Origin of the sequence: Micromonospora radicis (assembly GCF_003583405.1) — a bacterium.
Taxonomy (GTDB): Bacteria; Actinomycetota; Actinomycetes; order Mycobacteriales; family Micromonosporaceae; genus Micromonospora; species Micromonospora radicis.
In genome coordinates, this window is record NZ_QXEC01000013.1 from 1 (window position 1) to 57671 (window position 57671).

The 57671-nt window shown below is 71.0% G+C and carries 47 protein-coding genes (1 of these 47 running past the window's edge); 37 read left to right on the plus strand and 10 right to left on the minus strand.

Annotated features, from left to right (window positions below; translation table 11 throughout):
- A partial coding sequence (locus D2L64_RS14995; RefSeq protein ID WP_147376244.1) for a tetratricopeptide repeat protein occupies window positions 1–5720 on the minus strand: 5720 nt, incomplete at its 3' end.
- Window positions 5721–5930: 210 nt separating this feature from the next.
- Here D2L64_RS14995 and D2L64_RS15000 point away from each other — a divergent pair.
- The 3 genes from D2L64_RS15000 (at window position 5931) to D2L64_RS15015 (ending at window position 9227) form a co-directional block, all read left to right on the plus strand.
- Window positions 5931–6401, plus strand: a complete 471-nt coding sequence (locus tag D2L64_RS15000; protein WP_119576873.1) for a hypothetical protein — start codon at window positions 5931–5933, stop codon at window positions 6399–6401.
- The gene (locus D2L64_RS28285; RefSeq protein ID WP_267898675.1) at window positions 6398–7258 is read left to right on the plus strand and encodes a pentapeptide repeat-containing protein; all 861 of its coding nucleotides are present in this window, start codon (window positions 6398–6400) and stop codon (window positions 7256–7258) included. Before D2L64_RS15000 ends, D2L64_RS28285 begins: the two co-directional genes overlap by 4 nt.
- A gap of 439 nt (window positions 7259–7697) precedes the next feature.
- The gene (locus D2L64_RS15015) at window positions 7698–9227 is read left to right on the plus strand and encodes a serine/threonine-protein kinase (RefSeq protein WP_119576878.1); all 1530 of its coding nucleotides are present in this window, start codon (window positions 7698–7700) and stop codon (window positions 9225–9227) included.
- Between the two features lie 140 nt (window positions 9228–9367).
- On the opposite strand, the gene D2L64_RS15020 is transcribed toward D2L64_RS15015, so the two are convergent.
- From D2L64_RS15020 to D2L64_RS15030, 3 genes are read right to left on the minus strand one after another with little or no spacing between them, the layout of a single operon-like run.
- Window positions 9368–10384 carry an aldo/keto reductase gene (locus D2L64_RS15020; protein WP_119576881.1) on the minus strand — a complete coding sequence of 339 codons (1017 nt, stop codon included), beginning with the start codon at window positions 10382–10384 and terminating at the stop codon, window positions 9368–9370.
- A complete protein-coding gene (locus D2L64_RS15025) occupies window positions 10381–11145 on the minus strand; it encodes an SDR family NAD(P)-dependent oxidoreductase (protein ID WP_119576884.1) in 765 nt (254 codons plus the stop codon). The genes D2L64_RS15020 and D2L64_RS15025 overlap by 4 nt, the downstream gene beginning before the upstream one ends.
- Entirely contained in the window at window positions 11142–12017 is an 876-nt protein-coding gene (locus tag D2L64_RS15030) for a fumarylacetoacetate hydrolase family protein (RefSeq protein ID WP_325049909.1), read from the minus strand. The genes D2L64_RS15025 and D2L64_RS15030 overlap by 4 nt, the downstream gene beginning before the upstream one ends.
- Before the next feature lie 149 nt (window positions 12018–12166).
- Here D2L64_RS15030 and D2L64_RS15035 point away from each other — a divergent pair, with 149 nt between their 5' ends.
- The 26 genes from D2L64_RS15035 to D2L64_RS15160 all read left to right on the plus strand — a co-directional run bounded on the left by D2L64_RS15035 (window position 12167) and on the right by D2L64_RS15160 (window position 39791).
- Window positions 12167–12814 (plus strand): M23 family metallopeptidase, encoded by a 648-nt coding sequence (locus tag D2L64_RS15035; RefSeq protein WP_119576890.1) that lies wholly within the window; start codon window positions 12167–12169, stop codon window positions 12812–12814.
- A gap of 165 nt (window positions 12815–12979) precedes the next feature.
- Entirely contained in the window at window positions 12980–14515 is a 1536-nt protein-coding gene (locus tag D2L64_RS15040) for an ABC transporter substrate-binding protein (RefSeq protein ID WP_119576893.1), read from the plus strand.
- 18 nt (window positions 14516–14533) lie between these two features.
- A complete protein-coding gene (locus tag D2L64_RS15045) occupies window positions 14534–15478 on the plus strand; it encodes an ABC transporter permease (RefSeq protein ID WP_119576897.1) in 945 nt (314 codons plus the stop codon).
- Window positions 15475–16368 (plus strand): ABC transporter permease, encoded by an 894-nt coding sequence (locus tag D2L64_RS15050; RefSeq protein WP_119576900.1) that lies wholly within the window; start codon window positions 15475–15477, stop codon window positions 16366–16368. The genes D2L64_RS15045 and D2L64_RS15050 overlap by 4 nt, the downstream gene beginning before the upstream one ends.
- Window positions 16365–17354 carry an ABC transporter ATP-binding protein gene (locus D2L64_RS15055; protein WP_119576904.1) on the plus strand — a complete coding sequence of 330 codons (990 nt, stop codon included), beginning with the start codon at window positions 16365–16367 and terminating at the stop codon, window positions 17352–17354. Before D2L64_RS15050 ends, D2L64_RS15055 begins: the two co-directional genes overlap by 4 nt.
- Window positions 17351–18397 carry an ABC transporter ATP-binding protein gene (locus D2L64_RS15060; protein ID WP_119576907.1) on the plus strand — a complete coding sequence of 349 codons (1047 nt, stop codon included), beginning with the start codon at window positions 17351–17353 and terminating at the stop codon, window positions 18395–18397. Before D2L64_RS15055 ends, D2L64_RS15060 begins: the two co-directional genes overlap by 4 nt.
- A 91-nt stretch (window positions 18398–18488) precedes the next feature.
- Window positions 18489–18923, plus strand: a complete 435-nt coding sequence (locus tag D2L64_RS15065; protein WP_119576911.1) for an RrF2 family transcriptional regulator — start codon at window positions 18489–18491, stop codon at window positions 18921–18923.
- Window positions 18924–19179: 256 nt separating this feature from the next.
- Entirely contained in the window at window positions 19180–20217 is a 1038-nt protein-coding gene (locus tag D2L64_RS15070; RefSeq protein WP_233558959.1) for a sulfate ABC transporter substrate-binding protein, read from the plus strand.
- Window positions 20214–21062 carry a sulfate ABC transporter permease subunit CysT gene (gene cysT, locus D2L64_RS15075; protein ID WP_119576917.1) on the plus strand — a complete coding sequence of 283 codons (849 nt, stop codon included), beginning with the start codon at window positions 20214–20216 and terminating at the stop codon, window positions 21060–21062. The genes D2L64_RS15070 and cysT overlap by 4 nt, the downstream gene beginning before the upstream one ends.
- Window positions 21055–21891 (plus strand): sulfate ABC transporter permease, encoded by an 837-nt coding sequence (locus tag D2L64_RS15080; protein ID WP_119576920.1) that lies wholly within the window; start codon window positions 21055–21057, stop codon window positions 21889–21891. Before cysT ends, D2L64_RS15080 begins: the two co-directional genes overlap by 8 nt.
- Complete coding sequence (locus D2L64_RS15085) at window positions 21888–22895, plus strand: sulfate/molybdate ABC transporter ATP-binding protein (RefSeq protein WP_119576923.1); 1008 nt, start codon at window positions 21888–21890, stop codon at window positions 22893–22895. Before D2L64_RS15080 ends, D2L64_RS15085 begins: the two co-directional genes overlap by 4 nt.
- A 358-nt stretch (window positions 22896–23253) precedes the next feature.
- A complete protein-coding gene (locus D2L64_RS15090) occupies window positions 23254–24510 on the plus strand; it encodes an acyl-CoA dehydrogenase family protein (protein ID WP_233558960.1) in 1257 nt (418 codons plus the stop codon).
- Between the two features lie 598 nt (window positions 24511–25108).
- Window positions 25109–25966, plus strand: coding sequence for a DUF1684 domain-containing protein (locus D2L64_RS15095; RefSeq protein WP_119576929.1), 858 nt, complete (start codon window positions 25109–25111; stop codon window positions 25964–25966).
- 29 nt (window positions 25967–25995) lie between these two features.
- Window positions 25996–26535, plus strand: coding sequence for a flavin reductase family protein (locus D2L64_RS15100; RefSeq protein ID WP_119576932.1), 540 nt, complete (start codon window positions 25996–25998; stop codon window positions 26533–26535).
- 56 nt (window positions 26536–26591) lie between these two features.
- Complete coding sequence (locus D2L64_RS15105) at window positions 26592–28232, plus strand: ABC transporter substrate-binding protein (RefSeq protein ID WP_119576935.1); 1641 nt, start codon at window positions 26592–26594, stop codon at window positions 28230–28232.
- Window positions 28233–28234: 2 nt separating this feature from the next.
- The gene (locus D2L64_RS15110) at window positions 28235–29170 is read left to right on the plus strand and encodes an ABC transporter permease (protein WP_119576938.1); all 936 of its coding nucleotides are present in this window, start codon (window positions 28235–28237) and stop codon (window positions 29168–29170) included.
- A gap of 2 nt (window positions 29171–29172) precedes the next feature.
- Window positions 29173–30054 carry an ABC transporter permease gene (locus D2L64_RS15115; RefSeq protein ID WP_119576941.1) on the plus strand — a complete coding sequence of 294 codons (882 nt, stop codon included), beginning with the start codon at window positions 29173–29175 and terminating at the stop codon, window positions 30052–30054.
- Window positions 30054–31676 carry a dipeptide ABC transporter ATP-binding protein gene (locus D2L64_RS15120; protein WP_119576944.1) on the plus strand — a complete coding sequence of 541 codons (1623 nt, stop codon included), beginning with the start codon at window positions 30054–30056 and terminating at the stop codon, window positions 31674–31676. The genes D2L64_RS15115 and D2L64_RS15120 overlap by 1 nt, the downstream gene beginning before the upstream one ends.
- Before the next feature lie 9 nt (window positions 31677–31685).
- Complete coding sequence (locus D2L64_RS15125; RefSeq protein WP_119576947.1) at window positions 31686–32891, plus strand: LLM class flavin-dependent oxidoreductase; 1206 nt, start codon at window positions 31686–31688, stop codon at window positions 32889–32891.
- Window positions 32892–32907: 16 nt separating this feature from the next.
- Window positions 32908–34260: an NtaA/DmoA family FMN-dependent monooxygenase gene (locus D2L64_RS15130; RefSeq protein WP_119576950.1), complete on the plus strand. Its 1353-nt coding sequence runs from the start codon at window positions 32908–32910 to the stop codon at window positions 34258–34260.
- Window positions 34257–35324, plus strand: coding sequence for an LLM class flavin-dependent oxidoreductase (locus tag D2L64_RS15135; RefSeq protein ID WP_119576953.1), 1068 nt, complete (start codon window positions 34257–34259; stop codon window positions 35322–35324). Before D2L64_RS15130 ends, D2L64_RS15135 begins: the two co-directional genes overlap by 4 nt.
- An 18-nt stretch (window positions 35325–35342) precedes the next feature.
- Complete coding sequence (locus D2L64_RS15140) at window positions 35343–36464, plus strand: LLM class flavin-dependent oxidoreductase (RefSeq protein WP_119576956.1); 1122 nt, start codon at window positions 35343–35345, stop codon at window positions 36462–36464.
- A 111-nt stretch (window positions 36465–36575) separates the two neighbouring features.
- Window positions 36576–37022 (plus strand): thioredoxin family protein, encoded by a 447-nt coding sequence (locus D2L64_RS15145; RefSeq protein ID WP_233558961.1) that lies wholly within the window; start codon window positions 36576–36578, stop codon window positions 37020–37022.
- A gap of 143 nt (window positions 37023–37165) precedes the next feature.
- Window positions 37166–37603, plus strand: coding sequence for a DUF4395 domain-containing protein (locus D2L64_RS15150; protein WP_119576959.1), 438 nt, complete (start codon window positions 37166–37168; stop codon window positions 37601–37603).
- 143 nt (window positions 37604–37746) lie between these two features.
- Window positions 37747–38568 (plus strand): alpha/beta fold hydrolase, encoded by an 822-nt coding sequence (locus D2L64_RS15155; protein WP_119576962.1) that lies wholly within the window; start codon window positions 37747–37749, stop codon window positions 38566–38568.
- An 11-nt stretch (window positions 38569–38579) separates the two neighbouring features.
- A complete protein-coding gene (locus D2L64_RS15160; protein ID WP_158603507.1) occupies window positions 38580–39791 on the plus strand; it encodes a low temperature requirement protein A in 1212 nt (403 codons plus the stop codon).
- Between the two features lie 6 nt (window positions 39792–39797).
- Here D2L64_RS15160 and D2L64_RS15165 read toward each other — a convergent pair whose 3' ends face one another.
- From D2L64_RS15165 to D2L64_RS15175, 3 genes are all read right to left on the minus strand, one after another.
- Window positions 39798–40748, minus strand: a complete 951-nt coding sequence (locus D2L64_RS15165; protein WP_233558962.1) for a carbohydrate kinase family protein — start codon at window positions 40746–40748, stop codon at window positions 39798–39800.
- A complete protein-coding gene (locus tag D2L64_RS15170) occupies window positions 40741–41682 on the minus strand; it encodes a glycoside hydrolase family protein (protein ID WP_119576971.1) in 942 nt (313 codons plus the stop codon). Before D2L64_RS15170 ends, D2L64_RS15165 begins: the two co-directional genes overlap by 8 nt.
- Window positions 41683–41803: 121 nt before the next feature.
- The gene (locus tag D2L64_RS15175; protein WP_233558963.1) at window positions 41804–42799 is read right to left on the minus strand and encodes a LacI family DNA-binding transcriptional regulator; all 996 of its coding nucleotides are present in this window, start codon (window positions 42797–42799) and stop codon (window positions 41804–41806) included.
- A gap of 398 nt (window positions 42800–43197) precedes the next feature.
- Between D2L64_RS15175 and D2L64_RS15180 the strand changes: the two genes are divergently transcribed.
- From D2L64_RS15180 to D2L64_RS15195, 4 genes are read left to right on the plus strand one after another with little or no spacing between them, the layout of a single operon-like run.
- Window positions 43198–44559, plus strand: a complete 1362-nt coding sequence (locus tag D2L64_RS15180) for an ABC transporter substrate-binding protein (RefSeq protein ID WP_199714537.1) — start codon at window positions 43198–43200, stop codon at window positions 44557–44559.
- Window positions 44556–45527 carry a carbohydrate ABC transporter permease gene (locus D2L64_RS15185; protein WP_199714538.1) on the plus strand — a complete coding sequence of 324 codons (972 nt, stop codon included), beginning with the start codon at window positions 44556–44558 and terminating at the stop codon, window positions 45525–45527. Before D2L64_RS15180 ends, D2L64_RS15185 begins: the two co-directional genes overlap by 4 nt.
- Window positions 45524–46351, plus strand: a complete 828-nt coding sequence (locus D2L64_RS15190; RefSeq protein WP_119576977.1) for a carbohydrate ABC transporter permease — start codon at window positions 45524–45526, stop codon at window positions 46349–46351. The genes D2L64_RS15185 and D2L64_RS15190 overlap by 4 nt, the downstream gene beginning before the upstream one ends.
- A gap of 4 nt (window positions 46352–46355) precedes the next feature.
- Entirely contained in the window at window positions 46356–47504 is a 1149-nt protein-coding gene (locus tag D2L64_RS15195) for a serine hydrolase domain-containing protein (protein ID WP_119576980.1), read from the plus strand.
- 277 nt (window positions 47505–47781) lie between these two features.
- Here the strand turns inward: D2L64_RS15195 and D2L64_RS15200 are convergent, their stop codons facing one another.
- Both D2L64_RS15200 and D2L64_RS15205 read right to left on the minus strand, forming a co-directional pair.
- Entirely contained in the window at window positions 47782–48126 is a 345-nt protein-coding gene (locus D2L64_RS15200) for a nitroreductase/quinone reductase family protein (RefSeq protein ID WP_119576983.1), read from the minus strand.
- Between the two features lie 275 nt (window positions 48127–48401).
- Window positions 48402–48863 carry a VOC family protein gene (locus D2L64_RS15205; protein ID WP_119576986.1) on the minus strand — a complete coding sequence of 154 codons (462 nt, stop codon included), beginning with the start codon at window positions 48861–48863 and terminating at the stop codon, window positions 48402–48404.
- A 297-nt stretch (window positions 48864–49160) separates the two neighbouring features.
- Between D2L64_RS15205 and D2L64_RS15210 the strand changes: the two genes are divergently transcribed.
- A complete protein-coding gene (locus D2L64_RS15210) occupies window positions 49161–52892 on the plus strand; it encodes a glycoside hydrolase family 2 TIM barrel-domain containing protein (protein ID WP_119576989.1) in 3732 nt (1243 codons plus the stop codon).
- Between the two features lie 123 nt (window positions 52893–53015).
- Here the strand turns inward: D2L64_RS15210 and D2L64_RS15215 are convergent, their stop codons facing one another.
- Window positions 53016–54326, minus strand: coding sequence for a hypothetical protein (locus D2L64_RS15215; protein ID WP_119576992.1), 1311 nt, complete (start codon window positions 54324–54326; stop codon window positions 53016–53018).
- Between the two features lie 541 nt (window positions 54327–54867).
- On the opposite strand from D2L64_RS15215, the gene chvE reads away from it, so the two are divergent.
- The 3 genes from chvE to mmsB all read left to right on the plus strand — a co-directional run.
- Window positions 54868–55998 (plus strand): multiple monosaccharide ABC transporter substrate-binding protein, encoded by a 1131-nt coding sequence (gene chvE / locus D2L64_RS15220; RefSeq protein WP_119576995.1) that lies wholly within the window; start codon window positions 54868–54870, stop codon window positions 55996–55998.
- 92 nt (window positions 55999–56090) lie between these two features.
- Window positions 56091–57635 carry a multiple monosaccharide ABC transporter ATP-binding protein gene (gene mmsA, locus D2L64_RS15225; protein WP_407663107.1) on the plus strand — a complete coding sequence of 515 codons (1545 nt, stop codon included), beginning with the start codon at window positions 56091–56093 and terminating at the stop codon, window positions 57633–57635.
- Window positions 57632–57671: the 5' portion of a multiple monosaccharide ABC transporter permease gene (mmsB, locus tag D2L64_RS15230; RefSeq protein ID WP_119576998.1), read on the plus strand. Its footprint extends 1208 nt past the window's final position; the window shows 40 of its 1248 coding nt (coding positions 1–40); the start codon lies at window positions 57632–57634; the stop codon falls past the right edge of the window. Before mmsA ends, mmsB begins: the two co-directional genes overlap by 4 nt.

Consider the following 57671-nt stretch of genomic DNA (forward strand, 5'->3'; position numbering starts at 1 on the left):
CCCGCCGACGGCCACGCCGCGAGCACGGCGTCGACCGGCTCGGGCGACAGGAACGAGCGCAGCAGGTCGTACAGCGGCTCCTGCCGGTGGTCACCCGGACGCCGTCGGTCGGCCACCTGCTGGATCTCGGCGATCGCGCCGTCGGCGTCGCCGATCAGCAACCGGGCGATGGATCGCAGCTCGCCGTGCCGGAACGGCGAGATGTTCGCCTGCATCCGGCACGTCAGCCCCTGGCGCGCGAGGCGGTCGGCCTCGTCGACGTCTCGTGGATGGACCGTGATCGCGAGCAGCACGATCGCTTCGATCTCGTTGTTGGGCCCGATCCGGATGGCCTCGCGTAGTTCGCGTTCCGCGTCCGCCGGCCGGCCGCTGAGGATCAGCGCCTCGCCGTAGTTGGCCCGGCTCCCACTCAGCGTCGGGTTCAGCCGCACCGCCTCGGCCAGCGCCTCGGCCGCCTCGGCATACCGTCCCAGGTTGTTGAGGACGATGCCGTGCACGTCGTGCGTGATCGGATCGGTCGGGTCGGCGGCGAGCGCGTCAGCGACGGTGGCGAGCGCGTCCTCCGGGCGGTCCAGTTCCAGTTGGGCGTAGATCAAGGAACGCCGCAGCTGTGGTGCCTTGGGGCGTAGCGCGATGGCCCCGTGCAGCATCTCCATCGCCTCGTCAACGCGGCCGACTGCCCGCAACGCGGAGGCGAAGTTGGCCGTGTGGTACGGGTTGGTCGGGGCCAACCGGGTCGCTTCGGCGTACGCCTCGACCGCCTCCTGCGCGCGGCCGAGCCCGATGAGGACTCCGCCGCGGATCCCGTGCGCGAGGTGGTCGGACCGGTCCAGTTCGAGCACGATGTCCACCTCGGTCAGGGCTTCTTCGTGCCGGCCGGTCTCCGACAGCGCGTGGGCCAGCGCCCGACGCTGCCTCGCGTCCGGCAGGATCTCGACCGCCCGACGGTAGGCCTCGACGGCTTCGGCGTGCCGGCCGGCGCGTTGCAGGGCGATACCGAGGTTGAAGTGGTTCACCGATGACGTCGGGTCGCGCTCGACCGCCCGCTCGTAGGCGCCCAGCGGTGTCGTCTCCACACCCCGGACGTACGCCTTCATCAGCTCACCGGCCACCTCGTCGCTCCAGCCGAGGCTGAGTTGGAGCTGTTCGAGAGCCGCGAGGCCGTTCTGCTTCTCCGCCGGGGGACCGTACTGGCCGGCCCACCGCACGAACTGCAGCGCCAGGTCGTGTTTGCCGTGCTGTTCGGCGCCGATCGCCGCGTACAGCCAGCTCTCCGCGTACTCCTCGAAGCGGAGCGTGGCGAAGGTTCCGCCGTAGAGCACCTCGGCGGAGTCCCCGTCCTCGAGCCGGCCCTTCAACCAGTCGATCAGCTGGGAGTGGCCGAAGACCAGCTCGGCATCGTTCTGGGCGAGGCGTGCGGCGACGAACTGCGCGGCCTCGTAGCGGCCCCACCCCGGGTCGAAGGACGTGCTGGTCCTGAGGATCTGCCTGGCCAGCGGAGATCCGATGAGCTGGGCGTTGCGGAGCGTCAGCTTGTCCCACTGGTCCCACTGTCCGGCGTCGGCCGCGGCGACCCACTCGGACAGTACGGCGGCCACGTGCGAGATGTTGGTCAGGATGGCGGAGCCCGACGCTGGGTCGACGTCGTGGCGCGGTGGCTTGAGCGCTCCGCTACGCAGCTGCTCCACGATCTCGGTGTACGTCGCGTCGACGACGTGCCGGTACTCGGGGAACTCGTGCTCGAGGAAGCCGAGCGCGCCGGCCTCGTCGTTCGTCTCGATGAACGCCTCGAACTCGTCCATCTGCTCGGCGAGCATGAGCCGTGCCAGCTTGAGGCCAACCTGCTTCTCAAGATGGTCGAGGATCCAGTCGAGCAGCTGGCGGGCCTCCGCCTCGGACCCGTACTCGATGCCCACCTCCTTCAGTAGGTTGGGGCCAAGAGAGATGCGTTCCCCCGTCGGCTCCTCCAACGTCTGGCTGTGCTGAAGTTCCCGCGCGGTGGCTACCAGTTCCTCCACCACGCGGAGATCCACCGCGGCTCGCTGGAGGAACTCGAAGATGATGCGGTACCCGGCGCGCTGGGCGCGTGCTATCGACACGAACTCGGCGAGATCGGGCGCGAGCCCGTTGCGCGCGAGGCCGAGAACCAGCCGGCCGTGCCACATCGGCGGCATCGCGGCGACGGTATCGGCGAGCACGCCGGTGCTGAGCGGGGCCGCGGACGTCTTCCTGATGGCCAGCACCGCTTCGCAGCGCACACTCCAGTGCAGCTCCGGGTCGCTGCCGGCCGCCTCCAGGCAGCGCAGACCGGTTCGGCCCGCCTCGGCCAGTCGCTTCGAGGCGTCCGGCCAGAAGTCCACCCCGTCGCCGCGCTCCCGAAGCACGCTCATCAGCGCCATCTCGGTCGACGGCAGCGCATGCCGGGCCATCTCCGTGATCAGTTCGAGTCGCTGCGGCTGACTCAGATCGTCGGACGTGGCCAGCTGGATCAGCGTCTCCTCGTCGGCGAGCGAGGGGTCGTTGCGTAGCAGGTTGTCGGCCAGCCGGAGTCGCATCCACGCCGGTACGCCGTCGTCGCTGTGCAGGTTCAGGGCGGCGGTGAGGCCGCGCTGGTCGTGCACCTCCACGAGAGCGCAGAGATGACGCAGCTTCAGGTCGAGCGCGACACCGCCGTGGTCGAGCTGTGCCGCGAGAAGGTCACGCCCCGCCTCGCCCTGGCGGGCCAGCGCGCGGGCGAGCGACTCCCGGACGGTCCAGTTGACGTATCTGTTCGCCAGGGCGTGGGCGGCGTAGGTGACCGCATCGGTGACGCCATCCTCGATGAGCGCCAGAGCAAGCTCGGCGCGGTCTTCGTACCGCGGTTGCGGCGCGGCCAGCAGCCGCATGCTGGGTCCGACGACGTCGGGAACCGCGGCCCGGATCAACTCGGCGTACAGCCGGCAGCGAAGTCCCCATTCCATGATGCGGTCCCCGGCGGTGTCACGGACGGCCGCCACGCCGGTCGTACCGCACTCCAGCAGTGCCCGCCCGATTTCCAGCCTGGCGTCGGTGTGCATCCGCCGGTTACGCAGCAGCCTGATCGCCGCGGCGACCGCGGGGCGGGAATGCGGGCGCAACACGGCGAGGAACGCGGTCAGGTCCTCCCTGCTCGCTGTCTGCCGTTCGAGCAGCTCGCGGACGAGGTCGGCGTCCTGGCGGGTACCGAGGGCGACGAGGCCGCTGATGAGGCGTAGCCGCAGCTGCCGCGGGCAGTTGTCCGCGACGACGAGCGCGCGGGCCCGCCGCAGCGCGGCCTCGTCTCCGGCTTCGATGAGGGTGGACATGGCGATGTAGGCGATCTCCGCCTCGACGTCGGTACCGGTCTTCTGGCCCGACGACTCCTCCAACGCGGCCACCCGTTCGCCGGCCCAATCACGCAGTGGGCGCACCGAGGACCGCAGCAGGACGCTCAACGCGGCGAGCGCCCGGCGGCGTTCGAAGACCAGCGGGGACTGGGTGGCGGCCAGGATGGCGTCTCGTACCGCGGCTGCCGACGCCTCGTCCCGATAGTCCGGCACCTCGGCGATGATCTGCGCCGCCAGGGTGCGCTGGGTGACCCAGGGATCGCCCTCCTCGGACAGGATGTGGGCCACCAGGGCGGCGGGATCCGTGACGCGGCTGGCCGCCGCCACGAAGACCCGCGTCCAACTGGGGTCCATCCACCGATGCTCGTCGATGCACTTCCGCTGGCCGTCGAGGGTCAGCCCGGCGAAGTAGGTGGCCAGGAGAGTCTCCCGCAGGAGCGGGTGGATGAAACGAACGGTGGGCCGCATCGACGAGTCGCTGGCCTCCACCAGGATCCCGTCGTGGAGCAGTTCCCAGACGACCGGTTCGGCCAGGTCGGCGATGGGGTTGGGGGCGGACTCGAGCTGGGTGGTCAGACGAATCTTGGCCGTCGTCGCCACCGCGTCGTAGTCGGGATGGCGACGGATGGCGGCCCGAAGTTCCGCCTTCGGGATGTCCTCGACGCCGCCGCGCCAGGAGTCCTGTAGGCCACCGAGAACCTCGGCGAGTACCCGCATCCGCAGGAAGGCGTCCGGCATGGCCTCCCGGTCGGCCGGGCTGCGGGGGCCGCGCCAGCGGCCGGACAACAGGTGCAGGGCGACGTCGTAGTACAACTGGGGCAGCGTGGAGCGGCGGTAGTCCTGATGCTGAGCGGTATCGGCCAGCCGGCACAGGAACGACAGCAGTAGCGGAACCTCGGCCAACTGTTCCAGTTCTGGCCGGTCGGCGAAGGCGGCCAGTAGCGAGTCGGCGGCATCCGATCGGTCGTGCAACCAGGCGTGCACGAAGTTGACCGTCTCCCGGGAGGAGAAGCCGACCAACTGGAGATCCTCGCGATTGCCCACGGCAAGCTCGTCGATGATCGCCAGCGCGGCCGGGCGCGACGCCACCAGTAGGGTGTTGTTCACCGAGAGCAGCGTGACCAGGATCTGCTTGAACCGACCGGCCAGGCCGGTCGGCATCTCGTCCAGCCCGTCGACACACAGGAGTACCCGCCCGTCGTTGAGGGCGCGTTCGACCACGGCCACGTACCCACGGCCGTCGTCCTCCTCGGCCTGCGCGGGCGAGAGAGTCGCGGCGACCAATGTGCGGGCCAACCCGCGCACACCCATGCCGTGATCATTCTCGGACGCGAGCGTGGTGCAGGTCAGGCGCACGGGAATGGTGCAGTCGTCGAGGGACCGACCGTCGTCCAGCAGCGCCACGGCGCGCTGGGCGGCCCGCATCGCATGGTGCTTGAGCAGCCACGACTTGCCGAATCCGGGATCACCGCTGACGACGGTCAAGCTGGACATGCTCCGGGCGACCTGCCACCGCTGCCGGACCGGGACACTCTCGCCGGACAACCGGGCGGGGGCGAGGCTACGGCGCAACCAGATGGTCTGGTGCAGCGCCTCGGCGTCGACGCCCTCCGGCATCGTGTCACGCTGAGACCCCGCCTCCCGGATCACCGCGTCGAGAATGTCGCGGGTGGCGGCTACCGGATCCGGCCCTTCGAAGTCGCCGGCCACCGCCGAACGCCACGCCGGATTCTTGCGATGATGGAGATCGTTCAACGCCCAGACCGAATGCTCGAGCTGTTGCAGCATGGCTGCGGCGACGATCCAGGCGCCGTGCGGCTTTCCCGCGCCCCGGGTGGCCTTCACCACGCCGACGATCCGCCCGGCCTCGCGATCCAGGACCGGCGAGCCGCTCATCCCGGGATCGACCGCGCCAAGCTTGACCTTCAGGACGTCGACGCCCTGCACCTCGACGACCCCCTCGAACTCGAGGGTCGCCACATCGGGACCGAAGGAGCCCGGCGCGTCCACGGGCCGCTTGCTGTACCCGATCGCCATCAGTTCCCTGGCGGTGCCCGGCCGACCGAGCAGCACGCACGGCGTGTCCTCGAACTCACCGGCGCGGGCGGCGAGCACCGCCAGGTCGGGCATGGGGTACATGAACGCCTCGATGCCCGGGGCGATGTCCCGCGGATGCTTGTTCCAGACCAGCAGCGCTCGCAGCACGCCCTGCCGGTCCGGCGCGTAGACCACTCTGTCCACGGCGTCGTGCACCACGTGAGCGGCCGTCACCGCGACGCCGGGCGCCACGAAGAAGGCTGTTCCAAGAAGGACGCCGGCCGCATCGGTCAATGGAACAGTCGCAATCCTGACAAGACTTTCCAGCTTTGTCGTCACCTACGTCGCCACCCATCCGGAGCACGCACGGCAGGAATACACAGCACTCTATTGTCGGTACACCGAACCGTCGCGCCCCTCGTCGCACTCGCACCGATCGGCCGATCCACACAGGTCAAGGGGTTCGCATCTCTGTCCAAACTGACCGGGCGCAGGATATGGGCACTGGTGTACGCAAGCTTCTATTCGACTCACACCCGAAAGGTGGCCATGCAGATTCCCCACGCCCGCCGGCTACTGGGCGCACCGGTCAGTTCGTCCGACGGACAGTTCCTCGGCCGAATCGGCGCCGTCTACCTGCCGGAGGGACGAACCCAGCCGCTGCTGGTCGCCCTGCCGGTCGAGAAAGCCACCCCCTGGGTGGTACCCCTGCTCGGCGCCCGGCTCACGGCCGACGGTCTGGTGCTCGGCTACCCGACCGCACTGATCACTACCGGGCCGACCGTCGACCCGGACACGCCACTGTCGCTTGGCGAAGTCCGCGCAGTGCTCGCGCACTACCAGCCGGCCGCCGCCGAGGCCGTGCACGGAATGCCGCTGACCGAACGCGCCTCCGAGGGCGCTGACGTCAGCGCGACGGCCGGCTTCCTGCACCGGATCCCGGTGTTCCCCGGAATCGGCGACGACGACCTACCACCCATCGTGATCACCATCCCCGGCGCAACCGGGTTGCCGGGATGACCGTCCCCGAGCCGGCGTCGTCCCCGTTGTCGGCCGCCAACCAGCGAATCCGGGACACCGCCAAGTGGCTCATCGGCAGCGCCGCGGCGGTAGGCGCCGCCCTCATCGCCGGCAGCCAACTATCCAACATCGGGCGACTCAGCGTCGGATGGCCCACCTCGATGGAGACCGCACGGCTCTGGGTTGCCGCAGCTGGTGTCCTGTTGGGCTTGGCCGGGGTGGGGTTCGCGATCGCCGCTGCGGTGCGCGTGCTGCTGCCGGTCCAGGTGCTCATCTCCGACCTCGCCGAGAACTGGCACGAGCCCGCCGCTGAGCTGCGGCCGGTGGTCGCGTTCTTCCAGCGACGCACGAAGTACCTCCAGGGCAGCAAGAACCCGGAGGAACTGATCAGGCGCCGTGACGAGCTGGTGGAGAGGCTGCCGCAGCCCGACCAGGCTGCCGAGGCGCGTGCCGCGGTCCGCGCCGGCATCGCCTCGTACGACCGGCGCATCGCCGCGATCGAGGAGATGGCCAACCACGAGGCGCTGAAGGCCACCTTCGAACGCGCCCTCCGCCGGGTGTTCCTGGCCACGATCGTCTCCGGCGCGGGAATCGTCGGGTTCGCCTGGGCCGCCAACCCGCCGAGTCCGCCCGCCGGTGCCGACCTGCGCAACGCCCGGTTGATCGGCGCGCAACTGCGCGACGTCGACCTCCGTGGGGCGAAACTCGACGGCGCCGACCTCACCGGTGCCGACCTGCGGGGCGCCGACCTGACCGGCGCCTCGATGATCCAGGTGACGTGGTCCAACACGATCTGTCCGGACGGCACGCTGAGCGATGCTGACGGCGGCACCTGCCAGGGGCACCTCCAGCCATAGTCCGTAGCCCATCGTTGTCCACTCGGGCGAGCGGCCCACCGCCAACAGGTGCGCGATGGAGCCGGAAGGCCAGCGCCACGAGCCAGGCCGGTTACTCGCCGGCGCGCAGTACCTCGCTCAGCCGGTCGCGTCGGCGCAGCGCCGCCGCGACCGGTACGACCGCGGCGGCTGTCGCCACCAGCGCCACCCGGCATGGGAAGCACCTGCCGGATCGCGCCACCCCTCACCGCGACGCGCGAGGAGTTGGCCCTCGGGCTGGAGATCCTGGACCAGGCGATCGGCGAGGCGACGCCGGCCTGACCGGTCGCGTCACCCGTTCGCGTCGCGCCGACAGCGACGCCCGCAGGACGGTGATCGGGGGATAGGCTGCGGGGCGGCGTGCCACCGACCTAAGGGGACGGATGACGGGCGACGCGGTCTCGACCTGCGGAGGCTTGGCGTGAACGATGGGCTGCGTCCCGGTGACCCGACCCGACTCGGCGGGTACGAGCTGCTCGCCCGGCTCGGTGAGGGTGGCATGGGTACGGTCTTCCTGGCCCGGTCGTCGCAGGGACGGCGGGTGGCGGTCAAGGTCGTCCACCCGGAGCTGTCCTCCGACGACGAGTTCCGGGGCCGGTTCCGCAGTGAGGTGAACCGGGCGCGGCAGGTGCCGCCGTTCTGCACCGCCGAGGTGCTCGACGCCGACCCCGATCACGATCCGCCGTACCTGGTCGTGGAGTACGTCGAGGGGCCCAACCTGGCGCAGGTGATCCGGGCGCAGGGGCCGCAGGGGGCGGCGAGAACACACAGCATCGCGGTGGGGGTGGCCACCGCGCTCGCCGCGATCCACGGTGCCGGCGTGATCCACCGGGATCTGAAGCCGGCGAACGTCCTGATCGCTCCGGGCGGGATCAAGGTCATCGACTTCGGTATCGCTCGCGCGTTCGAGGCGACGAGCCAGTACACCCGGACCAACCAGGTGGTGGGAACCGTCGCGTACATGGCCCCGGAGCGGCTCGACACGTCGGCCGGCGTGCCGGTGGGTCCGGCGGCGGACATCTTCGCCTGGGGCCTGGTGGTCGCCCATGCCGCGACCGGCCGCAACCCCTTCGGTGGCGACTCGGCCACCGCCACCGCGATCCGGATCCTCACCCAACCGCCGGACCTGACCGGGCTCGACGGGCCGCTGCGGGATCTGATCTCCCGGGCGTTGGAGAAGGATCCCGCCGCCCGGCCCACCGCCCGGGAACTGCTCGACGGACTGCTGACCGCGACGGACCCGCCGGCCGCCGGTGGCGACCCGGGTGGCTGGTCGACGCCGGCAGGGCCGGTCGACGGCGCGGGCGCGAAGCGGCGTGGGCTGCTCGCCGCGCTGGGCGCCACCGCCGCGGTGCTCGCGGTGCTGGTGCCCGCCTTCCTGTTCGGCCCGCAACTGCTGACCGCCCGTACCGATCCGGACCCCACCGGCGCGCCGGTAACCGGCGGCGCCACACCCACGCCCACCTGGAGCACGCCCGCCGCGTCACCGGCTGCTGGCGCCGACCACACCCGGGCCGCCCTGTCCGGGCACCGACGGATCCTGCTGCACCTGGTGGAGGCCGACCGCAACCTGTCGATGGCGTACGGCGACGAGGTGAGCGCCGGCACCGGAACCGGCCCGGAAGCCCTCTTCGCCCTCGATCCGGTCGGCGTCGACTACATGATCAGATCGTTGAACCCGGACACCGCGGGCCGCCCCTGCCTCGGCGTGAAGATCGACTCCACGGGGTACGCGTCGCTGATCGGCGCCGACTGTGAGCCGACTGTGGCGACCATGTTCAGGATCTTGCGGGAGGCCGAGGACGACGAGGGGCGCACCTCCTACGCCATCCTCAACGACACGTACGGCGTGGTGGAGTGGGACCCGGACGAGAAGGAGATCTACGTGCAGGAGATCGGCGACGCCGAGGTCGGCACCACGTTCGTCCTGGTCGATCGCGGTGCGCTCTGAGACGCACCCCGGCGACCCGGGCAGCGAGGTCGTGCGCCGGTCGGTGCGTGAGGCGGGTCCGGCGGTCGGCCCGGCCCGCGAGCGCCGTCGACCGCGCCGAGGCGGAGCAGCCTCGCAGCGGCCGGCCCGGCGGGCGAACGTCAGCGGCTGCCGTCCCCGACGATGGCGGCCGGTAGGGGAGCGTCGGCGCGGAGCAACCCCTCGGCCACCAGCTCCGCCCAGAACTGCGGCGGCGGGGGCGTGGCGGTCAGTAGCGCGGCGTTGCGGCGTACCTGCTCCGGGTGGTCGGCGCCGACCACCACGGCGGCGACCGCCGGATGCGCGGCGGCGAAGGCCAGCGCCGCCGCCGGCAGCGACGTGTCGTGTCGGGCGCAGACCTCGACGATCGCGTGGACCCGGGCGAGTACCGACTGCGGCACGTGCGCGTACTCGTAGCGCAGTCCGGCGTGCGGCCGGGGCACGGCCAGCAGGCCGCTGTTGAACACACCGGCGTTGAGCACCGACACCCCACGCCGCTGGCAGTCCGGCAGCAACTCGTCCAGCGCCGGCTGTTCCAGCAGGGTGTACCGGCCGGCGATCATGATCGCGTCGATGTCGGTGTCGGTGACGAAGCGGTGCAGCACGGGCCAGTGCTTCGAGCCGACCCCGATCGCGCCGACGACGCCCTGGGCCCGCAGCTCGTGCAGGGCCGGGTAGGCCTGGGCCAGGGCCTGCGCCTGGTGGTCCTCCGGATCGTGGATCAACACCAGGTCGACGCGGTCCACGCCGAGCCGGTCCAGGCTCGACTCCAGGCAGCGGTGCGTCCCGTCGGCGCTGAAGTCCCACACCCGCCGGTGGTCGGCCGGGACGTGGAAACCCTCCGGGTCGCGTCGGTGCGACCCGGACCGTACCGGTACCAGCCGCCGTCCCACCTTGGTGCTGATCGCGTACGCCTCGCGGGGCAGCGTACGCAGCGCGGCGCCGAGCCGGCGCTCGGAGAGCCCGAGCCCGTAGTGCGGTGCGGTGTCGAAGTACCGGACACCGCACTCCCAGGCCGCCCGTACCGTGTCGGTGGCCTCGGCGTCGTCGATCGCGGCCCAGAGGTTGCCCAACTGGGCGCAGCCCAGACCGAGGCGGCTGACGGTCGCCGCCGACCGACCCAGGCGCACGCCGGTCATGTCGCGCCGGCGGGCAGCCGCAGCCCGTGCATGCCGCCGTCGACGGCGAGCACGCTGCCGGTGGTCGAGCCGGCCAGCGGACCGGCCAGGTAGGCGACGGCGGCAGCCACCTCCTGCGGGGTGGTGAGCCGGCCGGTGGGCTGCCGGGCCCGCAGCGCGGCCAACTCGGCTGCCGGGTCCGCGGCGGCGGCCAGCAGCCGGCGTACCCACGGGGTGTCGGCCGTACCCGGGTTGACGCAGTTGACCCGGATGCCCGCCGACACGTAGTCGGCGGCCATCGCCAGGGTGAGCGCCTGGACGGCGCCCTTGCTGGCGCTGTAGAGCGCCCGTTGCGGCAACCCGAGCCAGGCGGCGATCGAACCGATGTTGACGACGGCGGCGTGCGACGACGCCCGCAGGTACGGCAGCGCGGCCCGGGTGACCCGGACGATGCCGACCACGTTGACGTCGAGCACCCGGTGCCACTCGTCGTCGTCGTTGCTCTCGATGGTGCCGAGCGCACCGACGGCGGCGTTGTTGACCAGGACGTCGAGGCCGCCGAACGCGTCGTGGGCGGCGGCGATCGCGGCCCGCACCGACGCGTCGTCGGCCACGTCGGCCGCCAGGCCGAGCAACGGCTCCGGTACCTCAGGGTTGACGTCCAGGCAGGCGACCCGCGCGCCCCGCTCGGCGAGCAGGGTGGCGGTGGCCAGGCCGATGCCGGAGGCGCCGCCGGTGACCACCGCCGTCAGACCGGTGAACTCCCGCCCGCCGCCGCTCATGCCGGCGCCAGCGTCTGCCGCTGCCGACCCAGGCCGTCGATCTCCAACTCGACCACGTCCCCGGCGGCCAGGTACGGCTTGGGCTCCGGCAGCCCGAGCGCGACGCCGGCCGGAGTGCCGGTGTTGATGACGTCACCGGGGTAGAGCACCATGAACTGACTCAGGTAGCGCACCACCTCCACCACCGGGAAGATCATGTCCTTGGTGCTGCCGTCCTGGCGCAGCACGCCGTTGACCCACAGCCGTAGCCGCAGATCCTGCGGGTCCGGTATCTCGTCGGCGGTCACCAGCCACGGGCCGAACGGGTTGAACGTCTCGCACGACTTGCCCTTGTCCCACTGGCCGCCGCGTTCCAGCTGGAACTCCCGCTCGGAGACGTCGTGGGAGATGGCGTATCCGGCGATGCAGTCCCGTGCGGCCTGCGTCGACGGCAGGTAGCGTGCCTGGCGGCCGATGACGACGGCCAGTTCCACCTCCCAGTCCGTCTTGGTGCTGCCGCGGGGCACCAGCACGGCGTCGTCGGGGCCGACCACAGTGTCCGCTGCCTTCAGGAAGACCACCGGCTCGGCGGGCAGCGCCGCCCCGGTCTCGGCGGCGTGGTCGCGGTAGTTGAGGCCGACGCAGACGATCTTGCCCGGGCGCAGCGGGGGACCGGTCCGCAGCCCGGTGTCGTCGAGCACCGGCAGGTCGTCCGGGTGCACCGCGGCCAACCGGGCGAGTCCGTCGGCCGCCAGGAACGCGGCGTCCAGGTCGTCGACCACGGTACGCAGGTCACGCAGCCGTCCGGTGTCGTCGAGCAGCGCCGGGAACTCCCGTCCCGGCGGGCCCACCCGCAGCAGCTTCACCCGTCGCCCCCAGACATCACGTCGCAATGAGTCGGCAATACATCCGATGTCTACCAGGTGATCGTGATGGCTCACAAGGCCGGCGGCCGGTCCTGGCCGGACCACGACCGGGCAGACATCGGACCGGCTCGTCCGGCAGCCGGCGGGCGGCGCGGGTCGCCTTGTCGTCGTCTGCCATGCTCTGGGCCGTGACGACCGGCCACCCCCGATCCCACCGTCGTAGCCGCCACCGTCTACCGCGCCTGCTGCTCGCCGTCGGCCTGGTGGCCGCGCTCGCCGCCGCTGCCGTGCTGGTGGTGCCGTACCTGCTGCCGCCGGGCCCGCGTCCGCTGTTCCAGCTCCCCGTGGCCTGCGGCGAGACCTGGCAGGCGGGCACCTATCCCGGCCACGACGACTACGACGTGGACTTCTTCCCGATCGAGGGAGAGTCGTGGGGGCGGCCGGTGCTCGCCTCCTACGAGGGCACGGTCACCGTGGCGGGGATCAACGGGACGCTCGGCGGCCGTACCCCCGATGACCCGGACGGCCCCCGGGGTCGGGGCGGCGGCTACTGGGTCAAGATCGACCACGGCGGTCGCTGGGAGACGCAGTACCTGCACCTGCTCGAACCGCCGCTGGTGCGGGTGGGGCAGCGGGTCGCCCAGGGCGAGCAGATCGGGCGCCTGGGCAGCACCGGCAACTCCGGCGCGCCGCACCTGCACTACGAGCAGCGCCGGGGCTGGGAGAAGGTCGAGGCCTGGTTCGACGGCCAGCCGTCGGGCATCACCCACGACGACTTCGAGTACACCGTGCGGCTGACCAGCAACAACTGCGTCAGCGGATAGGCCGGCGGCGACGCGGCCGACCCGATGCCGTACCCCGGCGATGCAGTGTGCGGCATTGCGGCGGGCGGCTCGCCCTCCGCCGGGCCGCCCTCCGCCGGACTGCCGGCTGCCGGGTTTGCGGTTAACGTGGGCTCAGGCAACGGCCGGAAGGATCCAGGGAGGACCATGTCCAGCACCAGATTCGGGTTGGCCGGCGCGACGCTCGCGCTGCTGCTCACGGCGGTCGCCGGCTGCAGCGCGGGTGAGGGCGTCGAGGTGGACGGAGCCGACGGCGGGGCCGCCGGTGGGGTCCTCAACGCCGCCATCGGCGGCGAGCCCGACCAACTCGACCCGCACAAGACCTCGGCCTACTACAGCTTCCAGGTGTTGGAGAACGTGTTCGACACCCTCGTCGAACCGGACGCGAACCTGGAGATGAAGCCGTCCCTGGCCACCGACTGGACCACCAGCGACGACCAGCTGACCTGGACCTTCACCCTCCGCGAGGGGGTGAAGTTCGCCGATGGGTCGCCGCTGACCGCCGAGGACGTCGTCTACTCCTACCAGCGGATCATCGACGAGCAGCTGAACACCGCGTACAAGTTCGGCACCGTCGAGTCGATCACCGCGCCCGAACCGACCACCGTGGTCGTCAAGCTGAGCGCGCCCACCCCGAACCTGCTGGCCAATCTCGGCGGCTTCAAGGGCGTGGCGATCGTGCAGAAGGCCAACGTCGAGTCCGGCGAGATCACCACCAGGCCGGTCGGCAGCGGCCCGTTCGCCGTCGCCGGCTACACCTCCGGCGACAACATCCAGCTGGTTCGCAACGACAACTACTGGGGCGAGAAACCGAAGCTCGACGGGGTGCGGTTCACCTTCGTCAGCGACCCCACGGTGGCCCTGCAGAACCTGCGCGGCGGTGAGGTGCAGTGGACCGACAACCTGCCGCCGCAGCAGGTGCCCGCCCTGCGTGACGCCGACGACCCGACTGTGCAGTCGGTGCCGTCGACCGACTACTGGTACCTGGCCCTCAACCAGGCCCGCAAGCCCTACGACGACGTCAACGTGCGGCGGGCGATCGCCTTCGCGCTGGACCGGGAAGCGATCACCCGGGCCGCCAAGTTCGGGCTGGCCACGGTCAACCAGGCCGCCATCCCGCAGAACAGCGCCTTCTACTACGAGTACGCGCCGTACTCCCACGACCCCAACCAGGCCCGGCAACTGCTCGACCGGGCCGGGGTCGGCGACCTGACGATGGACCTGATGGTCACCAGCGAGTACCCCGAGACGGTCACCGCCGCGCAGGTCATCGCCGCACAGCTGGAGGGCATCGGCGTCACCGTCCGGATCCGCACCCTGGACTTCGCGCAGTGGCTCGACGAACAGGGCAACGGCAACTTCGACTCGTTCATGCTCGGCTGGCTGGGCAACATCGACCCGGACGAGTTCTACTACGCCCAGCACCACAGCGGCGGCACGTTCAACTTCCACAAGTACCGCAACCCCGCCGTGGACCAGCTGCTCGACCGGGCCCGTACGGAGACCGACCAGGCCGCGCGCAAGCAGCAGTACGAGCAGGTCGCGAAGCAGATCGTCGACGACGCCAGCTACATCTACCTCTACAACCCCGACGTCGCGCAGGGCTGGTCGACGAAGGTGTCCGGCTACGAGGTACGCACCGACCGGGCGATCCGCTTCCGCGACGTGTCCCTCGCCAGGTGAGCCGGCGGGGGACATCCGATGGCCCGGTTCGTCATCCGGCGGCTGCTGCAGTCCGCCGTCGTGCTGCTCGGCGTGACCCTGGTCGTGTTCCTGCTGCTGCAACTGGTCCCCGGTGACCCGGTCCGGGTCGCGCTGGGCACCCGGTTCGACCCGCAGACCTATGAGGCGCTGCGGGCTCGGGCCGGGCTGGACCAGCCACTGGTGGTGCAGTACTTCGACTACCTGCGGCGGGCGTTGACCGGCGACCTCGGGGTCAGCTTCCGCAGCGGCCGCCCGGTCACCTCGATCGTGTTGGAGCGGCTGCCCGCGACGCTGTCGCTGGCGGTCACCGCCGTGCTGTTCGCGCTGCTGATCGCCGTACCACTCGGCATTCTCTCGGCCGTGCGCAGCGGCTCGTTCATCGACCACGCGGCACGGGTGTTCAGCCAGTTCGGGGTCTCGGTGCCCGACTTCTGGATGGGCATCATGGGCATTCTGCTCTTCGCCGGGGTCCTCGGCTGGCTGCCGCCCTCGGGCTACGTGGCGCTCACCGAGGATCCGGCCAGGTGGGCCTCGCACGTCGCGCTACCGGCAGCCACGGTGGGACTGGTCACCGCCGCCATCCTCACCCGCTTCATCCGTTCCTCGATGCTGGAGGTGCTCGCCGAGGACTACGTGCGCACCGCCGAGGCGAAGGGCCTGCGCACCCGTACGGTGGTGCGGCGGCACGTGCTGCGCAACGCCCTGATCCCGGTGGTGACCGTGGTCGCCGTGCAACTGGCCAGCCTGCTCGGTGGCGTCATCGTCATCGAGGTGCTGTTCGCCTGGCCCGGCATCGGTCGGCTCACCTACGACGCGGTCCAGGCCCGGGACTACCCCGTGCTACAGGGGGCCGTACTGCTGGTGGCCGCCCTGTTCCTGCTGATGAACCTCCTGGTGGACATCCTCTACGCCCGCCTCGACCCGAGGATCACGGTCGAATGAGCGAGACGACCGGGCGCAGCAGCGAGGGGCAACTACGCCGGACGCTGTCGGCCCTGCGGCACGACCCGCTCGCCTTCACCGGCAGCGCGGTGCTCGTACTGCTGGTCGTGGTGGGTGTCGCCGGAACGTGGCTGGCGCCCGCCGGCGTCAACGAGGTGGACGTCGACCGGATGCTGCAGGCGCCCAGTTGGGCACACCCGTTCGGCACCGACGAACTCGGCCGCGACGTACTGAGCCGGGTCATGATCGCGGCCCGGGTCTCGCTCCAGGTCGGTCTGGTCAGCGTCGGCATCGCCCTGACCGTGGGCACCACTCTCGGGCTGCTCGCCGGCTACTACCGGGGCTGGCTCGACAACGTCCTGATGCGCTGCATGGACGTCCTGTTCGCCTTCCCGGTGCTGCTGCTCGCGGTGGCCATCGTGGCGGTGCTCGGTCCGGGGCTGCTGACCGCGACGATCGCCGTCGGGGTGGTCTACACCCCGATCTTCGCCCGGGTCACCCGCGCCGGCGTGCTCTCCGTGCGGGAACAGGTCTTCGTCCGGGCGGCGATCTCCATCGGCGCCTCCGACCTGCGGATCATGCGCCGGCACGTGCTGCCGAACATCGCGGCGCCGCTGATCGTGCAGACCTCCCTGTCGCTGGCCTTCGCGATCCTGTCCGAGGCGGCCCTGTCCTTCCTCGGTCTCGGCGTGCAGCCGCCGGAACCCGCCTGGGGACGGATGCTGTACGACGGCCGGGGTTTCGTCACCGAGGCGTGGTGGCTGGGTGTCTTCCCCGGCGCTGCCATCTTCCTCACCGTCCTGGCGTTCAACCTGGTCGGCGACGCACTGCGCGACGTGCTCGACCCCCGTCAGCTCACCGTCAGCGAGGCCAGGAGAAGCAGCACATGAGCGACTCGCCGGTGTTGGACGTCGAGGGTCTCGCCGTGACGATCGGTACCCGTCGGGGACCGGCCCGGGCGGTGGCCGGCGTCGACTGGTCCGTCCAGGCCGGACAGACCCTCGCCCTGGTCGGCGAGTCGGGCAGCGGCAAGAGCATGAGCGTGCTCGCCGCGACCGGCCTGGCACCCCGTACGGCGCGGGTGACCGGGCGGGTCCGGCTGCTCGGCACCGACCTGACCGAGGTGTCGCCGGAGCGTCGACGCCGGCTACGCGGACGGCACGTCGGCTTCGTCTTCCAGGATCCGATGACTTCGCTCAACCCGGTGCTGACCGTGGGCCGGCAGGTCAGCGAGGCGGGGGAGGAGCACCTCGGCCTGACCCGCCGCGCCGCCCGCGCCCGCGCCGTCGAACTGCTCGACCTGGTCGGCATCCCCTCGGCCGCGCAGCGGGTCGACGCCTACCCGCACCAGTTCTCCGGTGGCATGCGCCAGCGGGTGGTGATCGCCATGGCGTTGGCCTGCGAGCCGGATCTGCTGATCGCCGACGAGCCGACCACCGCCCTGGACGTCACCACCCAGGCCCAGATCGTCGAGTTGGTGGCCGACCTGCAACACCGGCTGGGTACCGCGGTCGTCTGGATCACCCACGACCTCGGGGTGGTGGCCGGCATCGCGGACACGGTGGCGGTGATGTACGCCGGCCGGATCGTCGAACAGGGGCCGGTGGACGCGGTCTTCGCCCACCCCGCCCACCCGTACACGGTGGCGCTGCTCGCCGCCCGACCCGACCCGGCGGCGCGCGGAGCGGACCTGGTCACCATCCCGGGCGCGCCGCCCAGCCCGTGGGAGCTGCCGACCGGCTGCGCGTTCTTCCCCCGCTGCCCGGTGCGCGGCGACGCCCGGTGCGAACACGAACTGCCGCCGCTGGTGCCGGTCTCCGGGCGGCACCAGGTCCGCACCTTCTACCCGCAGGCCACCGACGGGGAGGACCGATGACCGAGTACGCCGCGGTGCCGCGGCAGCGCGAACCGGCCGAGGTGGTGGCCGAACTCGACCGGTTGAACGTGTGGTTTCCGACCCGGGCCGGTGTGGTCCGCGCCGTGGACGGGGTGTCGCTACGTATCCGCCGGGGCGAGACGCTGGGCCTGGTCGGTGAGTCCGGTAGCGGGAAGTCCACCGCCGGTCTCGCGCTGCTGCGGCTGGTCGACCCGAGCGCCGGTACGGTACGGGTGGCCGGGCAGGACGTGACCCGCTGGTCCCGGCGACGGCTGCGGGCGCTGCGCCGGCGGGTGGCGATGGTGTTCCAGGATCCGCAGGCGTCCCTCGATCCGCGCCGCACCATCGGCGCGAGCATCGCCGAGCCGCTGATCGTGCACCGGCTCGTCGACGGTGCCGCCGCCCGGAGACAACGGGTTGCGGAACTGCTGGACCTGGTCGGCCTGCGTCGCGAGCTGGCCGACCGGCATCCGCACGAACTCTCCGGGGGCCAGCGGCAGCGGGTGGGGATCGCCCGCGCGCTGGCCGGTGAGCCGGATCTGATCGTCCTGGACGAACCGATCGCCTCGCTGGATCTCAGCGTGCAGGCGCAGATCATGAACCTGCTTCGCCGGTTGCAGCGGGATCTGGGGCTGACCTACCTGTTCATCGCCCACGACCTCGCCGCCGTGGAGCACATGAGTGACCGGTTGGCGGTGATGTACCTCGGGCGGATCGTGGAGACCGGGACGCCGGCCCAGATCTGGCGGCGGCCCGCTCATCCGTACACCGCCGCCCTGCTGTCGGCGATTCCGGTGGCCGATCCGCAGGTCGAGCGGCGCCGCCGCCGGATCATCCTGCGTGGCGACGTGCCCAGCCCGGTTGATCCGCCGGCCGGGTGCCGGTTCCGTACCCGCTGCCCGCAGGCCCGGGCCGAGTGTGCCGAGACCGACCCGGTGCTCGTCGAGGTCGACCCGGGGCACCGGGCGGCGTGCCTGTTCGCCGGGGATGCGGTGCGGGCGATGTCGGTCACCGAGCCTCGCCGAGCAGGCGGGTCGGACTAGCCCGTCGGTCGGTCTGTCTTGACGTGTCGGCCAACGCTGTCCACTATCCCTATATGTTTGATGGAGTATGTAGGGCATCGGGGGCCTAGTCGTGTACGTCTCCGCGCGATCGGACTACGCCGTACGGGCCATGCTGGCGGTGGCGCAGCGTCACCCGGAGGTGGTGAAGGCGGCCGCGCTGGCGGCGAGTCAGGACATTCCGTACTCCTTCCTGCAGGGGATCCTGCTGGACTTGCGCCGCGCCGGCCTGCTGCACAGCCTGCGCGGCGCCGACGGGGGTTATGCGCTGACCCGTGACCCCGGGCAGATCACCGTGGGTGACGTGCTGCGGGCCACGGGTGGAGCGCTGACGACGGTGCGGGGGGCGCCGGCCGGGGTGGCGACGTACCACGGGGTGGCCGCCGGGCTGGGCGAGGTGTGGCTGTCGGTGCACCGGGCCATCGAGGGTGTCGTCGATCGGGCCAGCCTGGCCGACCTGCTCGAACCGGGGGCCGGGGCCGCCGGCCGCGCGCCACGGGTGGCGTGAGCCCGACTCTGCCGCGTCGCTAAGGCTTGAAAACCTGTCGAGTTGGTGGGATATTCGGTGCGCGGTCGGCGCGGACGATCGAAGCTGCCGCGCCGGCACCTGCTGGGCGCGGCGACCGTTCGCCGCCTTCGGCGTCGCTGGTGGGGCATCGTGGCCCGACCGTGACCGCAAACCCTGTAGCACCTTCCCGCGGTAACCCAAATCGGGCGTATTCCCTATTTAATTGGTCGGATTTATATAGTGCGGCGCGCACTGGATGGAGGACACGACTGCGATGAGGCACCGGATCAGAACGGCCCTCGCTCTCGCCATGGTCACCGGACTGGCCCTGTCGGGCTGCGGCGGCGGCAGCGCGGCCGGCGACTCCACCACGTTGAACATCGTCGGGTTCGCGGTCCCCGAGGCGGCGAACAAGGCCATCGCCGCGGAGTGGAACAAGACCGAGGCCGGCGACGGAGTCCGCTTCAAGACCTCGTACGGCGCCTCCGGCGACCAGTCCCGGGCCGTGGTGTCCGGCCTGAAGGCCGACTACGTGCACTTCTCGGTGACCAGCGACGTCACCCGGCTGGTCGAGTCCGGGCAGGTGGACGAGGCCTGGGACGACGGCCCGAACAAGGGCATCGTCTCCTCCTCGGTCGTGGTGCTCGCGGTGCGCAAGGGCAACCCCAAGAACATCCAGGGCTGGGACGACCTGATCAAACCCGGCATCGGCATCGTGACGCCCAACCCCGCCTCGTCCGGCGCCGCCCGGTGGAACGCCCTCGCCGCCTGGGGGCACATCTCCGCCAACGGCGGCACCGACGCCCAGGCCGAGGAGTTCCTGACCAAGCTCTTCGCCAACGTCGTGTCGCTGCCCAACAGCGGCCGGGACGCCACCACGACCTTCCTCGGTGGCACCGGCGACGTGCTGCTCGCCTACGAGAACGAGACCATCCTGGCCCGGCAGAACGGCGAGGAACTCGACTGGGTGCTGCCCGACACCACCATCCTGATCCAGAACCCCGGCGCGATCCTGAAGGACGCCGATCCGAAGGCCAAGGAGTGGCTGGAGTTCGTACTCGGTCCGCAGGGTCAGCGGCAGTTCGCGCTCACCGGCTTCCGGCCGATCATCGACGGCGTCGACACCAGCGGCATCGAGGGTGCGAACGACCCGAACAACCCGTTCCCCGCCCCGAAGCAGCTGCTCACCGTCGACCAGGACTTCGAGAGCTGGTCGGCGCTGTCCAAGAAGTTCTTCGACGAGAACGACGGCATCATCACCAAGGTCATCGCGGCCTCCGGGAAGGCGAAGTGACCTCGTCCACGCTCGCCCCGCAGCGACCGGCGGCCCACCGCCGGTCGCTGCGGGGCGGCCTGCCGCTGACCCGGGTCTCCGGGCTGGGCCTCGGCGTGGCGATGGTGTGGTTCAGCCTGCTCGTGCTGATCCCACTGGCCGCCGTCGCGGTGGCCGCGGCCGACGGCGGGTGGGCCGGCTTCTGGCGTACGGTCACCAACGACCAGACCGCCGCCACCATCCGGCTCACCGTGGGCACCGCGCTGCTCGTCACCCTGGTCAACATCGTCATGGGCACCCTGATCGCCTGGGTGCTGGTGCGGGACCGCTTCTTCGGCAAACGCGCGTTGGAGATCCTCATCGACGTGCCGTTCGCGCTGCCGACGATCGTCGCCGGCCTGGTGCTGCTGGCGCTGTACGGGCCGGGCAGCCCGCTCGGGGTGAACATCGCCAACACCCGGATCGCCGTGTTCCTGGCCTTCCTCTTCGTCACGCTGCCGTTCATCGTGCGCACCGTGCAGCCGGTGCTGGCCGAACTCGACCCCGAGATCGAGGAGGCGGCGGCGTCGCTGGGCGCCAGCCGGTTCACCACCTTCCGCCGGATCATCCTGCCGAGCCTCACCCCGGCCATCGCGGCCGGCGCCGCACTGTCGTTCGCCCGCGCGGTCGGCGAGTACGGCTCACTGGTCCTGCTCACCGGCAACCTGCCGATGCGTACCGAGGTGGCCTCGGTACGCATCCTCAGCAGCATCGAGAACGACAACCTCGACAGCGCGGCGGCGGTCGCGGTGGTGCTGCTGGCCATCTCGTTGGCCGTCATCGTCGTACTCGACGTCATCCAGCGGAGGGTGATGCGCCGTGGCTGAACACTCGATCGTCACCCGTACCCAGGTCGGCCGCCGTCCCGGCCGTTACGTCCTGCGGGCCGTGGTCACGGCCTACCTGTTCCTCCTGGTCGCCTGGCCGCTGTACCTGGTCGCCCGCAACGCGTTCGCCGACGGCTTCACCAGCCTCAACGACATCCTCACCGATCCCGATGTCACCCACGCGCTGCGGCTCACCGTCGTCATCGCGGTGACCGCCGTCGTGATCAACACGGTGTTCGGCGTCGGCATCTCGATTCTGCTGGTCCGCTACGACTTCCCCGGCAAGCGGACCCTCAACGCCCTGCTCGACGTGCCGCTGTCGGTCTCACCCATCGTCGTCGGCCTCGCGCTGGTCCTGGTCTACGGCGGCCGCGAAGGCTGGTTCGGCCCGACTCTCGAATCGGCCGGTCTGCAGATCATCTTCGCCACGCCGGGCATGGTGATGGCCACCGTCTTCGTGGCGCTGCCGCTGGTCATCCGGGAGGTCGTACCGATCCTGCAGGAGGTCGGCGACGAACAGGAACAGGCCGCCCGCAGCCTCGGCGCCAACGCCGTACAGACGTTCCGCCGGATCACCCTGCCGGCGATCAAGTGGGGGGTGATCTACGGAGTCGTGCTCAGCCTCGCCCGATCCCTCGGCGAGTTCGGCGCGGTCAAGGTCGTCTCCGGCAACGTGCTGGGCGAGACCCGTACGGCCACCCTCGTGGTCGAGGAGAAGTACCTGAACTTCGACAAGGGCGGCTCGTACGCCACCGCCTTCCTCCTCGCCCTCGTCGCCGTCGCCTGCATCATCGTCGTATCCGTCCTCAGGCCGAAGGAAGACCGTTGAGCATCGAGATTGTCAACGTCGGCAAGCGTTTCGGCGACTTCGTCGCGCTGGACGACGTGTCGGTGAGCATCCCCTCCGGCCGGCTCACGGCCCTGCTCGGTCCCTCCGGCGGCGGCAAGTCCACGCTGCTGCGGATCATCGCGGGCCTGGAACGCGCCGACACCGGGAAGGTGGACATCGAGGGTGTGGACGCCACCCGACTGCCACCGCAGAAGCGCAACGTCGGTTTCGTGTTCCAGCACTACGCGGCGTTCAAACACCTGACGGTACGCCGCAACGTGGCGTTCGGCCTGGAGATCCGCAAGCGGCCCAAGGACGAGATCCGTGGTCGGGTCGACGAACTGCTCGCCCTGGTCCACCTGGAACAGTTCGCCGACCGGCTGCCGTCACAGCTCTCCGGCGGCCAGCGGCAGCGGATGGCGCTGGCCCGGGCACTGGCCGTCGAACCGACCGTGCTGCTGCTCGACGAACCGTTCGGCGCCCTCGACGCCAAGGTCCGCAAGGAACTGCGTGACTGGCTGCGCCGGCTGCACGACGAGGTGCACGTCACCACCGTCTTCGTCACCCACGACCAGGAGGAGGCCCTGGAGGTGGCCGACGAGATCGTCGTCATCAACGAGGGGCGGGTGGAGCAGATCGGCTCACCCGACGACCTGTACGACCGGCCGGCGAACGAGTTCGTGATGCGCTTCCTCGGCCCGGTCACCCAGCTCGGCGACCAGTTGGTGCGTCCGCACGACCTGCAACTGTCCACCGACCCGACCGGCATCGGTGTGCTCGGTCGGGTCGCCCGGGTGACCCGGATCGGTTTCGAGATCCGGGTCGACCTGAGCACGACCGACGGCCAGTCGGTGACGGTGACGCTGACCCGCAACGAGTTCCTCGCCCTGGGCATCCAGGTCGACTCGGAGGTGCGGGTCCGGCTCGCGCCGGGCAGCCCCGCCACGACGGTGAGCGCACCCGCCGCGCGGCCCGCGACGCCGACCCTGGCCGCGGCCGGCTGACCCCCCGAGACATCGGCGGCCCCGGCGATCGAACCCGGCCACCGGCGAGGGCCATCATCCCCACCCCGGCGGCTACCGGCGGCGGCCATCATCGCAGCGGCTGGCGGCTGGCGGCTGGCGGCTGGCGGCTGGCGGCTGGCGGCCCTGTCGAGCTGACAGCGCGAACGGTTCAGCTCGACAGGGCGCGCGGCAGCGGCTATGCGGTGGCGGGTACGTGGTGCGCTACCACGACCGGTACGCCGCGCGGCGGCGCATTGACGGCGGCTCCCGGCAGGCGGGACACTATGCCTATCTGGCAGGTAGGAATAGAGTGCCGTCTGCCAGGGGCGATGACGCCGTGGTCGGAGGAGGGTGGCCTGTGTCGACGACCCAGCTGATCCGTACGGACGAGCAGGCCACCGAGACCGCCCGGAAGCTGGCTGCCGGGTACGCGGCACATGCCGCCACCCGGGACCGGGAACGACGCCTGCCCGAGGCGGAACTGGCCGAGTTGTCCGCCTCCGGCCTGCTCGGGATCACCGTACCCAGGGCCTTCGGTGGCGCCGATGTCTCCGTCGCGACGCTGACCGAGGTGTTCCGGACTCTCGCGGTGGCGGACGCCAGCCTGGCCCAGATCCCGCACAGTCACGTCGTCTTCCTCCAGGCGTTGCGCCTGCAGGGCACGCAGAGCCAGCAGCGACGCTACTTCGAGGCGGCGCTGGCCGGGCAGCGCTTCGCCAACGCCCAGGCGGAGCGCGGCGGCCGTACGGCCGCCGCCGACGCCACCACGCTGCGTCCCCGGGCCGGCGGCGGGTACCTGCTGGACGGCGAGAAGTTCTACTGTACCGGCGCGCTGTTCGCCGACTGGCTGGTCGTCCGCGCGGTGCTGGCCGACGCGGCGGTGGCCCGGACCGGCTCGGGGGCGGCGACACCCGCGGGGGAGGCACGGGACATCCCCGCCGCGCCCACGACCAAGGTGCTCGCCTACCTGCCCCGCGACACCCCCGGGGTGACGGTGCGCGACGACTGGGACGGGATGGGGCAACGCACCACCGCCAGCGGGACGGTACTGCTGGACCGGGTGCCGGTCGACGAGACGCAGGTGGTGCCGTACACGCCGATCTTCGCCCGGGCGACCACCTACGGTGCGCGGGCGCAGGTGCTGCACGCCGCGCTCGACGCCGGCATCGCCCGCGGGGCGTTGGACGCCGCGGTCACCCAGGTCGCCCGGGCGCGGCCCTGGTGGGAGTCCGGGGTGGCGCGGGCCGCCGAGGAACCACTGCTCGTCCAACAGGCCGGCGAGTTGGAGATCCTGGTGCGGGCAGCGGAGGCGCTGCTGCGGGAGGCGGCCCTCACCATCGACGCGGCCGAGGCTGACCTGACCGACGACAGCGCCGCGGGTGCCTCCGTCGCCACCGCGATTGCCAAGGTGGCCACCGCCCGGGCCTCGGTGCAAGCCTCCTCGGCCCTGTTCGAACTCGGCGGCACCAGGTCCGCTGCGGACTCGCTGAACCTGTCCCGCTACTGGCGGGACGCGCGTACCCACACCCTGCACGACCCGGCGCGGTGGAAGGTGCAGCACGTGGGCCGCTGGCTGCTCGACGGTACGCCGCCGCCCCGGCACGGGCAGTTGTAGCGCCGGTCCTCGGGAGTTCCGTGCCCACCGCGGCGGCAGCGGTGATCCGTTCGCGCCGGCGGGGAGTGCGACACTCATCGGCTGTCCTCTCCCTCGCGCGGTCCGGAGGTGGCCTCACGATACCCATATAACCCACCGGCTGGATAGGTTATACCCGGCGACGCCGATTCGACATGCATAGATTGAATGATGGGTATAAGCGCAGTTGGATGGCGCTTCGATAGCCGCCTTGCCGCGCTTGGTGGGCGCTCGATCGGTGCCCGGAGGCGAGGTCCGCTGCTGTGAGCGGGGTCACAGTGGGCGTGACGGTTCGGCGGCGTCACGTTACCGTCCAGGTATGTATCGGAGCACGCGTCTCGTCCGGCGCCGCTTCGTCGACTTCCTCCGGGTGTGCAGCAGCGCCTGTTGAGCCGACGTCGCCGCTGAGCGACCCCTCTTCTGAATCGCCTCGCGCCTGGCATGCAGCGGCGTGAGGAATCGGTGTGGGCACCGTGGCCCCACCTCCGCGAACGCCTTCACCAGCCCACGCCGCCCGGGCGCCGCCCTGCCTCCCCCCGGCGCCGCGCCGCGAATCGTCCACATCAGACGGAGGACCGCCATGACCGCCGCCGCCCCACCGAGCGCTCCCACGACGCCACCAGCCGGCCCGGCCGGCGACCCGGCAGAGCAGGCCTTCGCCCGCGAGTGGCAGCAATGGCACCTCGCGCACGAGCGATCCCTCGCCGCCCCGCACGGCTTCCTCGCCGTGACCGGACTGCACTGGCTCACCACCGGGCCGCAACGCTTCCCGGGTGTGCCGGGCCGGTGGCGCACCGGCCCGACGGGTGTCGCCGTCGAACTGGCGCACGGCGAGAAGCTCGTCGTCGGCGGCGAGACGGTGACCGGACGGCACGACTTCGGCACGATCGCCGAACGCGACGGCGTGACCGTCGGCATCGACGGTGGGGTGCTGGAGATCGCCCGCCGGGGCGGACACGACATCCTGCGCCCGCGCGATCCGGACCATCCACTGCGCACCGGCTTCCGCGGCACACCCGCGTACCCACCGACGAGCCGTTGGGTGCTCAGCGGACGGTTCGTGCCGTTCGACAGTCCCCGACCGACCACCGTAGGCGCCGCCGTGGAGGGACTCCAGCACGTCTACGACGCACCCGGCCGGATCGAGTTCACCGTGGACGGTCGGCGGTTGCGGCTGACCGCCTTCAACGGTGCCACCCCCGCAAGCCTGTCGGTGCTGTTCACCGACGCCACCTCCGGCCGCACCACCTACGCGGCCAACCGGTCGTTGGCGATCGATCCACCCGACGCGCAGGGGCGGGTCACCGTGGACTTCAACCGGGCCACGAACCTGCCGTGCGCCTACACCGACTTCGCCACCTGCCCGCTGCCGCCGGCCGAGAACCGGCTCCCGATCGCGGTCGAGGCCGGCGAGAAGATCCCGTACGAGCGGCTCTAGCCACTCCGAACCCCGCCGGGGAGGCCCCCATGGCACCGCCCATCGACGATCTGTCCGCCGTCGACGCCGACGCCGAGGAGATCCGTAACCTACTGCGCCACCAGGCCAGCACCGTCACCGTGGTCACCGCACCCGGCGCACCCGCGGTCGGATTCACCGCCACCTCCTTCACCTCGGTGTCGCTGGACCCACCTGTGGTGTCGTTCTGCGTGAACAACGGCTCGTCGAGCTGGCCCACCGTGGCCACCGCCCGACACGTCGGCGTGCATCTGCTCGCCCACCACCAGCAGGGTCTCGCGGACACCTTCGCCACCAGCGGAATCGACCGGTTCGCCGCGCCGACCCGCTGGCGTACGGGGCCGGCAGGGGTGCCGATCCTGGACGGCACGCTCGCCTGGCTGCTGTGCCGCGTGATCGACCGGGTGACGGTCGGCAGCCACGCCATCGTGCTGGCCGAGCCGGAACTGATCCGCCGGGCGCAGGCCGGCTCGCCGCTGCTCTACCACCGAGGCCGCTACACCGGCCTGGCAACCGCGGCCGAGGCATGGGCCGCCCACGCGGCCGCCTGACCCGCGGCACACCGGATCCACCGCACCCCTCGCGCTGCCCGACAGGAGACCTCGTCATGCCCGCCCGCCGGACATCCGCCCTGACCGCCATCGTCGTACCGATCCTGCTGCTGGCCGGCTGCTCCACCGCCACCAGCACCGCCCCCGCCGAGGCAGCCGGCGAGCCACGCTCCGGCGGCACCCTGACCTGGGCCATCGAGACCGAACCGATCACCCTCAACCCGCACCAGTACGCCCAGGCCAAGGCCCGGCTGCTGGTGTGGAACAGCTTCGAGTCGCTGCTCACCTACGACGAACAGGGCAGGCTCGTACCCTGGCTGGCCACCGGCTGGCAGGCCGGCGCCGACGGGCTCGCCTACACCGTGACGTTGCGCGACGGGGTCAGGTTCACCGACGGCACGCCGCTGGACGCCGACGCGGTCAAGGCCAACTTCGACAAGCTCCGCGAGGAGGGCTACGCCCCCGGCGTCGCCGCCGTGCAACTGCGCAACCTCAAGGCCGTCGAGGTGGTCGACCCGCGCACCGTACGCCTGGTGCTGACCGCACCGGACGTGCTGATCCTGGACTTCCTCGCCTCTCCCCAGGGCGCCCTGATCTCACCCAGGTCGTTGCGGGAGGCGACGAACCTCAAAGCCGGTGGGCTCGACGTCGTCGGCACCGGCCCGTTCATCCTCGACCGCTACCTCCCCGGCCAGGAACTGCACTACAAGCGCAACCCCGACTACGACTGGGCGCCGCCGACGGCCAGCCACACCGGCCCGGCGCACCTCGACGGCATCACCTACCGCTTCCTCAAGGAGTCCGCGGTCCGCGTCGGTGCGCTCACCTCCGGCCAGGTGCAGCTCGTGGAGGGGGTGCCCGCCACCGATGTCCCGCTGATCGACGGCCACCCGCAGCTGCGGCTCATCCGCGAACTCAACTCCGGCTCCGCCTTCTCGTACTACTTCAACGTCTCCCGGGCACCCTTCGACGACCTGCGGGTCCGGCAGGCGTTCCGGGAGGCCGTCGACGTGCCGACCCTGCTGACCGCCGTCTACCAGGACACCGCCACCCGAGCCTGGAGCGTGATCAGCCCCGCCAGCCCGTTCTACGACAAGCGCCTCGAAGGCAGCTACGGCGGCGATGCCGCCAAGGCCAACAACCTGCTCGACGCGGCCGGCTGGACCCAGCGCGACGCCGACGGTTACCGCACCAAGGACGGCAAACGACTCACCGTACGACTGATCCAGGCCGCGCCGTTCGTCCGCGACCGCCGCGACGTGCTCGCCCAGGCCGTCCAGGCTGCCGTCAAGCAGAGCGCCGGCATCGACCTCAAGGTCAGCCTGGTCGACCAGGGCACCGCCGTGAAGGCCTTCGACACCAACGAGTACGAGGTGTTCGAGAACTCCCGGGCCGACACCGACGCCGGCGCCGCGCTGAACCTGCTGCTGCACTCCGCCGGCGGGATCAACCGGACCCGGGTCCACGACGCCCGGGTCGACGAACTGCTGGAGCAGGGGCAGGCCACCGCCGACCCGGCCGCACGCGCCGACATCTACGCCCAACTGCAACAGGTGGTCGTCGCCGAACAGGCCCTCGTCCTGCCGCTCTACGCCCCGGCCGACCAGATCGCCGCCAGCAACACCGTGGGCGGAGTGCGGTTCGAACCCACCGCCGGGGTGCCGGCCAGCGCGTACGACCTGTGGATCGGCCAGTGACCATGGGACGGGTGCAACTGCGGGCCGTGCTCCGCCGCGTCGCCGCCGGGGTGGTCGTGCTCTGGGTGGCGGCCACCGCCGCGTACCTCGCCGTGCTCGCCGCACCGGGAGACACCGTCGACACCCTGATCGGCGACGGCGCCGACACCCCGCAGATCCGGGCCGCCATCATCGCCGAGTGGGGACTGGACCGTCCCGCCCTGCTGCAGTACCTGGACTACCTGTGGCGACTCGCCCACGGCGATCTGGGCCGGTCCTATCTGCTGCAGCGGCCGGTGGCCGAGGTGATCGGGGAACAACTCGCCCCGACGCTGATCCTCTCGCTCGCCGCCGCGACGCTCGGTGTGCTGCTGGCGCTGATCATCGCCGCGGTCACCGCCGGTGACCGCCGACCCTGGCTGCGCCGGCTCAGCTCCGGCACCGAACTGCTGCTGGTCTCCACCCCGCCGTTCCTTATCGGACTGGTGCTGCTCAGCGTGCTGTCGTTCCGCCTCGGGCTGTTCCCCGTGGCCGGCGACGCAGGCCCACGCGCACTGGTGTTACCGGCGGTCACCCTGGCCCTGCCGATCGCCGGGCTGCTCGCCCAGGTGCTCCGCGACGGCGTCGACCGGGCGCTGGACGAACCGTTCGTCCTCACCGCCCGCGCCCGTGGTCTGCGTGAAGGCGTGGTGCTGGCGCGGCACGCGCTGCGCCACGCCCTGCTGCCGGCGGTCACCCTCGCCGGCTGGCTGTTCGGCACCCTGCTCGGCGGCGCCGTCATCATCGAGCAGGTCTTCGGCCGACCCGGCCTGGGCCAGGTCACCCTCACCGCGGTGACCGGCAAGGACATGCCCGTCGTGCTGGCCGTGGTGACGCTGTCGGCCGCCGTCTACGTGGTGGTCAACACCGCCGCCGACCTGGTCTCCCTACTCGTCGACCCCCGGCTGCGAAGGAGCTGACCATGACCGTGACCCTGGACGGTCTCCCCGCCGGTGCCACCGTCACGACCAGCGGACAGGCGGCCACCCGCCCCCGCCGTCGCCTCGACATCGGGTTGCTCGCCGCCGGGGCGTACCTGACGGTGCTGCTGGTCGCCGTGCTCTGGCCGGCGGCGCTGGCCCCCGGCGACCCGCTCGCCGCAGATCCGCGCAACGTACTGTCCGCACCGGACAGCGGCCACTGGTTCGGCACCGACAACCTCGGCCGGGACGTGTGGACCCGGGTGGTGCACGGTGCCGGCCACTCGATCACCATCGCCGTCGCCGCGACCGCCATCGCGGTCGGTGGCGGAGTACTGCTCGGTCTGCTCGCCGGACTGACCCACCGGGTCGCGGACGAGACACTCAGCCGTACCCTCGACGCGCTGTCGGCGTTCCCCACCCTGCTGCTGGCCATGCTCTTCATCGCGATCGTCGGCCCGGGCACGGTCAGCCTGATCATCGCCATCGGGCTGGTCACCCTGCCCCGGCACGCGCGGGTGGTCCGGGGCCTGACCCAGCTGGTACGCCGCTGCGGCTACGTCGAACAGGCCGTCACCTTCGGACTGTCCCGCCCCCGCCTGGTGCTGCGGCACATCCTGCCGAACGCGATCGGACCGATCCCGGTGCTCGCCGTCATCGGTCTCGGCGAAGCGGTTCTCATCGCCGCCGGCCTCAGCTTCCTCGGCATGGGACCGCAACCACCGTCACCGGAATGGGGCGCGATGCTCTCCGAAGGCCGCAACTACCTGCACGTCGCCTGGTGGATGACCATCCTGCCGGGCCTCGCGGTCACCGCGACCGTGGTGTCGCTGACCGTCCTCGGCCGGCACTGGCAGCGTCGACTCGACGGGCGGCAGCGCTGATGGGCGACCTCGTCGCGGTCGAGGACCTGCACGTCACCTTCGACACCCCGGCCGGCGAGGTGGCCGCCGTACGCGGGATCGACCTGACCGTCGCCACCGGCGAGTGCGTGGCGATCGTCGGCGAATCCGGCTCCGGCAAGAGCGTCACCGCCCGCACCCTGGTCGGTCTCGCCGGCCGGGACGCCCGGATCGAAGCGTCCCGACTGGAACTGGCCGGCACCGACGTACGTGAGCACCGCCCCCGCGACTGGCGGCGGGTCCGCGGCCGGATCGCCGCGCTGGTCCTGCAGGACGCCCTGGTCTCGCTCGACCCGCTGCGCACCGTCGGTGCCGAGATCGCCGAGGTACTGGCCAGCCACGACATCGTCCGACGACGGGAACGCGCCGGCCGGGTCGGGCATCTGCTGGACCTGGTGCGTGTGCCGGAACCCCAGCGGCGGGCCCGGCAGTACCCGCACCAACTCTCCGGCGGCCTCCGCCAGCGGGCGCTGATCGCCTCCGCCCTCGCGGGCGAACCGGCGCTGCTGATCGCCGACGAACCGACCACCGCACTGGACGTCACCGTCCAGGCGCAGATCCTGGCGCTGCTCGCCGAACGGCTCGCCGCCGGGCTGAGCCTGCTGCTGATCAGTCACGACCTCGCGGTGGTCGCCCAGGTCGCCGACCGGGTGCTGGTGATGCGGGACGGACGCGTGGTCGAGCAGGGGCCCACCGACCGGCTACTGCGCGCGCCCGAGCACCCCTACACCCGGCAACTGCTCGACGCGGTCCCGTCGGCCTCCTCGCGCGGCCGACGGCTCAGCACGACCACCACATCCGCCCGGGTGGAACTGCCGACCCGCACCGAGACCCGCCCGACCGACACCGTCCTGGAGGCCGTCGGCCTCACCAAACGGTACGGCGCCCACACCGTCGTCCGCGACGTGGGTTTCCGCATCGGGCAGGGCGAGACCCTCGGCCTGGTCGGCGAGTCCGGCTCCGGCAAGAGCACCGTCGCCCGGATCGTGGCCGGTCTGCTCCACCCCGACGCCGGCACCGTGACCTTCGAACGGACACCCTGGACCGGCATACCGGAACGGGCCCGCCGGACCCTGCGCCGCCAGCTTCAGGTGATCTCGCAGGACCCACTCAGCTCGTTCGACCCCCGGTGGACCGTCCGCCAGGTGATCGCCGAGAATCTCGACTCCGGCATCGCCCGGACCGACCGGACCGACCACGTCGTCGAACTGCTGCACCGGGTCGGTCTCGACCGCAACCTGCTGCACCGCCACCCCCGCGCACTCTCCGGCGGGCAACGGCAGCGGGTCGCCATCGCCCGCGCCATCGCCCCCCGACCCAGCCTGATCGTCTGCGACGAACCGGTCTCCGCACTCGACGTCTCGGTACAGGCCCAGGTCCTCGACCTGCTGGCCGACCTGCGCGCCGCCGACGGCACCGCCCTGCTGTTCATCTCCCACGACCTGGGTGTGGTGCACCACCTCGCCGACCGGGTGCTGGTGATGGCCGACGGCGAGGTGGTCGAGCAGGGACCGGTCGGCGACGTCTTCACCTATCCCCGACACGACTACACCCGCGCCCTGCTCGCCGCGCTGCCGGCACTCGTCACCGCCGGCCGACCGTAGGAGGCATCCGTGCCCGACACCCTGCACCTCGCCGTCGCCCTCGACGGCCTCGGCTGGCATCCCGCCGCCTGGCGGCTGTCCGCGGCCGAACCGAGCGCACCATGGCAGGCCACCTGGTGGACCGCGTTGGCCGCCGAGGCGGAACGCGGCACGCTGGACCTGCTCACCGTCGAGGACAGCCTCGCCATGCAGTCGTCGCGCCCGGACGGCCCCGACGGTCGTACCGACCAGCAGCGCGGACGACTCGACGCGGTGCAGATCCTCGCCCGGGTCGCCCCGACGACCCGGCACATCGGGCTCGTGCCGACGGCCACCGTCACGCACACCGAACCGTTCCACCTCTCCACCGCCGTGGCCACCCTCGACCACGTCAGCGGCGGGCGGGCCGGCTGGCGGCCCCGCGTCTCCGCCACGTCCGCCGAGGCCCGGCACTTCGGCCGCCGGGACATCCCACCGGTCGATCCGCTCCGGCTCGACGCGCCGCAGACGGCGCAACTGGTCGACGACCTGTTCGCCGAGGCGACCGACGTGGTCGAGGTGGTCCGCAGGCTGTGGGACAGCTGGCAGGACGACGCGGTGATCCGGGACACCGCGACCGGCCGGTTCGTCGACCGGGACCGGTTGCACTACATCGACTTCACCGGGCGGTGGTTCTCGGTCAAGGGACCGTCCATCGTGCCCCGGCCGCCGCAGGGACAGCCGCCCGTCGCCGTGCTGGCCCACGTGCCGGCCGCCTACGCCTTCGCGGCCCGGCAGGCCGACGTCGTCTTCGTCACCCCGGCCGACACCACGCGGGCCGTCGAGATCGTCGCCGAGGTGCGGGCCGCCGAAGCCGCCGCCGGCCGGGTCGACCCGCCGCTGCGGATCCTCGCCGACCTGGTCGTGCTGCTCGACGAGACACCCACGCTGGCCCGCCGACGCCGCGACCGGCTCGACGAACTGGCCGGCGCGGCGTACGCATCGGACGCGGCGTTGTTCACCGGCAGCCCGGCGCAACTGGCCGACCTGCTCACCGACTGGCACCGGGCCGGCGTGGACGGCTTCCGGCTGCGCCCCGCCGTGCTGCCCGACGACCTCAGCACGATCGTCCGGGGGCTCGTGCCGGCGCTGCGCGACCGCGGACTGTTCCGGACCCGCTATCCCGGTGGGACGTTGCGAGACCTGCTCGGCCTGCCCCGACCGGTGAACCGCCACGTCGCCGCGTCGCCGGCCTGACCGTCAGGAGACCGACATGCCCAAACAGCTCATCCTCGCCGCGCACTTTCCCGGCGTGAACAACACCACCGTGTGGAGCGACCCCGCCGCCGGCAGCCAGATCGACTTCGCCTCGTTCGTGCACCTCGCGCGAACCGCCGAGCGCGGCAAGTTCGACTTCTTCTTCCTCGCCGAAGGGCTGCGGCTACGCGAACAACGCGGCCGTATTCACGACCTGGACGTGGTCGGTCGGCCCGACACGTTGACCCTGCTGGCCGCCCTCGCCGGGGTCACCACCCACCTCGGGCTGGCCGGCACGCTGAACACCACCTTCCGGGAGCCCTACGAGCTGGCCCGGCAGCTGGCCAGCCTGGACCACCTCTCCGGCGGCCGGGCCGCCTGGAACGTGGTGACCAGTTCGGACGCGTTCACCGGCGAGAACTTCCGACGCGGCGGCTACCTGGACCGGTCGCTGCGCTACGAGCGGGCCACGGAGTTCGTCCGGACCGCCCGCGAACTGTGGGACTCGTGGCACCCGGACGCGGTGCTGGGGGATCGTGCCGCCGGACGGTACCTGCGCGACGCCGACGTGGGCGCCTTCGCTCACCAGGGCGATCAGTTCGACATCTCCGGGCAGTTCACGGTGCCCCGCAGCCCGCAGGGACATCCGGTCGTCCTGCAGGCCGGCGACTCGCCGCAGGGCCGGGAGTTCGCCGCGTCGAGCGCGGACGCGATCTTCTCCCGGCACAGCACCCCCGAAGACGGCCGGCAGTTCTACCGCGACGTGAAGGCACGCCTGGCCCGGTACGGCCGCGGCCCCGACGACCTGAAGATCATCCCCGGGGTCACCTTCGTACTCGGCGACACCGATGCCGAGGCCAGGGAACGCGCTCACCACATCCGCCGGCAGCAGGTCTCCCCGCAGACCGCGATCCTGCTGCTCGAACAGCTCTGGAACCGGGACCTGTCCGGCTACGACCCGGACGGGCCGCTGCCCGCCGAGGACCCACAGCTCGACGACGACTCGATCATCAAGGGCCGGACGCGGCTCACCGACGACCCGATCACCACCGCCCGCCGCTGGCGGGCGTTGGCCGAGGAGAAGCACCTCGGCATCCGTGACCTGGTCATCGAGGTGACCGGCCGGCAGTCCTTCATCGGCACCCCGGAACACGTCGCCGAGAGCATGAACCACTTCGTGCAGACCGACGCCGCCGACGGCTTCATCCTGGTGCCGCACCTGACCCCCGGCGGCCTGGACGAGTTCGTCGACCGGGTGGTGCCGTTGCTGCAGGAACGCGGCGTCTTCCGGGCCGAGTACACCGGCACCACCCTCCGCGATCATCTGAACCTGCCCGCGGCCCGGACCCCATCGGCGGTGGCGGCATGAAGTTCCTGCTCATCACGCTGATCACCCACCTGCCGGATCCGGTCACCGGCCGGATCCGCAGCACTACCGAACGATTCCGCGAGGTGGTCGAGGGCGCCGTCCTCGCCGAGGAACTGGGCTTCGACGGCTTCGGTGTCGGCGAACGCCACGAGCGGCCGTTCATCTCCTCCTCGCCGCCGGTGGTGCTGAGCCACATCGCGGCCAGGACCAGCACCATCCGGCTGTTCACGGCGGTCACCACGCTGAGCCTGCTCGACCCGGTACGCGCCTATGAGGACTACGCCACCCTCGACCACCTCTCCGGCGGCCGGCTCGAATTGATCATCGGCAAGGGCAACGGTGCCGCCCAGGCGCAGCTGTTCCACGTCACCCCCGACGACCAGTGGGACCGCAACCGGGAGGGCTACGAGCTGTTCCGCCGGCTCTGGCGGGAGGAGAAGGTCACCTGGACCGGCCGGTACCGGCCGTCGCTGACCGAGGCGGAGACGTGGCCACGTCCGCTGCAACAACCCATCCGGATCTGGCACGGCAGCGCCACCAGCCGGGACTCCGTCGACCTCGCCGCCCGGCACGGCGACCCGATCTTCTCCGCCAACGTCACCAACCCCGTCGAACCGTACGCCGAACTCGTCCGGCACTACCGGGACCGCTGGGCGCACTACGGCCACGATCCCGCCGACGCACTGGTCGGTGCCGGCACCGCCGGCTTCTACGTCGCCCGTACCTCCCAGCAGGCGATCGACACCTACCGGCCGATCTACCAGGCCCGCCTGGCCGCGTTTCGTCGCCTCGGTGTCGAACCGGTCTTCCCGACCCTGGAAGACGCCGTCGAACGCAGTTCGATCCTCGTCGGCAGCCCGCAGCAGATCGTCGACAAGGTGCTGCGCTACCACGCCGAACTCGGCCACGAGGTGATCCACCTGCAGGCCGACCGGGACGGGCTCACCGACGCCCAGCACCGGGCCAGCCTGGAGCTGTTCCAGTCCGAGATCGCGCCGGTGCTGCGGCGCGAGATCCCCAGCCGCACCCTGCACCACCCCTCGACCGTCGCCACCACGGCCTGAACTCGCCACGGGAGCCCCATGCCACCCACCCCGCTGTCCGTTCTCGATCTCGCACCGGTATCGGCCGGAAGCAGCGTCGGTGACGCCCTACGCGCCACCCTCGACCTGGCCCGCCACGTCGAGGACTTCGGCTATCACCGCTACTGGCTGGCCGAACACCATCTCGTCCGGGGCGTGGCCAGCTCCGCGCCCGCCGTGCTCATCGGGCAGGTGGCCGCCGCCACCAGCACCATCCGGGTCGGCTCCGGTGCGGTCCAGACCGGGCACCGCAGCGCGCTGTCCGTGGTCGAGGAGTTCGGCACGCTGGCCACTCTCTACCCCGGCCGTATCGACCTCGGACTCGGCCGCTCCGGACAGCGCCGGGTCGAGGCGGGCCAGGCACCGCTCGTACCCACCCCGGCGACGCCCGCCCGGGTGGTCGACGGGCTACTCATCCCGCCGCAGTTCTCCTACGCCAAGGTCCTCGCCTCGCCCCGATTCGCCCAGATCAGCGCCCTGCTGTACCAGCCCGGCGCGGTGCCGCCACCGTTCGCCGAGCAGGTCGCCGACGTCCTCGCCCTGATCCGGGGTGACTACCACGACGCGGACGGCCTCGACGCGCACGCCGTGCCGGGGGAGGGCACCGACCTGGAAGTCTGGCTACTGGGCAGCAGCGGTGGGGAGAGCGCCCGGCTGGCCGGCGCGCTGGGCCTGCCGTTCGCCGCCAACTACCACGTCAGCCCGGCCACCGTCCTGGACGCGGTGACCGCCTACCGGGACGCGTTCCAGCCCTCGTCCACGCTGGCCGAGCCGTACGTGGTCGTCGCCGTCGACGTGGTGGTGGCACCCACCGACGACGCGGCCCGGCAACTGGCCGCGCCGTATCCGGTCTGGGTGCGCAGCATCCGCACCGGTGAGGGCGCCATCCCGTTCCCCCGTCCCGCGGACGTGGTCGGGCTGCCCTGGAGCGACGCCGACCAGGAACTGGTCGCGGACCGGGTGGACACCCAGTTCGTGGGCGCACCGGAGACGGTCGCCGGACTGCTGGGCACGCTGCGCGACGTCACCGGCGCCGACGAGCTGCTGGTGACCACCATCACCCACGACCCTGCCGACCGGGTCGCCTCCTACCGACTCCTGGCCGAACAATGGCTCGGATGAGTGGGAAAGCGTCGTTTCCGACCCGTCGTCGCCGGCCGGGGCCACCGACCGACGGTACGTCCGGCCGGTCGGCTGAGGTGGCCGCCGACCCCGCTGTGGCAGGTTAGAGCCGTGCAGGAGCTCTCGTTGACCGGGCTGGCCGTGGTGGTCGGTGTGCTACTGGCGGCCACCGCCTTCGGGTGGTGGCACCGGCGCAGGGACGGGCGGATCAGGTCGGTCGCGCCCACGCCCACCGCCGCTGCGGCTGCCACGCTTGTCGGTCTCGGCCTGACCCCCGGTGCGCCGACGCTGCTGCAGTTCTCCTCGGCGGTCTGCGCGCCGTGCCGGGCGACCCGACGGGTCCTGGAGCGGGTCAGCGCCACGGTCGACGGGGTGCGGCTGCTGGAGGTCGAGGCCGAGCAGCAGTTGGCAGCCGCCCGGGAGTTGGGTGTCTGGCGTACGCCGACGGTCTTGCTGGTGGACGGCGAAGGTCGGGTCGCGCGGCGGGTCTCCGGGGTGCCGGACCTCGGCGAGCTTGTCGCCGCGGTGCGCGAACTGACCGCCGGGGCGAACCGGTGAAGCCGGTGGCGTTGACCCGCCGCCGGACGGTGGATCACGGTCGGCTGGCGGCCAGCCTCTGTCGTCGCGCGCGTACCCGCTGACCACCTCGCCACCCCGCCGCGAAGGTGCCCCCGCCGCGGTCCGACCCGTCAGGAACGGTCATGCTTCTCGACCCTCGCGCGCCCCGGTTCGCCGCGGCCGTCACCACCGTCGTGCTCGCCGGAGCGCTGCTCGTCGGCGGCACCCCGCTGTTGGTCGGCCAGGCGGTGGTGTTCGCGATCACCGCGGCCGACCCCCGCCTCGGCCCGTACGGATGGCTCTACCGCACGCTCGTCGCTCCCCGGCTCGCTGCGCCCACCGAACTGGAGCCGGCCGCCCCGGTCCGCTTCGCTCAGCTGGTCGGCCTGCTCTTCGTCGCGGTGGCGCTGGTCGGCCAGTTCACCGGGCTGCCGGTGCTGGCCCTGGCCGCGACCGGGGCGGCCCTGGCCGCGGCCTTCCTGAACGCCACGTTCGGTCTCTGCCTAGGTTGCCTGGGCTACCTGACGTTGCGCCGGCTGATCGGCCGTCCGATGACGGCCCGGGTGCCGGCGAGTTCCTGACCAGCTGCTCGTCTGGGGCAGCCGGGATGGGCGGTGTCCCGGTCTTCCGCGAACCGCCCCGTGGCGAGGTGGTTGCTGCCTAGCATCCTTCCTGGAACCGCAGTTCGCGGTGGGTTCGGCAAACCGGGGGAAGGGCGTGGGGCATGGCTTACGTCACGGCGAAGGACGGCACCCAGATCTACTACAAGGACTGGGGCGACGGCCCAGCGGTGGTGTTCTCGCACGGCTGGCCGTTGAACGCCGACGCCTGGGACGCGCAGCTGCTGTTCCTGTCGCAGCAGGGCTACCGGGTGGTGGCGCACGACCGGCGAGGACACGGCCGGTCCGGTCAGGCGGCCGGCGGCAACGACATGAACGGGTACGCCGACGACCTCGCCTCGCTCGTCGAGACACTGGACCTGTCCGACGTCACCCTGGTCGGCCACTCCACCGGCGGCGGTGAGGTGACCCGCTACATCGGTCGGCACGGCACCGGTCGGGTCGCCAAGGCGGTGCTGATGTCCGCGGTACCGCCGATCATGGTGCAGACGCCGGACAATCCCGAGGGTCTGCCGATCAAGGTCTTCGACGAGATGCGGGCGAACCTGGTGGCCGACCGGTCGCAGTTCTACCAGGACCTCGCGTTGATGTTCTACGGCGCCAACCGGCCCGACGGGAAGGTCTCCAAGGGCGTGCTCGACCAGTTCTGGCTGTGGAGCATGCAGTGCGGGCTGTGGAACGCCTACGCCAGCATCCAGGCCTTCTCCGAGACCGACTTCCGGGACGACCTGGCCAAGTTCGACATCCCCACGCTCGTCCTGCACGGCGAGGACGACCAGATCGTGCCGGTGAAGGACTCGGCGCACAAGACCGCGGAGCTGGTCCCGGGTGCGCAGGAGATCTACTACCCGGGTGCCCCGCACGGTCTCAGCGACACCCACCAGGAGCGGGTCAACCAGGATCTGCTCGCCTTCCTGCGCGGCTGAGCCGCACCGCGGTGGGTCGTCGCTGGTGGGCGGCCCGCCCGGCGGCGGGCCGTGGGCTGCCGACCGTCACCCCCTTCGAGATCTTCTTCGATCTGGTCTTCGTCTTCACGCTCACCCGGATCGTCGCCTTCATGGGCAAGCCACCGGACCCGGTGGCGATGGGCCGTGGCCTGCTGCTGTTGACGCTGCTCTGGTTCGCCTGGTCGGGGTACCTCTGGCTGGGCAACCAGACCCGTGTCGACGTCCCGCCGATACGCCTGCTGGTGCTGGTCGCGATGGCGGGGTTCTTCGTGGCCGCCCTGGTGATGCCGAGCGCCTGGGACGTCGGGCCGGGTCTGGACGGGCCGCTGCTGCTGGCCCTGTCGTACGTGCTGCTGCGCGCCGTGCACCTGGCGCTGTACCACTGGGTGGGCGAGCCGGTGCTGCGGCTGCGGATCCGGCGCTTCGCCGTGGCGAGCGTGCTGTCCTGGGTGCCGCTGCTGGTCGGCGCGGTCCTCGGCGGCTGGGCGCAGACCTGGCTGTGGGCGCTGGCCTTCGTGGTGGAGACCGGTGGGCAGCGGGGCGTCGTGCAGAACCGGCTGGGTGGGTGGCCGCTACGCAGCCCCGAGTACTTCGCCGAACGGCACGGACTGGTGTTGATCATCGCGCTGGGGGAGTCGTTCCTGGCGGCTGGCGTGGGTGTCGGCGTCATGGTCACCCGGATTCCCGTCCTGACCGCCGCGGTGATCGGGTTCGTCCTGATCGCGAGTCTGTGGTCGATCCACTTCGACCGGGTCAGCCCGGTCGCCCAGCAGGCACTGGCGCGGGCGCGCGGTGAGCGGCGGAACCGGATCGGCGCCGACGTCTACTCCCTGGGGCACCTGCCGCTGATCGCGGGAGTGATCTACACGGCGCTCGGCTTCGAGGACGTACTCGCCTCGGTCACCGCCGCCGAGTCGCCCGGCGGGGCGGCACTGGGTTGGCCGGGCGGCGTCGCGCTCTACGGCGGCACCGCGCTCTACCTGCTGGGTAGCCTGCTGGTGCGCTACCTGTCCGGCTGCGGCACCCGAGTGAACCACCTGGCCGTCGCGGTCGTACCACTGCTCCTGCTGCCGGTCGGCCGGGCCGTGCCGGCGCTGGCTGCCATCGGCCTGCTCACCGCCTACCTGGTCGGGCTGGCCGTGCTGCCCCGGCGGTCACCGGCCGGCCGCAGGCCCGCCGGGGCGTCCGCGACCGACCGGTGACGCCGGTCAGAGCGCAGTGAGCGGTCCGTCCGGACGCTCCGGCAACTCGTCGCGACGGGGCGGGTCGGCGCCCGCCCGGGTGCAGGTGACGGCGGCGACCTCGACCGCGTACCGCAGCGCGGTGGCGATCTCCTCGTCCGGCCAGCAGGTGGCGCGGCCGGACAGTCCGGCGAGCAGTCCGGCGGTGAACGCGTCACCGGCCCCGATCGTGTCGACCACGTCGACGACCGGCGCCGGTTGGCGGAACTCGCGGGTGCCGGAGACGGCCACCGCGCCGTCGCCGCCCAGCGTGACCACGGCCAGCGTGACACCCAGCTCCCGCCAGTGCCGCAGCACGTCCGTGACCGACCGGCCCGGGTAGAGCCAGTCGACGTCCTCCTCGCTGGCCTTGACCAGGTGGGCCAGCCGCACCAGCTGCTCGGTACGGGCCCGCGCCTCGGCCACGGTACCGACCAGACCGGCTCGGATGTTCGGGTCGACGCTGACCAGCGCACCCCGCTGCCGGGCGGTACGCAGGGCGGCGGCCACCCGGTCGGCGCCGGGGGAGCGGAACACCGCCAGCGAGCCGGTGTGCACGATGCCCCGGCCGGTGAGCGCCGGGGTCAGCTCGTCGTCGCGCCACTGCCAGTCGGCGGTTCCCTCGACGTAGAAGTCGTAGGTGGCCACCCCGGCCTCGCTCAGCGAGGCGACCGCCAACGTCGCCGGGTCGTCGGTGTCGACGGCGTGGTGCAGGTCGACGCCGTTGCGCTCGGCGTGGGCGCGCAGCCGCCGACCGAACCGGCTGGTCGAGAAGCGGGCCAGCAACGTCGTCGGTACGCCGAGCCGGGCCAGCCCGACGGCGACGTTGAGCGGGCTGCCCCCGGGGTGGGCCGTGAACCGACCGTCCGGGGCCTGCACGAGGTCGACGACCGCCTCACCGAGCACGGTGACCGCCGGTGCCGGGGGCACCTCAGTCACCGGCTTCCGCCGGCCGGGCGACCAGGCCGCCGGTGCGGTCGTACCGGACCGGGATCGGGTCGCTGATCTCGCCGACGAACCGGCCGTCGGCGTGGTCGACGAAGCCCAGCAGGGACCAGCCGTCGCCGTCGGGCACCAGCCGTGGCGCGTACAGGTTCGGCAGCGGGACCGGCTGGGCGGCGGCCATGTCCCACGGACCCCGCACGGTCGCCGACGGCACCGTCCAGAGCTGGTGCTCCGACCCGCGACCAGCGGCGACGGCGTTGGTGCAGAACAGCAGCAGCGGCTGCCCGTCCACGACGGCGACCTGGGGCACCTCGAGGTGTCCGAAGTCGCCCGGTGCGGACAGCGGTGGCCGGACCGTCCAGTTGACCAGGTCCGGGGAGGTGGCGTGGCCGACGACGCCGCGCGCGTCCGCCGGGCCCTGGTTCGACCGGGCGGTGATGAGCATGTGCCAGCCGTCGCCGTCCGGGTCCGGGAACACCCAGGGGTCCCGCCAGGCATGCTCGTACCACATCTCCCGGTCGAGCAGTTCGTACCAGGTGGGGTCGGCCTCCACGAGCAGGCCGTCGCCGTGCCGGTGCCAGGTGACCAGGTCGTCGGAGACGGCCAGGCCGATGCGTTGGACCAGACCGTCCTCCGCGCGCCCGACCCCGGTGTAGAACAGATACCACCGCTGGTCCGGGCCGCGGACGGTGCAGCCGGTCCAGGTGGCCAGGTCGTCCCAGCCCGCGTCGGCGGGTACCAGGGCGTCCGGGACCAACTGCCAGGAACGCAGGTCGGTGGAGACGGCGTGGCCGATCGAGGCGCGGCGGTGACGACGGTGCGGGTCGAGCAGGGCCCGGGAGGCGCGCAGGAAGAACGCGTGCCACCGACCGTCGTCGTCCTGGGCGTACCAGCTGTCCCACACCCAGTGGTCGGGCAGACGTAACATGGCGGGCAACGTACCAGTGAATCGGTTTAGCGGCGACCCCGGGGTCTGCGCCCGCCCCCGGAGGTCCGGTCCCGAACCGAGTGTCCGGTGCCGTGCCGGACGGGACGACCGGGTACCCGGATCAGCCGGCCGGCGGGGCGACGGAGCGGCGTCGGCGCAGCGGCATCGGCACCAGCGAGGCGTCGTGCTCGTCGCCGTCGAGCAGCAGTTCGACCGCCCGGCGACCCATCTGCTCGTGCGGCAGCGCGGCCGTGGCCAGCCCCGGGCGGACCCAGGAGGCGATCGGGTCGTCGTCGAAGGAGATCACCGAGATGTCGTCGGGGATGGTCAGGCCGGCCTCGCCGAGCGCCTGGTAGGCGCCGAACGCCAGCCGGTCGTTCATGCAGATGATCGCGCTGGGCCGGGTCGGCCGGCGCAGCAGCGCCCGGGTCGCCGTGTAGCCGTGCTCGGGCAGCCACTCCGGGCAGAAGCCCTCGACGGCCAGCTCCACCCCGCTGGCGGCGAGCGTGTCCCGGATGCCGCGCAGCCGGGCCTGCGCCGCCAGCGAGATCTCCGGGTCGTGTTCCTTGGGGCGGTTGCGGCCGATCAGGGCGATCCGGTCCCGGTGGCCGTACGCCAGCAGCGTCTCGGCGATCGTGCCGCCGGCCCGCTCGTCGTCGGGCAGTACGCAGGGCAGCTCCTCCGAACTGGTGGCGTTGAGCAGCACCACTCGACCGGCGAGGATCGCCGGTGGCACCGCCAGCCGGCGGGTCGCCATGGCCGCGTAGATCACCCCGTCGACCTGGCGGTCGAGCATGGTCTCGATGGCGTACTGCTCGAAGGCCGCGTCGCCCTGGGTCTCGGTGATCAGCAGGACGTGGTCGCGTTCGCGGGCGGCATCCAGCGCGCCGCGGATCAGGCCACCGGCGAAGCGGGTGGTGGCGACGATGTCGGAGACGAAGGCGATGGTGGCGGTCTTGCGGGTACGCAGGCTGCGCGCGGCGATGTTGGGTCGGTAACCGAGTTCCTCCGCGGCCGCGAAGACCCGCTGGTGCGCCTCGGCGGAGAGTCTGGTCCCCTCCCGCCCGTTGAGCACCATCGACGCCGCGGTCTTGGACAGCCCGGCCCGCGCGGCCACGTCGGCTAGGGTTGCTCGGTTGCGGCCCATCAGTCCTCCGATCGCGGCGATTCACTGCCGCAGTTGCTCCCCATCATGATGCGTGGCGCCGCCCAGCCGGTCGTCGCCGGGCGGTCCCGGACCACCGAGTCCATCTCGTGAACCTGTTGTTTCCGGACCGTTGCGAACTCCTTCTTGACAGCCCCGACCCCTGGGCGCATGCTCTGCTAAATCAGTTTAGCGACGGGGTTTAGCCGCTGGCGGAGGCCCAAACCGCCGAGTTTCTATTGGTACCGCGAGCTGCCAAGCCGGATCGGACGGCACGTACGAGACGTGACGTCCGACGGCCGAAGCGTGGCAACCACCATGCCCGGCCGTCAACCGACGAGGTACGCGGAATAGTCAAGGGAGCCTTTGAGGTGTCGGAGTTCTCGACGAGATTCACCCGCCGACGGCTGGCACTGCTGGTGCCGATGCTGGCCGCGGGCCTGACCATCACCGCCTGTAGCGCGCCCGGATCCGAGCAGCCCACGTCGGAGGACTCCGGCGCCCCGGTCAGCACGGAGTTGGGCACCGACCCGATCACCCTGGAGATGTACGCCGAGACCGGCTTCCCGCTGGCCAAGGCGCTGGCCGACGAGTTCACCAAGCAGCACCCGAACGTCAAGTTCAACGTCCGCGAGGACCAGTTCACCGTCATCGTGGAGAACGCGCCCCGGGTGCTCGCCTCGGACAACGCGCCCGACATCATCCGGCTGCCCACCATGGTCGACCTGGTCAAGGACGGGCTGCTGAAGAACCTCGACCCGTACTTCGACGCGCACGGCTGGGACAAGTTCCCCGCCTCCCAGCTGGTGCAGCTGCGGCTCACCGACGGCGGGGCGGAGCGGGGCAGCGGCTCCCTGTACGGCATGGGACTGGGCTACAGCGTCACCGGCGTCTTCTACAACAAGAAGCAGGCCGAGCAGATCGGCATGACCCAGCCGCCGGCCACCATCGCCGAGTTCGAGGACCTGCTGGTCAAGGCCAAGGCCGCCAACCTGCTGCCGATCATGCAGTTCAACAAGAACACCGCGGGCATCAACTTCCCGTACCAGGCGCTGCAGAACCAGTACGGCGACGCCAGCCAGATCGCTGACTGGATCTTCCAGAAGCAGGGTGCCACCTTCGACACCCCCGCCTCGCTCAAGGCCGCGCAGACCATCGAGAAGTGGGCCAAGGCCGGCTACTTCCCCAAGGACGCCAACGCCATCGACTACACCGCGATGATGGGCGAGTTCCAGAAGGGCAACGGGCTGTTCATGTTCAACGGCGACTGGGAGTCGGCGAACCTGGACAAGAACATGGCCGGTGACGTCGGGTTCTTCCTGTTCCCCGGCGAGACGGCCGACGCCAAGCACGTCGCGATGTCCGCCCCGAACACCTTCGGCGTGGGCGCCCGGGCGAAGAACCCCGACGCCGCGGCCTACTTCCTGAACTGGGTGCACACCAACGACAAGGCCCGGGAGATCTCGGTCAACGTCGGCGGCTCGCACCCCGGCGGCCCGGCCGACCTGCCGCTGCCGCCGGTGGCCGACGGCACCGTGCTGGCCGAGACCCTGAAGGCCTCGCAGCAGCTCGGCGCCGACAACGGCGCGGTCGACTTCACCGCGAACGCGACCGGCGGCATCTTCGCCGCGGCCATCACCCCGGAGATGCAGAAGCTGATCGCCGGTCAGCAGACCCCCGAGGGGTACGTGAAGGCGGTCCAGGCCGAGTACGAGAAGGAACTGTCCCGATGACGTCTGCCCTCGGCAGCGTCCCCGCCGGGTCGGGCACCGCGCCCCGGCCCGGCGGGGCGGACCCACAACTCCCCGTGCGGCCCCACCGGAAGCGGTGGGGCCGCACGGCCCGGTGGGTCGGGTGGCTGTGGGTCCTGCCCGCCCTGATCATGTACGGCGTCTTCGTGCTGCGCCCACTCGTGCTGACGGTGCAGTACTCCCTGTACCGCTGGAACGGCATCGGGACCGCACAGTGGGTCGGGTTCGACAACTACCTGACCGTGTTCACCGACCGCGACCTGCTGAAGATCATCACCAACGCGTTCGTACTGATCATCTTCTTCAGCTTCATCCCGGTCGCCCTCGGTCTGCTGGTGGCCAGCCTGGTCCGGCGCATCACCACCGGCCCCGGCGGCACCCTGGTCCGTACCGTGCTGTTCCTGCCCCAGGTCATCCCGCTGGTCGCCGCCGGTATCGCCTGGAGCTGGGTGCTGTCCAGCAACGGTCTGGTCAACCAGCTGCTCCGGGCCGTCGGACTGGAACGGATCACCCGGCCCTGGCTCGGCGAGTTCAGCACGGCGCTACCGTCGGTCGGCGTGATCGGCACCTGGATCATGCTCGGCCTCTGCACCATCCTGCTGGTCACCGGCATGAGCAAGATCGACCCCTCGCTCTACGAGGCGGCCCGGATGGACGGCGCCGGCCCGATCCGGGAGTTCTTCGCGGTCACCCTGCCCAGCCTGCGCCAGGAGATCGGGGTCTGCCTCACCGTGACCGTGATCGCGGCCCTGGCCAGCTTCGACATCGTCTACATCTCCACCAGCGGCGGCCCGGGCATCCAGACCACCGTGCCCGGCCTGGAGATCTACCGGCTGGCCTTCTCCCAGCGGCAGGTCGGGCTCGCCTCCGCCCTGGGCGTGGTGCTGATGCTGCTGGTCCTGGTGTGTGTGCTGCCGATCCAGCGGCTGACCCGAGGAGAGAAGGCGTGAACCTGACCAGTCGCAGCGAACGCGTCAGCGGACGGATCTTCCTGATCGCGCTGGTCGTGGTCACCCTGCTGCCGTTCCTGAGCATGCTGTCGGCGGCCCTGCAACCCCGCGGCACCGTACCCACCGGCCTGGCCTGGCCGTCGGACCCGCAGTGGGGCAACTTCGCCGACGCCTTCACCGCCGCCAACATGGGCGCCCTGCTCAAGTCCAGCATGCTGATCGTCGCCGGGGTGGTGCCGATCGGCGTGCTCATCGCGACCATGGCCGGCTTCGGGCTCGGCCACCTGCGGGTACCCGGCGGACACATCGCCTTCGGGCTGCTGCTGCTCGGCCTGACCCTGCCCTTCGAGGCCGTGGTCACCCCGCTGTACTACCAGATGCGGGACCTCGGCCTGCTCAACACCCGGTGGGCGATCATCCTGCCGCTGATCGGCCTCTACATGCCGTTCGCGGTCTTCTGGATGCGGGCCCACTTCACCAACGTGCCCCGCGAACTGTCCGAGGCGGCGCGGGTCGACGGCAGCAACACCTGGCAGCTGTTCTGGCGGGTGCACGTACCGCTGGCCCGACCGGCGATCGCCTCGCTGACCATCCTGCTGTTCCTCTGGACCTGGAACCAGTTCCTGCTGGCCATCGTCATGGTCGACGACGCCACCAAACGGACCATGGCCGGTGCGCTGGGCGCGTTCCAGGGGCAGTGGGGGACGGACCTGGTGTTGCTCTGCGCCGGCTCGCTGCTCATCCTCACCCCGACCCTCATCGTGTTCATGATCTTCCAGCGGCAGTTCATCAAGGCCCTGCTCCAGGGCTCCGTGAAGGGATAGCGAGTTGACCGTCCCGCAGCTTGGCGGACACGCCGACGACGGCTTCGGCCCGGTCGCCGACGTGTTCCGCGCCAACTTCACCCACCGCGGGGAGGTGGGTGCCGCGGTCGCCGTCTACGTACGCGGCCGCAAGGTCGTCGACCTGCACGGCGGACTGGCCGACCCCCGGTCCGGTCGACCGTGGACCGCCGACACCCCCGCCGTGGTCTTCTCCGTCACCAAGGGGATCATGGCGATCTGCACCTACCTGCTGGTGCAGGAGGGCCGCCTCGACCTCGACGCCCCGGTCACCCGCTACTGGCCCGAGTTCGGGCGCAACGGCAAGGCGGACATCCCGGTACGGTGGCTGCTCACCCACCAGTCCGGCCTGCCGGCGCTGGACAAGCCGTTCACCCGCGAGGAAGTCATCGCCTGGGATCCGGTGATCGAGGCGATCGAGGCGCAGACCCCGTTGTGGCAGCCCGGCACCGCACACAGCTACCACCCGATCACCTACGGCTGGCTGATCGGCGAGGTGGTCCGCCGGATCACCGGCGAACTGCCCGGCGCCTACTTCGCCCGGGCCCTCGCCGAGCCCCTCGGCCTGCGTACCTGGATCGGCCTGCCGGCGCGGGAACGGGACGCCGTCGCCTGGATGCTGGCGCCGATCGGCGATCTCGGCCCGGCCGGCCACCCGGTCGCCGAACGCGGGATCACCATGGGCGGCGCGTTCGCCTTCCCCGCCGACGACGACGGCCTGGTCAGCTTCAACGACCCGGCCATCCAGGCGGCCCAGATCCCGGGTGCCGGCGCGGTCAGCACGGCCGAGAGCCTGGCCCGCCTCTACGCCGCCTGCGTCAGCGAGGTCGGCGGACCCCGGCTGCTCAGCACCGCTTCCGTCGACGACGCGATCACCGTCCGCGCCGCCGGGCAGCAGGTGTACGGGCACCCCGACGTCGGTCACCGGTGGGGCACCGGTTTCCTCGTGCAGTCGACACCACGGCCGATGGTCGGCGCCCGCAGCTTCGGTCACGACGGCGCGGGCGGGCACCTCGCCTTCGCCGACGACACCCACCAGGTCGGCTTCGGGTACGTGGTCAACCAGATGGGCGGCATCGACGACGAGCGGGCCAACCTGCTCAGCGCCGCGGTCCGCCGCTGCCTGGGGGAGTAACGGCCTTCTCCGCCGCCGGTCCCCCGGTGTCCGCGCCACCGTGTCGGCGCGGACACCGGGGGACCGGCGTCCGGCGCCTAACCGACCTGGCCCAGCGCCGCGACGGACTGCCCCCCGGGACAACGACTCCGCGATCTCGCCGCGCCGACGAAGCGCGGCACGCCACCCCACCACCTCGGCGTCGATGCTCCCGCCGCCGCCACGTCACCGCCGACACGCCAACCGGCGACAGCAATGGGCGGGATCATCGGGCCGGTCGCGGCGCGGCGGTGCGAGGTCAGCCGGTCAGGCGTACGGTGACGGTCACCCGTCCCCGGTCGTCGCGACGGGCGACGGCGTGCCCGGCCCGGTCGACGCCGTCGAGTTGCACCGTGATCGGGCCGCCCTCGTCGAGGAAGTTCCGCCACCAGTTCTTCGCGTCGGGCATCGCCACCCTGATCGTGACGGTGTCGCCGGTGCGCCGGAACGAGACCGGGGTGCTGAAGGTCCGGCCGGAGCGGCGCCCGGCGTACGTGATCACGGTCAGGTTCCGGCTGAGCAGGGGACCCAGACCGGGCGAGGAGCGCAGTGCCATGACGGTCGAGTTGACCCGTTCGACGACTCGCCTGGTCCCCGTTCGCATCCTTGCCACCACTGCCTCCACGCCCGACGGAAACGGTTGCCGGCGAAGGTAACACGCTGATCGGAAGAGCGACCGGGGCGCGTGCGCCGGCCCGATCCCTCGTCGGCCCGTGCGGTTTGCGGAGTTTCCGCTGGCCGGAGCCGGCCGTCGGGCCACGTGTGGCGCGACGGCCGGCTGGCTACCGCGCCATCGGAGGCGGCCGGGCGGCAAGATCAGGCAAGAACTCGCCCGTTCTGGGCAACGCCGCCCGGCCCGGTGGGGCACGCGAGGCGAGTTCAGTCCAGGCAGAACTCGTTGCCCTCCGGGTCGGTGAGCACGATGAAGCCGGCGCTGAACGGCGGTTCGGGTTCGAAGCGGCGTACCCGGGTGGCGCCGAGTGCGACCAGCCGGTCGCACTCGGCCTCCAGCGCGGCCATCCGCTCGTCGCCGTGCAGGCCGGGCGCGACGCGCAGGTCGAGGTGGACCCGGTTCTTGGCGACCTTGTCCTCCGGCACCTGCTGGAAGAACAGCCGGGGGCCGTGCCCTTCCGGATCCTCGATGGCCGAACGGGAGTTGCGCTCCTCGGGCGGCACCCCGATCCGGGCGAGGAAGTCGTCCCACGCGGCCAGCGGGTCGGCGCCGTCGGCCAGGTCGACGCCGGGGGGAGCGGGGTGGACGTAGCCGAGCGCCGCCCGCCAGAAGGACGACAGCGCGGCCGGATCGTGGGCGTCGAAGGTGACCTGGAACTGACGACTCATGCCGCCCACCCTGCCACGTTCGGTCCCGGACGTGCGGCGTACGCGCGGATGAGCCGGGCAGTCATCAGACCAAGCCGTCGCCTCCGTACGCGGTCCGTGGGCTTGATGCGGGTTGATGTCCGGCACGTTGCATCGAGGCGTTGACATACATCTGATGATTACCATACCGTTACAGCGGCATTCTTCGATGCCCAGATCGTGCGGGTTGGCGGTGTTTCGCACCCGCGACCTTCTGTCGCACGGTCACCCGGTGAGTCGAGCCCCGTTGCCGCTGTCCCCGGAAGGGAGACACCACCAATGTCTGAGCCGTACGGACCGAGAGTCCACCGTCGCCTCCTGCTCGGCGGCGGCCTGGGTGCCCTGGGTGCCATGGCCACGCCCCGGCCGTCGGGCGCCGCCGCCGCGCCGCAGGCCGGGGAGGCCGCGCTGGCCTGGGAGAATCCCCCCAACGGCTATCCCGAGTGGAACAACAACATCGGGATCTTCCAGGTCAACGCGCAACCCGCGCACGCCACCCTGATGCCCTACGCCGACCTGCCGCAGGCCCTCAACGCCGACCGGACCGTCTCGCCGTACCGGTCCAGCCTCGACGGCAACTGGCGGTTCCAGCACGTCAACCGGCCGGCCGACCGCGACCTCAACTTCCACCGCACCGACGTCGACGACAGCACCTGGCGCACCATCCCGGTACCGGCCAACTGGCAGCTGCACGGCTACGACTACCCGATCTACGCCAACATCGCGTACCCGTGGTGGGGCCCCAGCGGCTACGACGAGGCACGTACCCCGCCGTTCGTGCCGACCCAGTTCAACCCCGTCGGTCAGTACCGCCGCACCTTCCAGGTGCCGTCGGGCTGGCAGGGCCGGCGGATCCACATCCACTTCGAGGGCGTCAAGTCCGCCTTCTACCTGTGGATCAACGGCACCCGGGTGGGCTACCGCGAGGGGTCCTACACCCCGGCCGAGTTCGACCTCACCGACCACCTCCAGCCCGGCGACAACCAGATCGCGGTCGAGGTCTTCCGGTTCCCCGACGGGGACTGGATGGAGGCCCAGGACATGATCCGGCTCGCCGGCATCTTCCGGTCGGTCTACCTCTACTCGCTGCCCACCGTCCACCTGCGCGACTTCAAGATCGAGACCCCGTTGCGGGACAACTACACAAACGCCGACCTGGTGGTCGCCGCCAGTGTCCGCAACAGCGGTGCCCAGCAGTCCGGCACCTACACCGTGGAGACCCAGCTCTACGACCACAACCGCCAGCCGGTCTGGTCGGATCCGCTGCGCACCCAGATCGCCGTCGGCTCGGTGGCACCCGGCCAGGACGCCACCGGACGGGGCAGCCGGGCCGTCGCGGCACCGCGACTCTGGTCGGCCGAGCATCCCAACCTCTACACCGCCGTCATCCAGCTGCGTGCCCCGTCCGGTGCGGTCGTCCAGATCGTGTCGGCCCGGGTCGGGTTCCGGGAGTTCGCCATCCGGGACGGTCTGATCCGGTGCAACGGACAGCCGGTCTCCCTACGGGGGGTCAACCGCCACGAGATGGACCCGGACCGGGGTGGCGCGCTCACCCGCGCCGACATGATCCGTGACATCCGGGTGATGAAACAGCTCAACATCAACGCCGTCCGCACCGCGCACTACCCGAACATCCCGACCTTCTACGAACTCGCCGACGAGTACGGCCTCTACGTGATGGACGAGGCCAACCTGGAGACCCACGGCGTCATGGGCAGCTACCCGGGCTCCCGGACGGACTGGACCGCACCGGTCATCGACCGGGCGAGCGCGATGGTGCACCGGGACAAGAACCACCCCAGCGTGGTCATCTGGTCGCTGGGCAACGAGGCCGGCGCAGGAAGCAACTTCGTCACCATGCGCAACTGGATCCGGGCGGCCGACCCGACCCGGATCATCCAGTACCAGGGCGACAACCGGCCGGAGGTCAGCGACCTGCGGGTGGAGGGGTACGAGTCGCTGGCCCGTACCGAGCAGCGTGCGCACGACCCCGATCCGCGCCCGTACGTGTCGCACGAGTACGCCCACTCGATGGGCAACTCGACCGGCAACCTCAAGGAGTACTGGGACATCTACCGGCGGTACCCGATCCTGCAGGGCGGGTTCATCTGGGACTTCGCCGACCAGGCGCTGCGCCGACCGGTGCCGAACGGCGGTGGCGCCACCTACCTCACCTACGGCGGCGACTGGGGCGACCGGCCCGACTTCGAGGGCAACTTCTGCGGCAACGGCATCGTCGACGCCGACCGCCGTGCCGGCGGCAAGGCCGTCGAGGTCAAGCAGGTCTACCAGGCGATCAACGTCGCCGCCGGTACCGACATCGCCACCGGATCGGTACGGATCACCAACGAGTACCTGTTCACCAACGTCAACGCCTTCGACTGTCGCTGGTCGCTGGTCGCCGACGGCCAGGTGATCTCCAGCGGTACCCTCACCGCGCAGCAGGCCGACGTCGCGCCACTGTCGAGCAGGACGATCCAGCTGCCGATCCAACGACCGGCCAACATCGCCCCCGGGACGGAGCACTTCCTCCAACTGTCGTTCCGGCTCCGGTCGACCACACCGTGGGCGGACGCCGGGTACGAGGTCGCCAAGCAGCAACTGCCGGTCAACTTCAACAGCCCGCCGGTGCAGCCGACCCCGGTCACCAACGTGCCGACCCTGACCCTGGCCGAGACCGGCACCAACGTCTCCGTCAGCGGCAGCGGATTCGCCCTCACGATCGCCAAGGCGACCGGACTGATCACCTCCTACGACGCGCTGGGCCTCCGGCTGGTCAACGCCGGCCCGACGCCGAACTTCTGGCGGGCGCCCAACGACAACGACCGCGGCAACGGCCACCCGACCCGCAACGCCACCTGGCGCCGGGCCGGCGCCAACCGGACGGTGACCGGCGTGGCGGTGACCCGACTCTCCGACCGCGCGGTCCGGATCACCGTCAACGGCACCCTGCCGACCAGTACCGTCTCGGCGTACAGCACCACGTACACGGTCTACGGCAACGGCGAGATCAAGGTCGACAACACCCTGCAACCCGGGGCGTCGAGCCTGCCGTACATCCCCGAGGTGGGCACGATCCTGATGCTGCCGGCCGGGCTGGACCGGCTGCGCTACTACGGCCGCGGGCCGCAGGAGAACTACTGGGACCGGCGTACCGGCTCCGACGTCGGGGTGTACCAGTCGACCGTCGCCGAGCAGTGGACCAGCTACCTGCGCCCGCAGGAGAACGGCAACAAGACCGACGTACGCTGGGCCGCCCTCACCGACGGCAGCGGCCGGGGCCTGCTGGTGGCCGGCGACTCGCTGCTGGAGGTGAACGCCTCGTACTTCACGCCGGAGGATCTCTCCGTCGGGGTCCGGCACGACTACCAGCTGACCCGCCGTCAGGAGATCGTGCTGCGGGTCAACCACCGGCAGATGGGCGTCGGCGGCAACGACACCTGGGGCGCGCACACCATCGACGCGTACAAGATCTTCCCGAACCGGGCCTACAGCTACACCTACCGGCTGCGCCCGCTGCCGGACGTCACCCAGGCGATGTCGCTGTCCCGGCAGCCGGTGGGCGAGGTCGCCGGCGGCGGGCCGGTGCAGCCGGGCGTGCACTACCGCCTCGTCGCCCAGCACAGCGGCAAGGCCGCGGACGTCAACGCCAACTCCACCGCGCCCGGCGCGACGCTGATCCAGTGGCCGGTCGGCACCGGGCTGAACCAGCAGTTCGACTTCGTCGCCTCCGACGGCGGCCACTATCGGATCCGGGCCCGGCACAGCGGGCTGGTGCTCCAGGTCGCCGGCAACAGCAGCGGTGCCGACATCACCCAGCAGCCCGACACCAACGCGACCAGCCAGCAGTGGCGGATCGTCGACCACGGTGCCGGCGTGGTGAGCCTGGTCAACCGGCAGAGCGGCCTGGCGATGGACGTGTACGCGGTGTCCACGGCCGACGGTGCGCGCATCTCCCAGTGGACGCTGTCGGGCAACCCCAACCAGCGGTTCCAACTCCAGCGCGTCTAGGAACCCGTCCGCCCGGCGGGTCCAGTACCCGCCGGGCGGCGCCGGTGACCGGCGTGCCGACAGGCCGGAGCCCCGACCGGGCGGACCGGTCGGGGCTGCGGCGGTGCCGGTTCGCGCTGCCGGTCAGCTCTTGCGCTGGGCCAGCAGCCACTGCAGGATGCTGCGGTCCTCGTACGTCGGACCGTAGGCGGCGTGGTAGTCCGGCAGCGAGAACGCCTCGTTGCCGTACTCGGTGTAGCGCAGCAGCTCGGCGATCTGCTGCGGCGTCTTGCCCTGCGCCTCGTACGCCGAGCGCAGCGCCGTGTTGGAGCCGCGGGCCAGCGAGATGTTGAGCAGGTGGTCGTTGACGCCGTGGGTGATCCACAGCGGCACCTCGCCGGCCGCGATGGCCGTGGCCTGGCTCGCGCTGATCTGGAAGCCACCGGTGACCAGACCGGCGGTGAACAGGTCGGGGCGCTTGGCGAACGCCTCCCACAGCAGCCGGGAGCCGTACGAGACGGTGGTGGCGTACACCCGCTTGGTGTCCACCGCGAAGTCCTTGCTGAACTGCTCGACCAGCTTGATCAGCAGGTCACCCTCGGCGGGCAGGCCGACCCGCTGGTTCTGCGGTGCCAGCACGATGACGTCCTCGTTGCTGCCGGTCCAGCTGGACTGCAACCAGGCGGTCGCCGGGATGTCGGCCGCGATCTGCACGCCCAGGTTGTCGCCGTCCCAGCCCATGCCGTGACCGGGCAGGACCACCATCAGCGGGTACTTCTTGCCGGGCTGGTAGTTCTTCGGCAGGTTGTAGTGGTACGGCAGCACCATGCCGGCGTTGAGGTACGAGCCGTACTTGAAGTCGTCGACGAGCAGGTTGACCGGCTTCTCGGTGACCGTACGCGAGACCTTCGGCGTCGCCTTGGCCAGCACCGGGCCGTTGCCCTTGCCCTTGCCGGGCTGGGCGTGCACGTCCTTGCGCTGCACCACTCGGGTCGGCAGGTCGGTGTTCACCTTGACGTGGCAGAGGAAGGTCGGGCACTTGGAGAGGATGACCGTCCAGCCGAGGTTCTCGTTCGGGTCCAGCTCGACGATGACGTACCGGCCGGGCACCGAACGCCGGTCGGCCCGGGGGGTCGGCGCGCTGTTGGTGTAGGTGTGGGTCACCTTCCGCTGCGCCAGCTTGGGCAGGTCCTCGATCGGGTTGAACCGGAAGTTGTACGTGGTGTCGGAGACCGCGAAGGTCGAGTTGTCCAGGGTGCGGGGGTTGACCGTCTGCGGGTACTCCACGGCGACCGCGGAGACCTTCTGGCCGTAGGTGTAGACGGTGGTGATCGGGGTGATGCTGCTGATGCCGCCGCCGCTGCCGTGCCGGTCGCTCGCCGCGGCGTAGGCCGTGCCGGACATGCCGATCGCCAGTGCCGCGGCGACGGCGATCAGCGTCCTTCGCAGTCTCATCGGTCCTCCTTGTGGCGCGTCCGTCCGGCTCGTCCTCCCTGGGGCGCGTGCCCCCGCAGCGGTTCGAGGGTGTCGGGCGAGACGGTCGCTAAACTGATTTAGCAGAGCATCTTCCTCCGGCGCTCGCGCTGTCAAGAGCAGCTCGGTAATGCGCCGGAAACGTCGGGTTCACGCATGTCGTAGGCCCGTCCCGGGTGCCGCACCCCGCCGGATCGAGGCGTCGAATCCGTGTCGAATCGGCGCCGTCGTCGCTCGTCGCGGTCGCCGGGGAGCACTCCGTGTGGACCGTCGTCTGTGGCGTATCATCGCCCCTCGATGGGTGTCCCGGAACCGACTCGTCGCGTTCGCTGCCCTCGCCTCGGTGTGATGGCCCTGACCTGCGGCAACCTGGCCGATCGGGGGAACGTTTCGTTCGTTACGAGACCGTGACCGCTGGATTTCCAACCAGGTGTTGACCTAGCCAATGTGAGCGCTAACACTTGGCCTCCAAGTGCGACCCGCGCAGCCGTCCGACGGCGCGAGTTCCAGATTGGGGAAGCCAGTGAGCAAGAGAGTCCTGGCCGCTCTCGGTAGCGCCGTCCTGGCGCTGAGCATGGTGGCCTGTAGTGGTGACGGCGCCGGCAGCGGCGGTAACGACAGTGACAAACCCGCCGACCTGACCATCGGCGTCTCGATGCCGACGCAGACCTCCGAGCGGTGGATCGCCGACGGCAACTCGGTGAAGGAGAAGCTGGAGGCCAAGGGCTACAAGGTCGACCTCCAGTACGCCGGCGACGACATCCCCACCCAGTCGCAGCAGGTCGACCAGATGATCCTGCGCGGTGCCGACGTGCTCATCATCGCGGCGATCGACGGCACCGCGCTCAGCGGGCAGCTGCAGGCGGCGGCCGACGCCAAGATCCCGGTCATCGCCTACGACCGGCTCATCCGGGACAGCCCGAACGTCGACTTCTACGTCAGCTTCGACAACTACAAGGTCGGCGTCGCCCAGGCCACCGCCCTGCTGATCGGTCTCGGTCTGCAGAACAAGGACGGCTCGAAGGGCGACGCGACCGGGCCGTTCGACATCGAACTGTTCGCCGGCTCGCTCGACGACAACAACGCCCACTTCTTCTTCAACGGCGCGATGGACACCCTCAAGCCGTTCCTCGACGCCGGCACGCTGAAGGTCAAGTCCGGGCAGACCAAGATCGAGCAGGTGGCGATCCTGCGCTGGCAGCAGGAGGCCGCGCAGAAGCGGATGGAAGACCTGCTGACGTCGAGCTACAGCGGCAACAGCAAGGTCGACGGCGTCCTCTCGCCGTACGACGGTCTGTCCCGCGGCATCATCACCGCCCTGCAGAACGCCGGCTACCGCAACGACATGCCGGTGGTGACCGGGCAGGACGCCGAGATCGCCTCGGTCAAGCTGATCAACGACGGGGTGCAGAACTCCACCATCTTCAAGGACACCCGGCTGCTGGCCGAGCAGGCCGTCATCGCCGGTGAGTCCTTCCTCCAGGAGAAGGCGCCGGAGGCCAACGACACCGAGACCTACAACAACGGGGTCAAGGTCGTCCCGTCGTACCTGCTGCCGGTGCAGACCGTCTTCAAGGACGACATCAAGCCGATCCTGATCGACTCGGGTTACTTCACCGACGCGGAGGTCGCCGCCGGCCAGGCCAAGGGCTGACGGTGACAATCCGGGCTCGGCGGCGGTGCCCGCCGCCGAGCCCGGATTCCGTTGACTGACCACCTTGCCCCACCCGATCTAGACGCAGGACGGTGATCATGGACGACTACATCCTCGAGATGCGTCGTATCACCAAGACCTTCCCGGGCGTGGCGGCGCTGCAGGACGTGGAGCTGGCCGTGCGACGCGGCGAGATCCACGCGATCTGCGGCGAGAACGGCGCCGGCAAGTCCACTCTGATGAAGGTGCTGTCGGGGGTCTACCCGTCCGGCAGCTACGAGGGCGAGATCCGCTTCGACGGCGCGCCGGTCGACTTCCGCGGCATCCGCGACAGCGAGAGCCGTGGCATCGTCATCATCCACCAGGAACTCGCCCTGGTGCCGTACCTGTCGATCGCCGAGAACATCTTCCTCGGCAACGAACGCCGCGGACGCAGCGGGCTGATCGACTGGAACCGCACCAACGCCGAGGCGGCCGAGCTGCTCGCCTCGGTCGGACTGCACGAGAACCCGGTGACCCCCGTCGTGCAGCTCGGCGTCGGCAAGCAGCAGCTGGTCGAGATCGCCAAGGCGCTGTCCAAGAAGGTCAAGCTGCTGATCCTGGACGAGCCGACCGCCGCGCTCAACGACGTCGACTCGGCCCACCTGCTCGACCTGATGCGCCGGCTACGCGAGCAGGGCATCACCTGCATCATGATCTCCCACAAGCTCAACGAGATCACCTCGATCGCGGACTCGACCACCGTGCTGCGCGACGGCCGGACGGTGGAGCGCCTCGACGTGACGGCGGGCGAGGTGACCCAGGAACGGATCATCCGCGGCATGGTCGGCCGCGACCTGAACAGCTTCTACCCCGACCGGGTCTGCGCACCCGGCGAGGAGGTGCTGCGCATCGAGGACTGGACCGTGCGGCACCCGACCCAGGACCGCCTCGTCGTCGACGGCGCCAGCCTCGACGTACGGGCCGGGGAAGTGGTCGGCATCGCCGGACTGATGGGCGCCGGCCGTACCGAACTGGCGATGAGCGTCTTCGGCCGCTCGTACGGACGGGACATCAGCGGTCGGCTGTACATGCACGGCAAGGAGATCAGGGCACGCACGGTCGCCGAGGCGATCAGCAACGGCATCGCGTACGCGACCGAGGACCGCAAGCGCTTCGGGCTCAACCTGATCGACAACATCCGGAGCAACGTCTCCTCGGCCGGCCTGCGCCGGCTCGCCCGCTTCGGCTGGGTGGACGACAACGAGGAGACCAGGGTCGCCGAGACCAGCCGGCGCGACATGAACATCAAGGCGCCGAGCGTGATGTCGGTGGTCGGCAAGCTCTCCGGCGGCAACCAGCAGAAGGTCGTCCTGTCGAAGTGGCTGTTCACCGACCCGGACGTACTGATCCTCGACGAGCCGACCCGCGGTATCGACGTCGGGGCGAAGTACGAGATCTACACGATCGTCAACCGGTTGGTCGCCGACGGCAAGGCCGTCATCATCATCTCCTCCGAACTGCCCGAACTGCTGGGCATGTGCGACCGCATCTACACGCTGTCGGCGGGCCGCATCACCGGCGTGGTGCCGGTCGGTGAGGCGACCCAGGAGAAGCTCATGGAACTCATGGCGAAGGACAAGGAACCCGTCGGATGACCAGCACCAAGCCCTCCTCGGCGGAGAAGTCGACCG

Excerpts from the sequence above, each read along its gene's own strand:
- D2L64_RS15000 (WP_119576873.1), top strand. The coding sequence starts at position 5,931 with ATGCAGATTCCCCACGCCCGCCGGCTACTGGGCGCACCGGTCAGTTCG.
- D2L64_RS15035 (WP_119576890.1), top strand. The coding sequence starts at position 12,167 with ATGCTCTGGGCCGTGACGACCGGCCACCCCCGATCCCACCGTCGTAGC.
- D2L64_RS15210 (WP_119576989.1), top strand. The coding sequence starts at position 49,161 with ATGTCTGAGCCGTACGGACCGAGAGTCCACCGTCGCCTCCTGCTCGGC.
- D2L64_RS15100 (WP_119576932.1), top strand. The coding sequence starts at position 25,996 with ATGGCACCGCCCATCGACGATCTGTCCGCCGTCGACGCCGACGCCGAG.
- D2L64_RS15110 (WP_119576938.1), top strand. The coding sequence starts at position 28,235 with ATGGGACGGGTGCAACTGCGGGCCGTGCTCCGCCGCGTCGCCGCCGGG.
- D2L64_RS15215 (WP_119576992.1), bottom strand. The coding sequence starts at position 54,326 with ATGAGACTGCGAAGGACGCTGATCGCCGTCGCCGCGGCACTGGCGATC.
- D2L64_RS15020 (WP_119576881.1), bottom strand. The coding sequence starts at position 10,384 with ATGACCGGCGTGCGCCTGGGTCGGTCGGCGGCGACCGTCAGCCGCCTC.
- D2L64_RS15070 (WP_233558959.1), top strand. The coding sequence starts at position 19,180 with ATGGAGGACACGACTGCGATGAGGCACCGGATCAGAACGGCCCTCGCT.
- D2L64_RS15050 (WP_119576900.1), top strand. The coding sequence starts at position 15,475 with ATGAGCGAGACGACCGGGCGCAGCAGCGAGGGGCAACTACGCCGGACG.
- D2L64_RS15170 (WP_119576971.1), bottom strand. The coding sequence starts at position 41,682 with ATGTTACGTCTGCCCGACCACTGGGTGTGGGACAGCTGGTACGCCCAG.
- D2L64_RS15055 (WP_119576904.1), top strand. The coding sequence starts at position 16,365 with ATGAGCGACTCGCCGGTGTTGGACGTCGAGGGTCTCGCCGTGACGATC.
- D2L64_RS15135 (WP_119576953.1), top strand. The coding sequence starts at position 34,257 with ATGAAGTTCCTGCTCATCACGCTGATCACCCACCTGCCGGATCCGGTC.
- D2L64_RS15205 (WP_119576986.1), bottom strand. The coding sequence starts at position 48,863 with ATGAGTCGTCAGTTCCAGGTCACCTTCGACGCCCACGATCCGGCCGCG.
- D2L64_RS15040 (WP_119576893.1), top strand. The coding sequence starts at position 12,980 with ATGTCCAGCACCAGATTCGGGTTGGCCGGCGCGACGCTCGCGCTGCTG.
- D2L64_RS15200 (WP_119576983.1), bottom strand. The coding sequence starts at position 48,126 with ATGCGAACGGGGACCAGGCGAGTCGTCGAACGGGTCAACTCGACCGTC.
- D2L64_RS28285 (WP_267898675.1), top strand. The coding sequence starts at position 6,398 with ATGACCGTCCCCGAGCCGGCGTCGTCCCCGTTGTCGGCCGCCAACCAG.
- D2L64_RS15105 (WP_119576935.1), top strand. The coding sequence starts at position 26,592 with ATGCCCGCCCGCCGGACATCCGCCCTGACCGCCATCGTCGTACCGATC.
- D2L64_RS15095 (WP_119576929.1), top strand. The coding sequence starts at position 25,109 with ATGACCGCCGCCGCCCCACCGAGCGCTCCCACGACGCCACCAGCCGGC.
- D2L64_RS15115 (WP_119576941.1), top strand. The coding sequence starts at position 29,173 with ATGACCGTGACCCTGGACGGTCTCCCCGCCGGTGCCACCGTCACGACC.
- D2L64_RS15025 (WP_119576884.1), bottom strand. The coding sequence starts at position 11,145 with ATGAGCGGCGGCGGGCGGGAGTTCACCGGTCTGACGGCGGTGGTCACC.
- D2L64_RS15185 (WP_199714538.1), top strand. The coding sequence starts at position 44,556 with ATGACGTCTGCCCTCGGCAGCGTCCCCGCCGGGTCGGGCACCGCGCCC.
- D2L64_RS15155 (WP_119576962.1), top strand. The coding sequence starts at position 37,747 with ATGGCTTACGTCACGGCGAAGGACGGCACCCAGATCTACTACAAGGAC.
- D2L64_RS15150 (WP_119576959.1), top strand. The coding sequence starts at position 37,166 with ATGCTTCTCGACCCTCGCGCGCCCCGGTTCGCCGCGGCCGTCACCACC.
- D2L64_RS15130 (WP_119576950.1), top strand. The coding sequence starts at position 32,908 with ATGCCCAAACAGCTCATCCTCGCCGCGCACTTTCCCGGCGTGAACAAC.
- D2L64_RS15140 (WP_119576956.1), top strand. The coding sequence starts at position 35,343 with ATGCCACCCACCCCGCTGTCCGTTCTCGATCTCGCACCGGTATCGGCC.
- D2L64_RS15120 (WP_119576944.1), top strand. The coding sequence starts at position 30,054 with ATGGGCGACCTCGTCGCGGTCGAGGACCTGCACGTCACCTTCGACACC.
- D2L64_RS15045 (WP_119576897.1), top strand. The coding sequence starts at position 14,534 with ATGGCCCGGTTCGTCATCCGGCGGCTGCTGCAGTCCGCCGTCGTGCTG.
- D2L64_RS15060 (WP_119576907.1), top strand. The coding sequence starts at position 17,351 with ATGACCGAGTACGCCGCGGTGCCGCGGCAGCGCGAACCGGCCGAGGTG.